Raw genomic sequence first — 57,671 nt, forward strand, 5'->3', positions numbered from 1 at the left:
AGATGGTGAGCTAGGCTACCAAACACCAGATTTGTATGTACCAGAATTCAAACACCAAGTAGAAACGCTACCAGAAGGCAAAATCAGTGCGCCATTCAAAACCGTACACGGTTGGCACATTGTTGAAGTACTAGACCGTCGCGAAGTCGACCGTACCGATTCAGCTTTGAAAAACAAAGCTTACCAAATTCTATTTAACCGTAAATTCAACGAAGAAGCTGGTGCTTGGCTACAAGAAGTAAGAGCAAGTGCCTTTGTTGAGATGGTTGAGGACGACCAAGATGACAACAACTAAACGTATTGTCATAACCGCAGGTGAACCAGCAGGGATAGGCCCAGATTTAACTTTGGCTCTATCTCAAGAAAGTTGGCCTCATCAACTCGTGGTTTGTGCTGATAAAACACTGCTATCCGAGCGAGCTAAAATTCTTGGTATCGAAGTCGATCTTCTGGACTACGATGCAAATGCAGCTAAGCAACCGCAACGCGCTGGCACACTGGTAGTGAAACACGTTCCACTTGCTGAAACGGCAGTTGCAGGTCAACTCAATGAGGCTAATGGTCATTACGTATTAAATACTTTAGAAACCGCAGCAATTGGCTGTATGAATGATGAATTTGATGCTATTGTCACCGGCCCCGTTCACAAGGGTGTAATTAACCGAGCTGGCGTTGCTTTTAGCGGCCATACCGAGTTCTTTGCAGAGAAGTCCAATACACCACTGGTGGTGATGATGTTGGCAACTGAAGGGCTGCGTGTTGCGCTAGTAACAACGCACATCCCACTAGCTTATGTATCTCAAGCTGTGACCGAAGACAGATTAGAGCAAATTATTGCTATTCTAAATAAAGACTTGGTTGAAAAATTTGCTATTGAGAAACCAACTATCTATGTGTGTGGCTTGAATCCACATGCTGGTGAAGATGGTTGTTTAGGGCGTGAAGAGATTGAAACTATCACCCCGACGCTAGAAAAAATTCGCCAAAAAGATGGCATCAATTTAGTTGGCCCATTGCCAGCAGACACCATCTTTAATGAAAAATATTTGCAAGATGCAGATGCTGTTTTAGGTATGTATCACGACCAAGTACTCCCGGTATTGAAATACAAAGGGTTTGGTCGCTCAGTGAACATCACGCTTGGCTTACCGTTTATTCGCACATCAGTCGACCACGGTACCGCCTTAGACTTGGCAGGGAAAGGCCAAGCCGATACAGGGAGCTTTAGAACAGCGCTCACGCACGCCATTGAATTAGTAGAGAAAAAGCAATGAGAAATGATGTCCACTTAGGGCACAAAGCGCGTAAACGTTTTGGTCAAAACTTCCTTAACGATCCATACATTATTGATGGCATCGTATCGAGTATTAACCCACTACCAGGTCAAAACTTGGTAGAGATCGGTCCTGGTCTAGGCGCAATTACTGAGCCTGTGGGTAAGCTTGTCGATAAATTTACTGTTATCGAATTGGATAGAGACCTTGCAGAACGTCTTCGTAACCATCCAGATCTTGCGGACAAGCTAACGATCCGTGAAGGCGATGCGATGAAGTTCGATTTCCAAGAACTGGTTAAGCCAAACAATAAGCTACGCATCTTTGGTAACTTGCCATATAACATCTCTACACCATTGATGTTCCACCTTTTTGAATTCCATAAAGACGTGCAAGACATGCACTTTATGCTTCAAAAAGAAGTGGTTAACCGTCTAGCTGCTGGCCCTGGCAGTAAAGCTTACGGTCGTCTTACTGTAATGGCTCAATACTACTGTAAAGTAACGCCTGTGTTAGAAGTTCCACCAACGGCCTTCGTTCCGCCACCGAAAGTAGACTCAGCAGTCGTGCGCCTACAGCCATACGAAGTGCTGCCTTATCCGGCAAAAGATCTGAAATGGCTAGATCGCGTCTGTCGTGAAGGCTTTAACCAACGTCGTAAAACAGTTCGTAACTGCTACAAGAGCTTAATCGATAAGGAAGTGCTTGAAGAGCTAGGTATCAACCCAAGCATGCGTCCTGAGAACTTAACACTCGAGCAGTTTGTCGACATGGCAAACTGGTTGTACGACAGTCATAACGCTGACAAATAAATAAAAAAGGCTCCTACACTTCGGTTAGGAGCCTTTTTTATGTAATACTTTAATTACATTAAGTATATCAACAACAAAAGGTGCGAATATGGATATATCTACGCCTTGTATCAAATGCCAGGTTCACTCTAAGTACATAGAAGAACAATCTGAGCCAACGAAGAATCGTTATGTCTTCGCCTACATTATTACCATCAAAAATCTAAGTAAAACAACGGTGCAACTTATGTCTCGCCGCTGGTTAATTACCGACTCTAACGGCAAGCAGCTCACCATTGAGGGTGATGGTGTAGTTGGCCAACAACCCGTGATTGAAGCCAACGACGAGTACACCTACACAAGTGGTACGGTCATCGAAACCCCTGTTGGCGTTATGCAAGGTCACTATGTGATGACCGATAACAAGGGCATTGATTTTATTACCGAAGTTGACCCATTCAGACTCGCAATCCCTAATATTCTTAATTAGCCGTACATCCGTATCTACAGGAAATTATTGTGTCGAATTACATTGTCGGAGACATCCAAGGGTGCTTCGACGAACTTCAAGGACTACTTGAAAAAATTAACTTTGATAAACACCAAGATACTTTATGGGTCGCCGGAGACTTAGTTGCTCGAGGCCCTAAATCATTGGAGACGTTACGCTTTATTCGTAACCTTGGTGACGCAGCTAAGGTTGTATTAGGCAACCACGACTTACATCTTCTGGCGGTGTCCTTAGGACTATTTCCAGCGAAACCAAAAGATAAGACTCAAGCGATTCTTGATGCTGAAGATCGTGAACTGCTAATCGAATGGTTAAGACAACAGCCTTTGCTTCAAGAACACCCAGAGTTCGTGATGTGCCATGCGGGTATCTCACCGCAGTGGAATCTAGAAAGAGCACGTGTTGAAAATCGAGAGATCGTATCCTTGTTAAAGTCCGATAAATGGCAATGGCTAATCGAAAACATGTACAGCAACGCGCCTGATTTATGGCATCAGGATTTACATGATATTGAGCGCTATCGCTATGCGATCAATAGCCTGACAAGAATGCGTTTCTGTTTTGAAGATGGCCGTCTCGACATGGCATGTAAGCTACCACCGAATGAGATTACCGATGAACCATTAGTGCCATGGTTTGACCTTCCGCAACGCATAAAGCTCGATAAAACCGTTGTTTTTGGACACTGGGCTGCGCTTGAAGGCTATAACGGAAAAGACGTAATTGGACTTGATACTGGATGCGTCTGGGGAGGTGAATTGACAATTCTTCGCTGGGAAGATAAACAGTTTTTCACTCAGAAAGCGCTATAAAGATACGAGAAACTTGCGCTACCTTGGTAGGGTAACGCAAGCATTTTTCAGAGACTAGCTATTGATAACCACAGTTAACGCTCGAGAATCACAAACTCCATGTTGTGTTTGTTTTTCTCGTCAGCTTGATAGCTCTCGTTAAAGCTCTGCTTCCAACCTTCACCCCAGTCAGGAAATTGTGTATCTCCATCGACGGCGAAATCGATGTAAGTCAGATACAACTTGTCCGCTTTAGGTAAGCAGCTCTCATAAATAGAGCCGCCACCAATGATCATCACCTCTTCAACATCACTGAGTAGCTCTAGAGCCTGTTCAATAGAAGTTACCGTCGTTACACCTTCAATCTTTAAACTCTCATCACGGCTGATTACGACATTCAACCGACCCGGCAAAGGGCGTCCAATAGAATCGTAGGTCTTACGTCCCATCACGACTGGTTTACCCATAGTCGAGCGTTTAAACCATGCAAAATCCGCAGGTAAATGCCAAGGCATCTGATTGTCTTTACCAATTATACGGTTGTTTGCCATTGCCGCTATCATGCTGATGATCATAAATCGAAAGTCCTGTCCCTAAAAAGAAAATTAACGCTAAACGATAGGTCTACGGCGATAGAATAACAGCCCTGGCACAGCTAAGCCAACCGCCAACCCTGCGATAATGAACATCGATTTTAAAAAGTTCTCCATCAACATTGCCAACAACTCAGGCGTGTAGCCTGCCCTGTTAATCTCCACCATCGCAATCATCGCCTTGAAGGCGAACACACCTGGCACCATAGGAATTAGAGCTGCAACCGTAAACACCTTCGGATGTGCTAACAGTTTATGTGACCAATGAACCCCTATCATACCAACCACGGTTGCGGCGAAGAACGTCGCCCATTCGATTGGAATACCAAAGTGCATCATCAGATACCGGCTACCATGACCGATAGAACCACCGAGTGCACAATAAATTAAAGCACGTTGCGGAACGTTAAACACCAATGCAAACCCAACCGCAGGAATAGCGGCGAAAAACATATCGTTGAGCAGACCTAAAAACAGTTCGAAAATACTCATTAGCTTGCCCACCCCCAAACATCTGATAGACTCATCGCCGCGACAATGCCCAAGCTCGTCGCCAGAGTTAATAAGCTGGCCATGGTAAAGCGCGCTAACCCCATATTAATATGGCCTTTAAGCATATCAGCGACGGAGTTAATCAGAGGAAAACCAGGTACTAACATTAATACAGATGAAGCCATCACGATCGTGGGTTGGCCGCCAATATTGTAAAGTACGGCTTGAGCTGAAATGGTCGTGGTAACGAATGCTGTGATAGCAAAGTTTAATAGCGGATTGAAATGGCGGTGCCCAATCTCTTGCCTGACGATCATACCGCAAGCTGAAGCAATAAAAGTCATCATGAAGACTTGCCAGTCTCCGCCCGCAAGGTGGCTAAAAGAGGCGCACGACAACCCTATCATCACAACCACTAACCAACGGTTGTAGCGCTCGGGGCTGATGTTTTGAATCTTTTTATACGCCAAATCATAATCGAGAATTCCCTTCTCCATCATGATGCAAATGCGTTGAATGTCGGTGATAACCTGCATGTTAATGCCACGATCAGCACAACTTCGAGTAGTGGTAATACAGTGATCATCCATTACGGTAGTTACAACAAGCGCATTGGCTGACAGTGCGACTTCAACCTCATTCACCCCACAAGCAATACCGATGCGACGCATGATATCGCCGACCAGTGTGCTCTCTGCCCCGTGCGCCAATAACATTTGTCCTGATTGAGCGACGAGTCTTGAGATCGCTCTTTGCTTTGATGCCATGATTTCCTTCCCATAGGCGTTAATTATCTAAAGATAAATTTTGCATAAAAAACAGTAAGACGTCATGATTTAGATACAAAAAAACCGCAATTTTCATTGCGGTTTAATAAAACTATCAGTGTACTTGTAAGAAGCGACCGATGCGTTATGAGAAACTAAGAGGATTAGTCACGAACATAGATAACATGGCCGTCATCCTCTTCGTCATCCCAATCGTCCCAATCGTCGTCATCTTCAGTAACGACATTCTTACCGCTCATCGCATCTTTATGGTAGTCATCCCACATAAAGTCTACTTTTTCTTCTTCTTCAACTTCTACAACTTCACGAGGTAGGTTTTCCATAAACTCACCTAGTTTGAAGCAAAGATCTTTGGTGCCGATTTTATTCACAGCAGAGATCTTGAAGTACTCGCCTTCCCAGCCCAAAGCATCGATGATTTCTTGAATCTTTTCGTCTGCTTCGTCTTCTGGCATTAGGTCAACTTTATTGAACACTAACCAGCGAGGTTTTTGTGAAACTTTTTCACTGTATTGCTCAAGCTCATCGATGATCGTTAGTGCATTCTGAATAGGATCAGATTGATCGATCGGCATAATGTCGATCATATGCAGAAGAACACGACAACGCTCAAGGTGCTTAAGGAATCGGATACCAAGGCCAGCGCCATCAGCTGCGCCTTCGATTAGTCCTGGGATATCGGCAACAACGAAGCTCTTTTCAGGGACAACACTTACCACACCCAAGCTTGGGATCAAAGTAGTGAACGGGTAATCAGCCACTTTTGGTTTCGCAGCAGATACTGAACGAATAAAAGTAGATTTACCTGCGTTTGGTAGGCCAAGCATACCAACGTCAGCTAATAAAAGAAGCTCTAAACGCAGTTCACGAACTTCGCCTTTAGTACCCATTGTCTTTTGACGAGGAGCGCGGTTAACAGACGATTTAAAACGCGTGTTACCAAGACCGTGCCAACCACCTTTACCAACCATTACTTTCTTGCCGTGTTCAGCAACTTCAGCAACGATTTCGTTGGTGTGGATATCAACTGCACGCGTACCAACTGGTACTTTCAGCGTAATGTCTTTACCACGTTTACCAGTACAGTTACCGCCGCGACCATTCTCGCCACGCTCTGCATTGTAAAAACGTTGGAAACGGTAATCGATCAGTGTGTTTAAGTTCTCATCCGCTTGGATGTAAACATCACCGCCGTCACCACCGTCACCGCCATCAGGACCACCTTTAGCGACGAATTTTTCGCGCCAAAAGCTAACTGTACCATTACCGCCATCACCGGCTTCTATTTTTACTACCGCTTCATCAACGAATTTCATTTTTTAACTCCGCACTTACGTTGCGTTACCACTCATCAAGGAGTGATATAAATTCTAGCAGATCCGTGTTTAGATCGATCACCTAAGATCTAGGCCGACCTGCAACCAAGGAACAAATAAGGAGAGGTTCTTTGCTTCTTATTTCTTAAAAACAAACGGCTTCTTAAAAACTAATCTGTTTATCAAAAAATAAAACGGCTTCTCAAAACCAAAACAAGAGCGTCTGCTTTTTTATTCTTGCTATAAATAAAAAACCCTGCCGAATCGGCAGGGCTTTTGAATTCAGCTTGAAAGCTAATAAAATAATCTAGTTAAAGATTAAATTACTCAGCTTCGATGCTTACAAACTTACGGTTTTTAGGACCTTTAACAGCAAATTTCACTTTACCTTCAGTAAGAGCGAAAAGAGTGTGGTCTTTACCGATGCCAACGTTTGTGCCAGCGTGGAACTTAGTACCACGTTGACGAACGATGATGTTACCTGCAAGAACAGATTCACCACCAAAACGCTTAACACCAAGACGTTTGCTTTCTGAATCGCGGCCGTTATTAGTAGAACCGCCAGCTTTTTTATGTGCCATTGTTAAACTCTCCTAATACTTAAGCGTTAATGCCAGTGATTTTCACTTCAGTGAACCACTGACGGTGACCAGCTTGCTTACGCGAGTGCTTACGACGACGGAACTTAACGATTTTTACTTTATCGCCACGACCGTGTTGTACTACTTCTGCAGTAACCTTGCCACCTTCAACAAGAGGTGCACCAACAGCGATTTCTTCGCCGTTAGCAACAAGAAGAACTTTATCAAATTCAACAGTTGCACCAGTTTCAACGTCTAATTTCTCTAAACGAAGTGTTTGACCTTCGCTTACTCGGTGTTGTTTGCCACCAGATTGGAAAACAGCGTACATATTTTACTCCGCTTTTTCCGCACAGCCTATGGTTGTTAATTGTACAACTCGGGTGTGCGCTAAACTAATCAATAGGGCGCAGATTCTACGGGAATCATGGCGCTATGACAAGCCATATTTTTAAAAAATTGGCGAAAACCTGTTCGCCAAAGAAAAGTGCGGCAATCATGCCCTTTAGCGATGTATTAATCAACGTTTTTTAGTGTATTATTCAACAATTAAATACAACGTATAAGCCTTACAGGGTCTAACTTCAGCCGGATGAACAATGGATTTTAAAGCTATCCAAACGCTTACTGCCAATGATATGGCAAAAGTGAATGAAACAATTCAAGCCCAACTTAATTCTGACGTAAGTTTAATCAACCAGCTTGGTTTTTATATCGTTAGCGGTGGTGGCAAACGCCTACGCCCTTTGCTTGCTCTTTTATCTGCTCGCGCACTTGGTTATCAAGGTGAAGCTCATATCACCTCTGCAGCCTTTATCGAGTTTATTCACACCGCAACCCTGCTTCACGACGATGTTGTCGACGAATCGGACATGAGACGTGGTAAGGCGACAGCCAATGCCGCTTTTGGTAATGCCGCTAGCGTTTTGGTGGGTGACTTTATCTACACACGCTCATTCCAAATGATGACAACGCTAGGATCTTTAAAGATCCTTGAGTTAATGAGTGAAGCAGTAAACGTGATTGCCGAGGGTGAAGTTCAACAATTAATGAACTGCAATAACCCAGACACCACAGAAGAAAGCTACATGCAGGTGATCTACTCTAAGACCGCTCGCTTGTTCGAAGCTGCGACCCAAATCGGCGCAATTCTTACTGAGTCATCACCAGAGATCGAAACAGCAATGCAGAACTACGGTAAATACCTAGGCACCGCTTTCCAGCTGATTGACGATGTGATGGATTACACTGCTGATGGTAAAGAGATGGGTAAGAACGTTGGTGACGATCTAGCCGAAGGCAAACCAACACTGCCTCTACTTTACGCAATGCATAATGGCTCTCCTGAACAAGCAAGTATGATTCGTGAAGCGATTGAGAAAGCGAACGGCATGGAACGTCTCGACGACATTATGGCTGTGATGAAAGAGACAGGCTCTTTAGAGTACACAACAAATAAAGCCTACGAAGAGGCCGATAAAGCTATCGCTGAGCTTTCTGTACTTCCTGACTCTGAATATAAGCAAGCGTTAACCACGCTCGCACACTTGGCTGTTAAACGCAGCAAGTAAGCAGGTTAATAGACAACTCGCTTCTAGCTTCTAGCTTCTATATAAATAACAAAAAAGAGCAATGGCTCTTTTTTTTGGTTTTGAACAAATATTTGTAAGAGAGCCAAGGTTCAATATCGGCTCGCTTCTAATGATAGTGGCAGTTGAGCTTCAATTTCTTCAAGCTCTTCCATTGGCACTGCGTATTGCTCATGCCCGTTGTAAGTCTCTACCAAGGCATACTGCTCTTGCTCATCAATTACCAATACTTTTCCTAAGTGCCCCAAATATTCGACATTCATACCCTTCTGAACAGTAGCCATAACATTTACCTTCACCTTGGTTGTGGAGGTGTATACGAGTAGCTTGAACTTCAGGATCAAAAAAGCCGATCATAATGACCGGCCCTTATTAATTAGCTTTAGGCTGAGTTAAATAGCGTCTCGCTTATTTAGCGAATTCAACACCAATCTCGATGTCGCCATTTAGCGTCTCAAGCATGCTATCTAAAGCGTTACGTTCGAAGTCACTCAGCTCACCGTAGCTAAGGATCGCTTCAGCGCCCTCTTTGCCTAGTTTAACTGGCTGTGCGAAGAATGGAGCGTGCTCGCCTTCACCTTCAACGTATGCACATTCAATCACGTTTTCTTCACCTTGAAGTGCTTTAACTAGTGCAAGACCGAAACGACAAGCCGCTTGACCCATAGACAGTGTCGCACTGCCGCCGCCAGCTTTAGCTTCTACTACTTCTGTACCTGCATTTTGGATGCGAGTCGTTAGTGCTGCGATTTCCTCGTCAGTGAACTCTACACCTTCAACTTGAGAAAGTAGAGGAAGAATCGTTACGCCTGAGTGGCCACCGATAACAGGAACACGGATGTCGCCTGGATCTTTGTCTTTTAGTTCAGCAACGAACGTTTCAGAACGAATCACATCAAGAGTCGTAATACCGAATAGACGACGCTTGTCGTAAACGCCCGCTTTCTTCAGTACTTCAGCCGCGATTGGCACTGTTGTGTTTACTGGGTTCGTGATGATACCAACACAAGCAGTCGGACAAGTAACTGCGATTTTCTCTGCAAGAGACTTAACAATGCCAGCGTTCACATTGAAAAGATCCGCACGATCCATACCAGGCTTACGAGCAACACCCGCTGAAATAAGTACAACATCCGCACCTTCTAGTGCTGGTGTTGGATCTTCACCCGCGTAACCTTTGATCGAAACAGGCGTTGGGATATGGCTAAGATCGGCAGCAACACCCGGTGTTACCGGAGCGATGTCGTAAAGTGCAAGATCTGAACCAGCAGGTAGGCGGTTCTTAAGTAGTAGGGCTAGGGCTTGACCGATGCCACCAGCGGCACCAATAACAGCTACTTTCATTGTTATTCTCCTTGAGAGCTTTCTCTTATAGATTCTTTGTAGGGTAATTCTTGAGCTAAATCTAAGTTAAAAAACTATATTAATCACAAAGTGATTACAATCAATTAACGCTAGCTTTGCGACTTCGCGCAAGTCAATAAAACCGTGCTACACAGCAAGTTCGCATTATGGCGATAATCGACTGAAATAACAAAATAAGTCGTCGCAAATAACACATTATTCTATTAAATATTTACAGTGATATGACTAACAAATTACAGGGATGTTTTGGCTAAAATTGAATATGTATGCGAGAATATGCAAACATCTTTGTTAATGAATAAGAATGACATATGCGCAATACAGAAAAGCAAGACAACTTAGTTCGTGCATTTAAAGCCTTACTAAAAGAAGAACGTTTTGGCTCACAAGGCGAAATTGTTGATGCTCTAAAACACGAAGGTTTTGAAAGCATCAACCAGTCTAAAGTCTCGCGTATGTTAACCAAGTTTGGTGCCGTTCGAACTCGTAACGCAAAAATGGAGATGGTTTACTGTCTTCCTGCTGAGCTTGGTGTTCCGACCGTTTCTAGCTCTCTAAGAGAATTAGTACTAGATATTGACCACAACAATGCATTGGTGGTGATACACACAGGTCCTGGTGCGGCGCAGCTGATTGCTCGTTTATTAGACTCACTAGGTAAGTCGGAAGGTATACTGGGCGTAGTCGCAGGTGATGATACTATCTTCATTACCCCAACGTTATCGGTTACCACTAAGCAACTGTTTGATTCAGTGTGTGAACTGTTTGAATACGCAGGATAATTGATCGCTGTTTCATAACTATCAGCCTTATTAATGGATCACGAGTATCTATTTGCTTCGTGATCCAAATCACATCCTAGAATATCCATACCTCCCTTCCAAAATCACACTAAACCATTGATTTTAAAAACTCAGTAGCAAATCAAACACGAGATCAAGACATCATTTGTTAGATTTTTTAGCTATATCTTTTAACATTCGAGTAATTTTCTGCCAATTTTTGATATTATTCAGCCACTTTTTCATCACATGGATTGAAAAAGGTGCCGTTTCCAAATAGGAAACTCCTGAAGCAACTACACTTGTTTCAGGGTTAATAATGAATAAAGGAAGGGAAATTCATGGCATTTACCAAACTTATTAAAGTTGGTGCTATTGCAGCTGCTGTAATGGGCGCTGGCGCTGTTAACGCTCAAGAGTTCATCACGATTGGTACTGGTTCAGTTACGGGTGTTTACTACCCAACTGGTGGTGCGATTTGTAAGCTAGTGAACAAGGGCCGCAAAGACCACAACATTCGTTGTTCTGTAGAGTCTACTGGTGGTTCAATCTACAACGTTAACACCATCCGTGCTGGTGAACTAGATTTCGGTGTTGTTCAATCGGACTGGCAATACCACGGCTACAACGGTACAAGTAAGTTCAAAGATCAGGGCGAATACAAGAAACTTCGCGCGATGTTCTCTCTACATACAGAACCGTTCAACATCATCGCTCGTACTGATGCTGGCATCAACAATGTGTCTGACCTAGCAGGTAAGCGTGTAAACATTGGTAACCCAGGTTCTGGTGACCGTGCAACGATGGGTGTTGTAATGGACGCTATGGGCTGGACTAACGACAGCTTCAAGCTTGCTTCTGAACTTAAAGGTTCTGAGCGTTCACAAGCACTTTGTGATAACAAGATTGATGCATTCATCTACATGGTTGGTCACCCGAACGGATCAATCAAAGAAGCAACAACGTCTTGTGATGCAAAACTGGTTTCAGCAACAGGTCCACAGATCGACAAGATCGTAGCTGAAAACCCATACTACGCTTACAGCACAGTTCCTGCTGGTATGTACCGTGGTACTGACGCTGACGTAAACAGCTTCGGTGTTGCAGCTACTATGGTAACAACTTCAGACGTTTCTGAAGAAGTTGCATACAACGTTGCTAAGGCAGTATTTGAAAACTTTGACACTTTCAAACGCCTACACCCAGCATTTGCTAACCTGAAAAAAGAAGACATGGTTAAAGCGGGTATCTCTATCCCTCTTCACCCAGGCGCAGCAAAATACTACAAAGAAGTGGGCCTTCTAAAGTAACTCTACTTTAAGCCTACTACACCAATAAGGAGGCTAGCCCTCCTTATTGGCTTTTCACGTTTTATAAAAATAATTTAAGTGAAAAGAACAGCCCTTTAAGTTTCTCCAATTTGGAGGACTTACCTTCGTATCAAGCCTAAGACAAAGACGAACAAAAAACGCATTTCCCTATCCATTCACTCCACTAGATAGGAAATAAATAACGTTTGGTTGTTCGTAAGAAAAGGCAGACCATCAATAATAAGGATAAAGTACATGACGCAGACAACATCACCGTCTCCAGATGTGCAAGAAATGGTGGCACAATCAGATACTGGTGCGCGTAGCCCTCGTGGTATCCAAGGCCGTATTTTATGGTTTGTGCCTCTATGTTGGTCACTGTTCCAACTTTGGTATGCATCTCCGCTGCCGTTCATTTTTAACTTCGCAATTTTAAACGACACTGAAGCTCGAGCAATTCACCTTACGTTTGCTATTTTCCTAGCCTTTACCGCTTATCCAGCCATGAAGAATTCGCCTAGGGATCGCATCCCCGCAGTCGATTGGATATTAGCGCTTGTAGGTAGCTTTTCAGCTTCTTATATCTATATTTTCTATACTGAACTCGCTGAGCGATCGGGCGCACCAACAACATTCGATATTGTTGCGGCTGTATTCGGTATGGTTTTACTGCTTGAAGCAACACGACGCGCTTTGGGTCCACCTCTTATGGTTGTGGCAGCAGTATTCCTACTTTATACCTTTGGCGGCCCTCACATGCCGGACGTTATTGCCCACAAAGGTGCGAGCCTGAACAAGGCAATGTCGCATCTGTGGCTAACAACTGAAGGTGTATTCGGTGTGGCACTTGGCGTATCAACGTCATTCGTATTCTTGTTTGTACTGTTTGGTGCAATGCTAGAACGTGCTGGCGCCGGTGCTTACTTTATTAAAGTTGCATTCTCACTGCTTGGTCACATGAAAGGCGGCCCAGCGAAAGCAGCCGTTGTCGCATCAGGTCTGTCTGGTTTGGTATCAGGTTCATCTATCGCGAACGTGGTAACCACGGGTACCTTTACTATCCCGCTAATGAAGCGTGTTGGTTTCCCGGGCACAAAAGCCGGTGCGGTAGAAGTCGCGGCTTCAACCAATGGTCAATTAACACCACCTATCATGGGTGCAGCAGCCTTCTTGATGGTTGAGTATGTGGGCATTTCGTATGTAGAAGTAATCAAAGCCGCGCTACTGCCCGCTCTGATCTCTTACATCGCTCTGATTTACATTGTTCATCTAGAAGCATGTAAAGCAGGTATGACTGGCCTACCTCGTCGCCACACACCAACTATCGTACAAAGCTTACTGTCTTTCACGGGTACCATTTTAGGTCTGTGTGTCATCAGCGCCGCGGTTTACTACGGTGTGGGTTGGACGAAAGATGTATTTGGCGATGCGGCAACACCAATCGTAACTGTGGCGCTATTGATCGCTTATGTTGCTCTGGTTCGCGTATCTGCAAAATACGCAGCTGAAGGCGGCATGGAAATCGATGCTGATCTAAAAGAAGTTCCGGATCCGGGGCCAACGATTAAATCTGGTTTGCACTTCCTACTGCCTATCGTAGTACTTGTTTGGTGTCTGACTGTAGAGCGTTTCTCTCCAGGTCTGTCGGCATTCTGGGCGACCGTGTTCATGATCTTCATTCTGATCACTCAGCGTCCGTTAATGACTCTGATGAACAAATCAGACGATCTTGCAGAGCAAACTAAAGCTGGCTTCGTTGATCTCGCAGAGAGCTTGGTTTCAGGCGCACGTAACATGATTGGTATCGGTGTCGCGACAGCGGCTGCAGGTACGGTTGTAGGCGTGGTGACTCTAACGGGTATCGGTCTAGTAATGACGGACTTCGTTGAGTTTATCTCAGGCGGTAGCATCATTCTTATGTTGCTATTCACTGCAGTAATCAGCTTGATCTTAGGTATGGGCTTGCCAACAACGGCGAACTACATCGTTGTATCAACGCTGATGGCTCCGGTAATCGTGACCCTAGGCGCTGCGCACGGCTTGATCATTCCATTGATTGCGGTTCACTTATTCGTGTTCTACTTCGGTATTCTTGCAGATGACACACCTCCGGTAGGTCTGGCAGCCTTTGCGGCCGCCGCGATTGCGAAATCCGACCCAATTCGTACAGGTATTCAAGGTTTTACCTACGATATCCGGACCGCTATCTTGCCATTCATGTTCATCTTCAATACCCAACTACTGTTGATGGGTATTGATTCTTGGTGGCACTTAGCACTAACGATTTTCTCTTCTGTGACTGCGGTACTTATCTTTGCCGCAGCAACTCAAGGTTGGTGGTTCACCAAGAACAAGTGGTGGGAAACTATACTGCTTATCGTTCTGACCTTCTCTTTCTTCCGCCCAGGTTTCTGGTGGGACATGATTTATCCAGAGAAAGTTCTTTCACCTGGAGTTGAGATCGCTCAAATCACAGAAAACCTATCTGTGGGACAATCACTTGAATTGAGAGTAGGTGGCGAAAACTTAGAAGGTAACTATTCTGAGAAAACAGTTCGCCTTCCGTTTGAAGATTCTGCGACAACAAGTGAAGACCGCATTGCTTCAATGGGCCTAATGCTGACACAAGCTGACGACAAGATGATTGTTGATATGGTTGAGTTTGGTAGCCCTGCAGAAGCCGCTGGCATTGACTTTGATTGGGAAATTAAATCAGTTATCCAAGACGCAGAACGACCAATGAAAGAGTGGGTATTCTTACCTGCCCTACTGATTTTGATTGGTTTAGCGATGAACCAAAGAAGGCGTGCTCGTAAGGATGAGATTAGCGCGTAATGGATAAGGCTGAGTAGTGCTTAGCGCTATTTGGCTTTATTACATGGAAAGGATAATTACAGTGCTAAGTGAAAGCTTAGCGCTGATTAAAAAGAGACGAATACATGTATAAACAAATCCTTGTTCCTGTTGATCTTAATGACAAAGGCTTTTCTGATAAGGCAGTCGAACTGGCGGTATGGCACGCAAAACACAGCAATGCTGAAATCCACATTCTGAACGTACTACCAGGCATTCACATGTCGATGGTGGCGTCTTACTTCCCGAAAGATGCAGCGAACCAAATGAAGCTTGATGTTAAAAATCAGCTCAAAGAGTTTGCCGACAAACACATCGACGATGAAGTGGTTTACAAAGTTCATGTTGCTGAGGGTAAAACCTACGCGACGATTCTTGATTACGCAGAAAAGCTTGGCGCTGACCTTATCGTGATGCCTAGCCATAAGCGTTCAAAAATCGACAAAGTGGTACTTGGCTCGGTTGCAAGCAAAGTAGTACAGAACTCACCAATCAATGTATTGGTGGTTAAACCGCAAGGTTAAGTCATTTAATCGACACACAATCTAAAAAGGTTGGCCTACAGGCCAACCTTTTTTGTTTTGCGTTCGCACCATTTAATTCTTTAATCAACTCACTAAGTTCTGCGGATTACCCTCAACAAACCCATCAATATTATCGATTAAGATATCAGACAGTTTTTGAATCGAGCTGTCGCTGCCCCACGCCACATGTGGAGTGAGTAATAAGTTCGGTAAGTGGCTATTAGCCAATAGTGGATTTGAGTTGTCGGCTGGCTCTTGTGTAAACACATCCATACCTGCGCCTGCAATCTCATGTTTTTTCAAAGCCTCAACTAGGGCTTGTTCATCTACTAGACCTCCGCGCCCGGCATTAATTAATACCGCGCTCGATTTCATCATTGTGAGCTCTCGCTCTGAAATCAGATTTTGGGTCGCATCAGTCAATGGGCAATGTAGACTGATCGCATCCGCTTGCTTCAATACCGTATCAAAAGGTAGATACCCTTCTCGACAAGACTCTGCTCCTTTTCGCTCGGCAAACATCACCTTCATACCAATCGCTTTGGCTAACATTGCGGTGGCTTGACCTAAGCTGCCACTCCCCATCAACCCCAGTGTGCTGCCAGCCACATCTTGAATCGGATGAGTAAAGAAGCAGAACTGCTTGTCCTTTTGCCACTCGCCCGCCTCAATGTCTTTATGATAACCAACAAGGTTTCGTTTAAGTGCAAACAGCATTGCGATGACATGTTCAGGAACCGATTGAATCGCATAGCCTTGCACGTTTGTCACTGCAATGTTTTTAGATTTGCAGTATTCCACATCGACATTATTGACACCGGTCGCTGAAACCGCGATCAACTTGAGTTTTTTCGCACCAGCGAGATTCGACTCATTGAGCACTACCTTGTTAGTGATCACCACATCAGCTTCTTCAACTCGCTCTGATACTTGCTCAGGAGCTGTGAAATCATACTCTACCCATTCATGCTCAAAGCTCAGAGGCTTTAAATGAATTTGAGATGGGATAGTCGCTCTATCGAGAAACACAACATTCAGCGTTGGCATTCTTCTTCCTTGGTTAGATCTATGAATCAGTCCATTCTAAGCTTTTAGCTTACTGTAGTCTGGAAGCTCAAGCGCAATTTCAAAGTGCTGTTCGATTTGTGGGGATGCTTGAGGATAAAAGTCACAGGGAACAAAGGCTTTAAACAATTGATTATTCGCTGGATGATAAAAGCTCAGCTCACACGCATGCAAAGCCAACCTATCACTGTATTCAAATGCTTCTGATGTTGCGTAAAACTCGTCGCCTACAATTGGATTCCCTAGCGCCATGCAGTGCACGCGTAACTGATGGGAACGACCCGTAATAGGAAGTAACTTCAACAGTGTGGTTTGAGGCTCTTGTTGTTCGACGATATAACGAGTCTGAGAGGGTTTTCCATCCTCGAAGCACACTTTTTGTCTCGGTCGATTTGGCCAATCACAAATGAGTGGCAGATCAATCAAACCTTCTGCTTTTTCCAATCGGCCCCATACTCGCGCGTAATAGAGTTTGTGTGTCAGTCGATATTGAAACTGCTTCTTCAAATGACGCTCAGCTTGTTTGTGTTTAGCGAGCAGCATCAAGCCTGATGTCGACATATCCAAGCGATGCACCACCTGAATATCTGAAAAATCCACGACTAGGCGACTCCACATACTGTCGTAATGCTCTGGTAACCTCCCAGGAACTGAAAGTAAGCCAGCAGGTTTATTCACCACAAGAATATCGTCATCTTGATACACAATATCAATCCAGGGGTCACGCGGTGGTGCGTAATGTTCTAACGCCATTCTAGCCTCTAGTTACTGTTAAATAATAATTTATGGTCAAGTTGTTTATTAAAAAATACAATTAAAGTCTTTTTTGTACATAAAAGTTGACGACCTTACAAAACATGGTATTGATAGGGGAACGGAAAATAAGAAGTCAGCATCAAAGGAAAAATGATGGAAAGTACGGTTAAAACTACAACAACAAAAGCACAAACCTCTGCTCCCCTATCAACGTTAATTCGGTCTCTTGGCCCAGGTATTATGATGGCAGCAGCTGCTGTGGGTGGTTCTCACTTAGTCGCCTCAACCAAGGCGGGTGCGATTTATGGTTGGCAGCTTGCCGCTCTCATTATCCTCGTTAACGTATTTAAATATCCATTCTTCAGAGCCGGCATCCAATACACGCTAGGAACGGGTCAAAGCTTGGTGGAAGGTTACTCTAACCTAGGCCGCCCATACCTTGTGATCTTTTCGATCTTGAGTGCCATATCTGCGGTCGTGAATACCGCTGCCCTGCTATTATTCAGTGCAAGCCTACTCAGTTACTTTGTTCCTTTCGATTTAGCCACTAGCACCTTGTGCATGATCGTTTTAGCGACCTGTTTGATCATTCTGTTTGCTGGCCATTATCGTGCTCTAGATACACTATCTAAAGCGATCATGGCGGTCTTAACCATCACAACCTTAGCTGCTGTTGCGATTGCTATTGGCTCCCCAGTCCAGCCTGATGCTGCTTTTGTTCCACCGTCGCCTTGGTCACTCGCTGCTATTGGCTTTATCGTGGTGACCATGGGTTGGATGCCTGCGCCTATCGAAATCTCAAGCATCACCTCTATGTGGCTAAAAAGCCAAAAAGAAAAACAAGAAGTGACCGCTCAATCAGCACTGTTCGATTTCAATGTCGGCTACATTGGTACAGCACTGCTTGCTTTAGTATTCGTTGCTTTAGGTGCGCTAGTCCTTCACGGTTCAGGTGTTGAACTGTCTCGCTCTGGTGTTGGCTTCACTCATCAATTGGTGGGTATCTACGCTTCGACGATTGGTGAATGGTCTCGTCCATTAATCGCTCTGATCGCATTCTTCTGTATCTTTGGCAGCACCATTACCGTTATCGATGGTTATTCACGCGTGCTTGCTGAATCACAACGTCTATTGCTTAAAAAAGAAAGCAGCCCAAAAATGCTACAGGGTTGGATCGTCATCGTCTCTCTCGCAGCACTCTCCATCGTGATGTTCTTCAGTGCTGCTTTAATGCCTATGCTTGATTTCGCGATGGTACTTGCTTTTGCAACTACGCCATTCTTCGCATTGCTTAACTTCATCTTAGTCAGTAAAACAAAGCTTCCAAAAGCGCTCGCGATTGGCACTAAGCTAAAATGGTTGTCTGTCGCAGGTCTTATTTACCTATTTGGTTTCCTAGCGGTATTTGTTTGGTGGAAGTGGTTAATGTAACCAGCTACTTGAATTGTTAATTAAGCTACAGATACAAATAAGGCCTTCATAATGAAGGCCTTATTTCGTTGAAGCATTTCGCTAATTCAAAACTAGTTGTGAGAAACCACAATCAAGCGTAATGAATCTAGCTGAACCTGAGCTTTGCTGATGTAACCGGTCAGTTCATTGATTTGAGCTTCGATTACCTCTAGCTCTTCATCACGAATATTAGGATTCACGGCTTTAAGCGCTTGTAGACGCTCTAATTCACCGTTCAGGTTAGTCTGCATATCTCGTTGAGCCTGTTCACGCACTTCTTCCACTTTAGGAAGTACGTGCGTCTCACCCGCTTCGATTAGCTTGTGAATTTCACCTTGTACCGAGTTAACTAGCTTGCTCGCTAGGTGACGGTTTACAGGGCTTAATTGACGGTTAAAGCTGTCGAACTCAACCTGAGCTGATAAGTCATTACCACGGCCATCCATCATCAAACGAATTGGCGTCTTAGGTAAGAACTGGCTGATACCGCTGCGCTTTGGCGCTTGCGCATCCACAAGGTAAACCAACTCGAGCAAGATAGTACCCACTGGCAGCGCTTTGTTTTTCAGTAGCGATACCGCTGATGCACCGACACCTTCACTCAGTAGCAGATCAATACCGCCCTGAATCATTGGGTGTTCCCAGCTAATGAAGTTCATGTCTTCACGAGAAAGCGCAGTATCACGATCAAACGTGATGGTTGCGCCTTCGTATGGTAAGCCTGGGTAGCTTGGCACCATCATGTGCTCAGATGGTGTCACAACCAGAGCATTCTCACCCTTGTCGTCTTGGTTCAAGCCAATCGTATCGAACAGGCTTAGTGCAAACGTTACTAGGTTAGTGTCGCCGTCAGTCGAGGCAATCTTCTCTGCAATCTCATGAGCTTTATCGCCACCATTTGAATGCATCTCTAGTAGGCGATCTCGACCCTTTTCTAGATCTGATTTCAGGCTTTGGTTTAGCTTGGCTGACTCTTCAATCACTTTATCCAATTGCTCTGTGTTACCAGAAGCTAGCATCTCGATAAGAACATCTGAGTACTTGTCGTAAACCGTGCGACCGGTTGGGCAAGTCTCTGCAAACGCATTCAAACCTTCATCGAACCAACGCGCAAGGATCGCCTGTGATGTGCCTTTTAGGTAAGGAACATGAATGTCGATATCACGCAGCTGACCGATACGGTCCAAACGGCCAATACGTTGCTCAAGCAAGTCTGGGTTGAATGGAAGATCGAACATCACAAGTTGGTTAGCGAACTGGAAGTTACGACCTTCAGAGCCGATTTCACTACAGATAAGAACCTGAGCGCCGCCCTCTTCTTGAGCAAAGTAAGCCGCAGCTTTATCACGCTCTAGAATCGACATGCCTTCGTGGAATACAGTTGCACGTACACCTTCACGCTCACGCAGTGCTTGCTCTAATTGAAGAGCCGTACTTGCACGAGAGGCGATCACTAGGATCTTCTCGCTGCGCTTGTCTTGGATCTTTTCAATCAACCAGTTAACGCGTGAGTCGAACTGCCACCAGCTTGAATCTTCACCTTCAAACTCTTGGAAGATCTCTTCTGGATACAGCATCTTCATAGCACGAGCTTCGGGAGCCATCTTGCCACCGATCATGCCAGATACACGCATTGAGGTTGTGTACTGCGTTGGAATTTCCATCGGCAGTAGGTTTACATTTCGCTTAGGGAAGCCTTTGATTGCAGCACGTGTGTTTCTGAAAAGAACACGGCCAGTACCATGGCGATCCATAAGGTTATCAATCAATTCTTGGCGAGCTAACGCTTGCTCTTCTTCGCTGCTATCACCTTCGATAACGCGGAATAGAGGCTCTACATCTTGCTCAGAAAGCAGTTCCGTAATCTGGTTCTTCGCGCTGTTTTCAAGCTTCACGCCGGAGAACAATGCCGTTACTGCATCAGCAACCGGTGCGTATTGGTCTTCTTCTTCAACGAATGCTTCGTAATCGTAGAAGCGATCAGGATCAAGCAGACGCAGACGTGCAAAGTGACTCTCACGACCCAGCTGTTCAGGCGTTGCTGTTAGTAGTAGCACACCAGACGTATTTTCCGCTAAGCCTTCAACCACTTGGTATTCGCGGCTTGGTTTGTCTTGGCTCCACTCAAGGTGATGCGCTTCATCGACAACCAACAAGTCCCACTCGCCTTCAAGTGCTTGCTCGTAGCGCTTACGGCTCTTACGTAGGAAGTCCAAAGAACACAGAACGTACTGCTGGGTATCAAACGGGTTGTCTGATTCAGCAAACGCTTCAATACAACGCTCTTCATCGAAGATAGAAAAATGCAGGTTGAAACGGCGCATCATCTCTACTAACCATTGGTGTTGTAGAGTTTCAGGAACCACAATCAGAATGCGTTCAGCACGGCCAGACAGCACCTGTTGGTGGATGATCATGCCCGCTTCGATGGTTTTACCTAGGCCCACTTCATCAGCCAGTAAAACGCGCGGAGCGTGACGACGACCCACTTCATGAGCGATGTATAGCTGATGAGGGATCAAGCCAGCACGCATACCACACAAGCCACGCATCGGGCTCTTGTGTTGTTGGTACTGGTTGCTTAGCGCACGGTAACGCAACACAAAGTTATCCATACGGTCGATTTGACCTGCGTATAGCTTATCTTGTGGCTTGTTAAAGCGGATCTGGTTGCTTAAGAAGATTTCACGCAGAGTGACTTCTGTTTCTTGGGTATCTTCGCGAGTACCTAAGTAGGTTAGCAGCCCTTTGTCTTCGATAACTTCTTCGACAGACAGAGACCAACCTTCTTGGCATTCGATGACATCGCCTACATTAAACGTTACTCGGGTTACGGGAGCATCAGTACGTGCATAAACACGGTTTTCTTCTGACGCTGCAAACATTAGTGTCACTGTGCGAGCATCCATTGCTACAACGGTACCTAAACCTAAATCGCTCTCCGTATCGCTTATCCAGCGTTGCCCCAAAGCAAATGTCATGAATCGACTACCTCAATCTTATAGTTGGAATTTGGTCTTCTTAACTGCAGTTTTAAACAAGAACATTATCGCTCCTGAACTAAAAATATAGCCAAAAATGTCTAGTTTGCAGCCACTTTTTAAGTGCGCTCTCAATAATAAATATCTCGAGAAAATGGTGCAGAAAAAGGTCGCTAATCTTACTCGATGCTGTGATTTAGGTCACGCCTAAAGGAGATGATTTCATGCTTTTTTTCTGTTTTCGCCAGTGCAATCAAACTGTCAAAAATTCATGGTTAATCTATAGGTAGCAGATTGCTGCTCTCAAACGAATACACCATATTCACTCGTAACGATATGGTGCTGTTCCTCTAGATGAAGTTTAGGTGAGTAGTTGACTATCACCAGAATCAGATACTAATCTTTATATGAGCTTTATCTACGTTCAATGAATGCAAGGCAAGCCGCACGTCGGCAAGGAGATGCTATGGGCGAGACCAACCGGAAGCTATTTGTTTTAGACACCAATATCCTACTTCACGAACCCTTCGCTATATTTTCTTTCCAAGAGCACGATGTCGTTATCCCCATGACAGTGCTAGAAGAACTCGACAGAATCAAAGACAGTAAAAGAGACGTTGCTCGAGATGCGAGAATTGCGATTCGAACGCTCGAAGACCTGTTCAGGGAAGCCACACCAGACCAAATATCGGAAGGCATCCCTTTTTCTAAAGACATAAATGCATCTGGCAGTATTTCAATACTCGCTGACTACGAACTTCAAGAAAGCATCAAAGCCTTTGCCGATGACAAGGCGGGCGATAACCGAATCCTCAACGCTGTCCTCTATCTTCAAAATAAACGCGCACCACGCGAAGTGGTTCTCATCACCAAAGACATCAATATGCGTTTACGAGCAAAAGGCGCCGGTGTACGTTTTGTTGAAGACTATCAAACTGACCAACTGATTGATGATATCCAATACCTCACCAAAGGCTTCCAACAACTGGAAGGCTCATTTTGGGATGGTATCGATAATGTCGAGAGCAGAAGTTTAGGCGGCAAGACGCTGCACACCTTAGCAAGAGCGCCGTTCGAGCCAACCTTCCTCAACCAATATGTGATTGACGAAGAAAGTGACTTTGCCGCTCGAGTCGAGGAGATTGAGCCGGAAAGCATTACCCTGAGAGACCTCAGCCGCGAAAGATTGATGAATCGCAGAGCATGGGACATCACACCAAAGAACGTCTATCAAGGCATGGCGATTGATGCGCTGCTCGACCCTGATATTGATCTTGTGATTCTCACTGGCGCCGCAGGTAGTGGTAAGACACTGCTTGCTATGGCTGCTGCACTTGAACAAACCATTGAACGTAAGCAATTCGATAAGATCATCGTAACCCGCAACACCCCTGATATTGGTGAGTCGATAGGTTTCCTTCCGGGTACAGAGGAAGAGAAAATGTTGCCTTGGTTAGCCGCAGTGACCGATACACTGGAAGCGCTGCACAAGAACGACCACTGCACAGAAGGCTCGATGAAGTACATCTGTGACAAAGCCAATATCCAGTTCAAATCAATCAACTTCATGCGTGGCCGCTCGATTCAAAATGCCTTTGTGCTTTTGGATGAGTGTCAGAACCTCACCGCTTCACAGATAAAAACCATCATCACCCGTTGTGGTGAAGGTACTAAGATCGTCTGCTCAGGTAACTTAGCGCAGATAGATTCTTCTTACCTAACCCCTGTGACTTCAGGCTTAACCTACATGGTTGAGCGTTTTAAAAACTTCGAAGGCAGTGCCAACATCCACCTCAATGGTGTGGTGCGTAGCCGACTAGCTGAGTTTGCGGAAGAGAACATGTAGTGACTCTATACGCTCACTGAATCAGCAATCTAAAAACAAAAAGCGCCTCACATTGGAGGCGCTTTTCAATTTAATATTTTGAAGTAAGTCGGCAGAGGTTAGTCTGAATTACTCAGTACCACCAACGGTTAGCGAGTCTAGTTTCAATGTTGGTTGACCAACACCCACTGGCACACTTTGACCAGCCTTACCACACACACCCACACCACGGTCGATGCTTAGGTCGTTACCCACCATAGACACCTGCTGCATCGCTTCGATACCAGAACCGATTAGCGTCGCGCCTTTCACTGGGTGAGTGATCTTACCGTTTTCAATCATGTACGCTTCAGACGCTGAGAATACGAACTTACCTGATGTGATATCGACCTGACCGCCACCGAAGTTCGGTGCGTAGATACCTTTCTCAACCGTTGCGATGATCTCTTCCGGCGTGTGTTCGCCCGGTAGCATGTATGTATTCGTCATACGTGGCATTGGAAGATGCGCGTATGACTCACGACGACCATTACCTGTCGGTGCTACACCCATTAGACGCGCGTTCAGCTTATCTTGCATGTAACCTTTTAAGATGCCGTTTTCGATTAGCGTATTGTACTGACCGTTAACACCTTCATCATCGACGTTCAATGAACCACGTAGATCCGTTAATGTGCCGTCATCCACAATCGTACAAAGGCTTGAAGTTACTTGCTCACCAACTTTGCCAGAGAATACTGATGACTCTTTACGGTTGAAGTCGCCTTCTAAACCGTGGCCTACCGCTTCATGCAGCAGAACGCCCGGCCAACCAGAACCAAGAACCACAGGCATTGCACCAGCAGGCGCTGCAACCGCTTCAAGGTTAACTAATGCTTGGCGAATCGCTTCATCAGCAAATTGGTAAGCAACTTGAGTGCCTTTGTCATCACTTAAGAAGAAGTCGTAACCAAAACGACCACCACCACCAGCGCTACCACGCTCACGACGATCACCCTTCTGTGCAAGTACACTAATAGACAAGCGGACCAGCGGACGAATATCACCAGCGTAAGTGCCATCAGTAGCAGCAACTAGCATCTGCTCATGCACACCACTTAGGCTCACCGATACTTCAGTCACCATCGGTTCTTTAGTGCGAATGTAAGCATCTAATGATTTTAGTAATTCTGTTTTCTGCTGTTTCTCCCAGCTCGCTAGCGGGTTAACTGCATCATAGTAAGCTTGGTTAGAGTTGCGTTTGAACGCTTGAACCTTGCCGTTTTGACCTTGTTTAGCAATACCACGAGCCGCAATTGCGCTCTGCTTCAGACCATCCAGTTGGATTTGATCAGAGTAAGCAAAACCGGTCTTTTCACCAGATACTGCACGAACACCAACACCGCAATCGATATTGAAAGAGCCGTCTTTAATAATGCTGTCTTCTAGCACTAAAGATTCGTGCCAGCTTGACTGAAAGTAGATATCAGCATAATCAATTTGGCGGGTAGCAATGCTCGCCAATGTATCTGCGATATTTTGCTCCGTAAGCCCTGTCGGGTTCAGTAGCGCTTCTTCAATTTGATTAATGCTCATAGATGGCTCTTGTTTGTAATTAAAATTGATTGGTAAATCGAGAGTGTTGCGTGATTGGCATATTTTGCCTAATTGACTCACAACTGGATGTGTCTATCTCAACCACCATACTTTTAGGATCTTGGTCTAACTGTGCGACCACTCGTCCCCATGGATCAACCACCATTGAGTGTCCCCATGTTTCTCTTTGGCAAGGGTGTTTTCCGCCTTGACCTACCGCGACAATCCACGACTGTGTTTCAATCGCGCGGCATCTTAACAATGCTTCCCAGTGCGCTTGACCTGTTACCGCTGTAAAAGCCGCAGGCACCACAATGATTTGTGCCCCTTGCTTACGTAACTCTGAATACAAGTGTGGAAAGCGCACATCATAACAAATACTCAAACCTAAGCGACCAAAAGGCGTTTCCGCTGTCACAACTTGGTTGCCCGGAGTGAAAATATCTGACTCTCGATAACACTTATGTGCGTCAGCGACATCCACATCAAACATGTGTAGCTTGTCGTAATGAGCAACGAGGCAACCAAAATCATCAATTACCAAGGTTGTGGTCGTCACGCCGTTAGTTGTGCTTATCGGCATACTGCCAATGACGATCCAAATTCTATGAAGCTTTGCTAGCTCAGAGATTTTCTTTTGCAGTGGGCCATCATTTAAAGGCTCAGCACACTGGTGATAGTCGACTTTACTGCCAAAGACTAACGTGTTTTCAGGGCAAACAACCCACTTAGCCCCCAACCCTTTGCACTTTGCAACTTCTTGAGCAAGGTACTCAAAGTTCAATTCAGGGCTAGGGCCAGATGTCATTTGAATCAACCCAACACAATCCATGTGTATCGCTCCTCCATTCATTATGATTCAGAAATCAGCATTTCACCGTATATTCGCTGATTAGGATACTAAGGTATTTTCAGCTAATTTAAGGTTTATTCGGCTAATTTTCTCAGCTTCTCTGGTAGCTGGAACTCGCCAGAGCTACGAGAAAGCTCGCTCACCGTTGGTGAATCCAATGGTCCTTTCACCGAATAATTTACTTGGGTAAAGACTTCCACAACAGGCGAAATAACTGTGGTCACCGCCAATACGTACAGTGCCGTTTGAGGGGTTACCGCAAAGGCCGTTAACACAGGAATACCCGAGGTAATATCTGGGGTAAAGTTCACCTCAGCATCAACCTGACGTGTGTTGAGGTTAGCGATACCTTTGATTTTCATCTCACCGGCGACCGCATCCATATTCAGATCATTGGTCAGGAAGATACCATTTTGAATCTCGCCCGTTCCGGTGATGCTGTTGAAGGCCATACCTTTATCAAACACATCTGAGAAATCGAGCTGCATCTTACGGATGATCGAATCTAGGCTAAACAGGCCAAGTAATCGAGCTGCGCCGCTCACATCCGAGATAATGCCTTTACCAAACTTGGTTTTAACGTTGCCATCAAGGGTATCCATTTTGATTCCCCAAGGCGAACCATCCCAATTTAGTTGACCTTCCAACGCGAATGGCGCTTTTTGAATCCCGGAAGTAATACCAAAGCGCTCCATGAGCTCGCTGTTGTTTTCACCTTCAACATCAACGGTTAACGATGAATGACTCTTGTCACCTTGCAGTTCCCACCAGCCACTCACATCCGCTTTGTTACCGCCGCTTCGCACCTGGATTTTGTTCCACTCGATACGATCTTCGTTCCTCGTCATTTCAACATCGACCTTACCCACCTTGTAGCCTTGCAGCCAAAAGTCGTTCAGCGTCAGGGTCAGGTTTGGCATCGCATCGTGGATCTCTCTATCCAATTTGGATATCAATGGCGCAGCTTGTTCTTTACGTTGCAGCAGTTGCTGATCTTGGTTGTTCTTATCACTCCACTCAGGAACAAACAGATGCAGACGATCCAGTGAAACTGTCAAATCATAAGGAGGCAGGTAGTTAATATCCCCTTCTAGCTCTTGGCTAGACACTTCCATTTGCCACGCCTGTTTGTTCTTACGAGCACTAAAATCGACGTCATTCCAAGAGATACCACCCAAGATCAGCTCTTTACTCTCAAAGGTAATACGGCTTGGCGCAGGTATGGTTGGCGTGTTCATTTGACTAAGTACAGCCGTTGAAGGCTTTACCGGTTCCATTACAACCGATAACCAATCATCGGCATTGAATTTGTCTGTACGAATCAGTGCGTGATGGCCCACCACCGGGCTAATTTTGTAGCCACCGCGACCAAGCACTAAGTTGGTCGCCGTTAACTCAGGCACGTCGCCTGTGATATCAATCTCAGCTTGGTACTTGGTGTTTGGCAATTGCAGGCGCGCGGTAATCGTCTCTTGGTTACCCGATGCCTGTAGCCTTGCAGAGCCACTTTCTAGTGATTTTTTCGCCAATGGATATGGGTAATCACTCGCCAAGTATTTTAGGTCTGACTGTAAGTCTAGTTGGTAGGTAAAGCCGATATCATTCAGCTGGATATCAATCTGGCTTTGCCATTGCGCATGACCTGATAAGCGGCTTAACCATTGCTCACCGATGTAAGGTTCTAGAGGCTTGACGTCCCAATCACCTAACACATCAATATCAACTGCATAGCCAGGACCATCATTAAGGCCCTTAAAATCAAGCGAGATACCTTGGTTAAGCAGATCCGCAGCGAGGCCATTTGCCGTCACTACGTCATTATCAAATTCAATTCGACCCGTGGTGTTCTCGAGCACCATTGGCGGCGCTTCAATCTCAACATGGTTGCCACTTAAGTCGGCGTAACCCCATGCTCTTGCTTCTTTTTCAGAATCAAACGGAATATTCAGCTGGAACTCAGAAGAGACATCACCACTCACTTGAAGTGCGGTTAAGGCTGCGCCTACCGAGCCCACCAGTGGCGAAGACGTCATGTAATCGCGTACTGCGTTGCCAGACGCCGTCGCTTTAGCTTCAATTTCAATATGGCCGCCTTCCCCTAAATAAGGAATGCGTCCTGTGATTCGATCTGCCGTCACATCCATCAGTTGAGCTGAGCGAGAATCCAGATGCATCGCATCATTTTCAAACAACAGATCAAGCTGAAGATCAGTAATCAGTGGCCACGCGGTATCAAAGCTGAATTTCGCATCTTCTAAGCCAACCCAAACCTGGAAAATACCATCGTGGTTAGTGTATGGGTATTGAGACAAATCACCATGCCACAACAGTTTTACGGTATCCGCTTTACCGGCTTGAATCGCAGTTGAAAGGTAGTCTGTTAGATCTTGCCCAAGAGCCAGTGTAGGTAAGTAGCGCCATGTTTCACCGACATTGTAAGCGTCCGCTTCGCCGTAGAAGGATAAAAACGGGCTCGCATCTTTTGGGAAGTCTAAGCGGAATGCGCCTAGTACTTGTAAATCGGGGGTGGCAGCTGTGATTTTGTCTGACCACAGCTTCCAGCCGTTTTCATCTTGCTGCCAAACAATATCAACCTGACCTTGTTTGATATTCAAAGGCGCTTGGAATACGTCACCATAAGGGAACACATCGTCAATAACATGCAGGCTAGCTTTCGCTTCCGAGGCCGAACCAAACACACTACCAGACACTTGGCTAAAGCCTGGGACTAGTTCCCACTGCTCGATAGCAAGATCAGAAAAACTGGCTGAATAACGTAAACTGTCAATTCCCGAACCCATGGAAACACGGATATCAGAAACAGAGCCGCCCGGCGCCAATACGTTAATCATTTTGGTTGATTGTTCAGAGTCAGGCAGCAGCTTAATCAACGGAGTAATAGTCGCAATATCCAGCTCAGAAATGTTGAGTTGCCATGGACCTTGATTCCACTTGAACGCTACGTCGAGTTCCGGCCAAGGTGTGTCATCCGTTCTAAGGTTTAGTGAGTGACCATTTACTTGCCAACCATCATCAGTCGGCGACAACTTAAAGACACCGGACTCAAGCATGAGGTCATGCTCGCCATCTTCGTTCCACGCCAGTTCTGAGGGTAAAACCTCAACATAAGCGCTCACTGGCTTGCTATTTCGCAGCGTAAGCCAGCTATTCAAGCTCACAGTACCCGTTTCAATGCCGGATTCCGCCTGCATATAATGCGTAAGCCATGGCTTAACAGAAATGCTGTCGGCACTGACATAAAACTCACCAGTCACATCAGTCAGTGACCCACCATCAATAAAGTTAGCACTCACTGACAGAGAGTTTAGATTGGCACCTTTGATACTCACCACACCTTCAGCAAGGTGATGTTTGTCTGAGTTTTGCCATTTTAAGGTTTCTATATCGAGCTGACGTTCTTCACCCGAAACAGAGTGATAAAGAATAGAAGAATCTTTTGCAGTTACATCGACGAGTGTTTTTAGCAGTAAATTATCGAGCTCTTGCATCGCTCGCTGGGAAGAGCCAGAATCTTTAGGCTCATCTTTGCCATTTTGCCCAGCAAACAGCTCAATTGAGCGGATATCAAGATACATTTGATTCATGACCAACTCGGCCACAACCGGGCGCATCTGTACGACCGATTGAATCAAGTCAAACTCGACTTCAACACGCTCGACAGAAAAGCTCACATCTTCCGCATTGGGAAGGCTGGCTTTAACGCCTTGCAGAGCAATAGAGGGGTGAGTGTTACGCCAAAAACCGCCCACGTCTTGAATCGAAAAATCAAAACCGGAGTGTTGGTTTACCCAAAGCTCAATTTCAGATTGATACTTGTTTAAATTGGGCAAGGCTACACGCAGTGTAGTAACGGCAATGGCTAGCGTTACTAAGAGAGTAACCACTAACCATAAACATGCACGTAGAATCAGAGTAACGCTTGAGCTCACAAAATTTCCATTACATCATAACAACATCAAACTGCTCTTGTATGTACAGAGGCTCAGCCTGGATTTTAACTTGCTTACCAATAAAGACTTCAAGCTCCGCAAGCGCATGAGATTCATCGCCCTCTAACGCCTCAGCTACGGCAGCTGCCGCATAGACCACAAATTTATCGGCGTCGTACGCACGATTCACTCGCGTGATCTCTCGAAGAATTTCATAACAAACGGTTTCAACTGTCTTCACACTGCCGCGGCCTTCACAAGCAGGACAGCTCGAACATAGGATATGCTCAATACTTTCACGAGTACGTTTACGAGTCATCTCAACCAACCCAAGCTGCGTGAAGCCATTAATATTGGTTTTCACACGGTCTTTGTCGAGCGCAGCCTCTAAAGAAGTTAGTACTCGCTTACGATGTTCCTCAGACAACATATCAATAAAGTCGATAATGATGATGCCACCTAAGTTACGTAGACGCAGCTGACGAGCAATCGCTTGAGTCGCTTCTACATTGGTGTTGAAAATCGTCTCTTCTAGATTACGGCGACCAACAAACGCGCCAGTGTTGATATCAACCGTGGTCATCGCTTCAGTTTGGTCAATAATCAAATATCCACCAGACTTTAATTCGACTTTACGATCCAATGAACGCTGAATTTCGTTCTCGGTATCGTACATATCAAAGATAGGTTTATCACCTTCATACAGCTCAAGCTTGTCTGTCAGCTCTGGCACGTATTCAGAGGTAAACTCTTTTAGGTTTTCATATTCTAGACGAGAATCGACCTGAATCTTGCTCAGCTCAGTACCGACGAAGTCACGTAAGATACGTTGGCTTAAGCAAAGCTCACCATACAAACGAGTACGCGCCTTGTGCTTACCACGACGCTCTAATACTTTTAGCCATAATCGCTTCAAGAATGCGGCATCTTGTGCCAACTCATTTGAATCTGCACCTTCTGCTGCTGTGCGGATGATGAAGCCACCGTGTTCGTCACAGTAACGAGACACGACTTTTTTAAGACGGTTACGTTCAGACTCGCTGTCGATACGTTGAGATACACCAACATGACTTGCGCCCGGCATAAATACCAGATAACGAGACGGTAGAGTGATATCAGTGGTTAAGCGAGCACCTTTAGTACCAAGAGGGTCTTTGACCACTTGCACCACAATGTCTTGCCCTTGACGGACAAGCTCTGAAATATCACGAACCTGAAATTGTTTCTTTTCGTTTTCAGCGACACATTCAGTGTGTGGGACAATATCAGAGGCGTGTAAAAAAGCTGCTTTCTCAAGGCCTATATCCACAAAAGCCGCCTGCATTCCCGGAAGAACACGGCTTACACGTCCTTTATAGATATTTCCTACGATACCGCGTCGAGCATCTCGTTCGACATGGATCTCTTGAAGAGCCCCCCCTTCAATCATGGCCACACGAGTTTCACTCGGGGTCACGTTCAGCAACAATTCAGCACTCATGGTGCACCTCAGATTAGTAATTATAAGAATTCTTGCAGTAGCTGGTCCGTTTCAAATAAAGGTAAGCCGACAACGGCGTAATAACTACCTTCGATTCGGGTGACAAAGCGTCCGCCCAAACCTTGGATCCCATAGCTACCGGCTTTATCGCATGGCTCCCCTGTTTGCCAGTATTGTTCTATTTCTTTTTCACTGAGGGGTTTAAACCATACGTCGGTAATAATGATTTCTGTTCTTTGTTTTTCTTCTGAAACCACAGAAACCGCCGTCATCACTTGGTGACGTTCATTCGCTAACTGAGTAAGCATGCGCTTAGAGTCAGCAAAATCGGTGGGTTTCTCAAGCACTTGCCCTTGGCTTACGACGACTGTGTCAGAACCAAGAACGACTATATCAGAGCCATGATCTACAGTATCAGAACTAGGAACGACATGCTGCCTTTCAGAAGGGTTATCTTTCAATAAAGACAACGCAGCTAAAGCTTTATCTAAAGATAGTCGCTTAACATATTCTTCGGCGGTTTCTTGAGCGTGTTTACACTCTTCAACATCGGTTACGAGGACAGAAAACTCATAACCGAGTTGAGATAGCAATTCTTTGCGGCGTGGAGAGCCGGATGCCAAAACTAAATGTTTCTTTTCCATCGTCACGCTACCTCACATGCCAATGGCGACGCACGCGTCTCATTAATAAAAACATCCAAGGCCAAAGTATACAGTTTATCAATGCGCTCCATAACGATAACGGATTGAAAACAACATCTTGGATCAAATATTCACCAAAGAAGATCAACACCTCAAACAAGACCGTTAACGCGGCAATGATCATCGCTTGCTGCCATAACGCCATGTTACGAATGACGAGGAAGTTCATCGCAATAATGTACATCACTATTGCCATCATCATGCCTCGAATACCCAGAGTAGAGCCGATCAAAAGGTCCCACAATAAGCCTAAAATCAAAGCACTACCCACGTTAACACGATGCGGTAGAGCCAAAACCCAGTAACACGTAACCAGCAGTAACCAAGATGGTCTAAATAAATCTAAGCTACCAGGCCAAGGGATCGTCTGCAGAATCAGTGCTATTAAAAATGAGCAGAAAATTACTACCTTGCTTCTCAAAACGCTATTGGCCATCTTCGCCCTCTAACAATGCTTGTTCTATGCTCGATTGATCCGCTTGCATCTGTTTGTTTTCATCAGGCCATACAAGCAGCAGGTATCTGAGCTTATCGAACTCAACCACAGGCTCTGCTTTAATCACAGCGAACTCACGTTTCGGGTCGTAATCAACGGCCGTAACATAGGCGACTGGATAACCTTCTGGATATACCCCACCAAGACCTGATGTCACCAACAGATCTTCTTCTTGTATATCGGTACTGGTTGGAATGTGCTCTAGCTGGATCTCATCAATCATGCCATTGCCCGAAGCAATCACACGGATGTCATTACGAATAACCTGAACAGGAATCGCATTGTTTGCATCAGTGAGTAGTAATACACGACTATTATGAGCAGCAACGAAAGTGACTTGGCCGACAATGCCTTTTTCGTTGATCACCGGCTGACCTTCATACACCCCATCAATCTGACCTTTGTCGATCACGACTTGATGGCGATATGGTGAAGTGTCTACCGCCATAACTTCTGTGACGACTTTCTTCTCATCACGGATAAACGGCGAGCCTAACAGCTTACGAAGGCGCTTGTTTTCTTCTTGATATTGCTCAAGCAGAATCAGCTCGCTCTTCAGACGCAAGACTTCTCGTTTAATATTATGGTTAGATTCAATTAACCCTTTGCGAGTGCTAAAACGGTCGTAAACACCATCGAACATAGTGCGAGGCAAGTTGGCTGCATATTGAATAGGCGCAACCATGCTGTTTAATAGATAGCGAACATTTGAGAAAGCATCTAAACGACTATCAGCCAGCATAAGGCTGGCTGATAAAATTACAGCAAAAAACAGGCGCAATTGTAGAGAGGGACCTCTACCAAAAATTGGCTTCATTCTATATTTGGTCCTAGAGCTACATTTGATCCTATAGACAAGGTCCTAGGCTCTTTACATAAAACTAGATAAGAAAAGAGCCTAACACTAGATATTATTCTTCGCTGAACAGATCGCCGCCGTGCATGTCGATCATCTCTAGAGCTTTACCGCCACCTAGAGCAACACACGTTAATGGCTCTTCTGCAACAACAACAGGGATACCTGTTTCTTCTGTTAACAGGCGATCAAGGTCTTTAAGCAGTGCACCACCACCTGTTAGTACCATACCGTTTTCTGAGATATCAGAAGCCAGCTCTGGTGGACACTGTTCAAGTGCAACCATCACTGCAGATACGATGCCAGATAGAGGTTCTTGAAGTGCTTCAAGGATTTCGTTTGAGTTTAGGCTAAAGCTACGAGGCACACCTTCAGCAAGGTTACGACCGCGAACTTCGATCTCATTGACTTCATCGCCAGGGTAAGCTGAACCGATTTCGTGTTTGATCTTCTCTGCTGTCGCTTCACCGATCAAGCTGCCGTAGTTACGACGAACGTAGTTGATGATCGCTTCATCAAAACGGTCACCACCAATGCGAACAGAAGACGAGTAAACCACACCGTTCAGTGAGATAACCGCAACTTCAGTAGTACCACCACCGATATCAACAACCATTGAACCTGTTGGCTCAGAGACACGTAGGCCAGCACCAATCGCAGCAGCCATAGGCTCATCGATTAGGTAAACCTCACGAGCACCAGCACCTAACGCTGATTCACGGATAGCACGACGCTCAACCTGTGTTGAACCACAAGGTACACAAACCAAAACACGAGGACTTGGTTTAAGCACACTGTTGTCATGCACTTGTTTGATGAAGTGCTGAAGCATTTTTTCCGTTACGTAGAAATCAGCAATTACGCCATCTTTCATTGGACGGATCGCTGAAATGTTACCAGGCGTACGACCAAGCATTTGCTTAGCAGCGTGGCCAACAGCAGCGACACTCTTTGCAGAACCCGCACGATCTTGGCGAATAGCTACAACTGAAGGCTCATCAAGAACAATGCCTTGGCCTTTTACATAAATAAGGGTATTGGCTGTACCTAAATCAATCGATAGGTCGTTTGAAAACATGCCACGAAGTTTTTTAAACATATTCTTCGCTCATCCTGCAAGAATTAGAAGACAAAAATTGCACTAAATGTACCAATGCCTTGCTGTTACGGCAAGGCATTGAAGTACAAACATGGACTGAAACCCGCAATTTCTTACAGATTCCTAACTTAAGGGGCAAAAATTATATTATTACTGACCTGTTAAGCCACTTTCACCTCGGTAGATCACACGATCGTTACCGCGGTAAATACCAAATGTGACGACGGTGGAGGGATCCTGCTCTCCATTTACCTCATCCGAAACCTTATCGCTATCCCAATCGTATCTGAGCCATGGAATATCATCCATATTTTGCCACAACTGCACTTGTTCACGGATGCTTACGTCATCGCCTTGAGAAGCCGTCAGGTTACGAGACTCTCCACCAGAGACTTGGCCGCCATTATCGAATGTTACTGTCGTGGTGACGCCGCCATCTTCAGACCAAACAACATCGCTAGCACTCGTAGAAGCTTCGACGTTTGTAGCATTATCATCTTCATTGAGAACAAAGCGGCTGCCATTCCAATACTCTGCTCTTAGAGGAATAGCAATTGTTGATCCTGAATTACCACCAACATCGTCTAGATCTATTCGACCAAAGCGAATATCGGGCTGCACATCTAACCTTTGATCATCTAGATTGAAAAATGCTATCGGGTCTTCATTACTTCCTGTAGATATAGGAGCCGCGATACTAATTGAGGTATCTTGACCCACTTCATTCAGATTGAAAGGACCATCTTCGTACTTCTGTGCTGCTATTTTCTTGCTCCAACACAAGCTACTACTACAAGTACTTCCTATCGAATGACTAAACTTCCCTACACTTTTACCATTAACTAAACGTGCTGTACCTGCTTTTCCAGGCCAACTTCCTGTTAACTGATTTGCCGCAACAAAACGTCCCGAAAATAGACCGTTAGAATCAATTTGGTCAAGTACTAAATCAGCCTGAAGATCAGAGTGAAAATACACATAGTTTTTCACGCTATCTCTATTTTCGTTCAATGCCTCTACGTAAAACTCATCCACACCAAAAGGCTGATTCATATATGTGAAATTTTGAGAACTTGGGTATAACCAATCAGTGACTAATGGTGGAAACACTGTCTCATCCAAATAAACCTTAAAATATTTAGGATAAAAACGTCCAATAGACTTAATGCCAGAAAAGCCGCCAAGGATACTCCCGTAGAAGCTGCCAGTTTCAGTTGCAACAAAGTTAAAACTACCCACCTCTGAGTATTTTAAACTTTCAAATTTATAGCCTTTGTTAGACTGATCATTCGATGAAATTTGTTTAATTAGCTGAGTTTCAGGGGTTAAATCACCTAACTTAGCGTCAGGATAAACCGTAATTAGAGGTGTATCTAAAGTCGTTGTAACTTCCACGCTTGCTGTCGACTTAAAGTAATTGTACGTCAACAAGTTATCATCGCCACAAACAGAATATGAGTTAGTATATTTTATTGGACGAGCGTACACATCAAACGCCTCACCGGCGGCAACAAATGCTGCCCCACTACTGCTGTTACCATCAGAGTTATTATCCGTACAGATCGCAAATTGCCACGGGCGAGAATAAATAGAAAAGCTCCCTTCTAAATCGTAACTCCCATCATCAGGACAACCAGCGAAACCAGTACAATCAAAACTGCTATCTTTTAAAGTGACGTTGAAAAGCCCTGACTCAGAGATAGTTAAGTCAGTTGCAGCGCTGCCTTTTTTGAATTCAGGTAAGTAAGTTAACGTTCCATCAGAGCCATTCCAAGAATTATCCAGCTCATGAGTAATGGTTACTTGCTTCTCGGCTTCTCCTACATAGTTTTCGGCAACTACAATAGAGTCACCTAGGTCACAGGCTAAAACTTTAGTTACCGTAGGAGTAGCTTGCCCCGCAATAACGTCAAGGCGATTTGTTGGACTATCACCATCCACTAAAGAAAATTTAAATGGTACGAACTTGAACTGGCTTTCAACCTCTTTACCAGAATCATCGACTAATGTCGCCGTTAGCTTATAACCTGTATCAAAATCAATATTGGCAGTATCTTTAGCGACAACTTTTAAAGTTAATTCACCATCGTCATTTGAAACATAATTAGGGTAAGTACCTGAACCTTGTCCTTGCAGTACAGAAACGTCGAATTCATCAGCGTCTGGCGTAATACTCACCGTAACACCTAGGCTTCCCGCCACACCATTATTAGAGGTATTAATGGTAAATTGAGGGGAGTCGTCGCCACACATCAAAGCTAAATCGGTTGCTGGGGAAATATCAATTTCATAGTCATCCGAAGGTTGAAAACAATGATTGTCAGTCGCAATAATCTTAGAAGTATTCCTCAGGCTAATAGCCTTAGCAGTAACTGCACCATAGACCGTTGACTGGTTGCTCATAATGACATCGACTTCGCTATATAAAAGACCTCTAAACTCACTCCGGTTGGCAAAGTTAACAGTAGAGTTTTGCAATGCGTGGATAAAAGCTACTAGTTGCCCATCACCTTCTTCACCGAAAAATGAATCATTATTACTTAAATTCACTTTTCCTATGTGAATAATAACTTTTTCTCCGTCAGGGATAATGACTCTCCCTGCGTTATTAATATCCAAACTACCGACCCAGTATGTGCCGCTATAAAATGTTACAGAGCCTTTTCCAACACTCAAACTTCCTATTGATTCATTATTAGAAAATTCTGCATCATCCTGCCATACATTTACAGTCTCCAGTCCATTATCAGGAGATTGGAAGCTTTCTAGTTCTTGCTTATTAACCAACAATCCTTCTTCACCATAACACTCCGTACTATCACAAGCGCTCTCCTTCTTATTTCCTGTTATCGTATTTTGAGGAAACCCTATATACCTCTTTCCATTTGATACTAACGCTCCTTCTATCCCCTCCGATGTATCCAACAAAATATAAGTATTCTCGTTATTTTTCCATGTTTGAGCTGGTGAAGGGAATAACTGACAAATTTCACTCGTTGGCGGCTTATCAAATAAAAAGTACGAATAGGGCTCTACAACATGCGCACGTTCATCATCTCGGGCCATGTCTTCCTCGTTAATTAAAGCAACACCCGTTGTCGATACTGAACAACGTCTCAGCCAGCCGCCATTGTTACCATTACGTGTACGCTTTGACGCGAGCAATGTCGGGATACCCGAAAAACCAGAAGCTGAAAAATTTTGTACAAGCTGACAACCTTCTGTGATTGGTTTGATAACCCTATCATCGATATTCAGCGTATTTGATGTTGATCCTTGACCAAGCCAAAATTTCTGTCCATTTATAAACCCTTCACCTAGCCCTGCGACAAAAGCAACTTGTTCATTACTAGTAAGCTGAGCATTAGATGAAACTTCTGAGCGATCGAGGACTAGATTAAATGTACTTGTTGTCGGGTTTAGAGCAATTGGGGTTAACCAAACAGGAGCGCTACCTTGCATATTGCTCAAGCTTTGAATCTGTACTAAAACGCCTGGGGAAGAGCTAAAGTTGGATGACAAGCCAAAATCACTGAATTGCACCGATTTACTATTATTAGCTCCACCACCAGCATTTGAATAAGTACGGTTATAATCAATGGTCCCTGCAACTAATTTCGCCCCACTATCAAACTCCAGAACGCCTGGCTCAATGACCAAATAGTCGATATTTTCCATCGGAGCATCAACGTACTCCACTAAAGGATCGTTGGTATTGGTGCTGCATCGCCACTGCCCATTGTTATTCTGTTTCAAGCGAACACATGCCGCATCATGGGGTGGAAGTAGTTGCTTTATTGTTGCCTGGCTCGATGAAACAGACCAAACTCGGAGATCAGAAGGGTATTCTGTCGTCTTACTATCAAAGTTTGAACGACTCGCATTAACCGTTGACATGACAAACACCAAAGGCGCTGAATCATAGGTGTTTTCAAACTCAATGACACACTCTACTGTTGGTCCGGATATATCACATTTATCGGCAGGAACCGTACCAAACTCAAACTGAGGGTTGGTATTAACATTAGCTTGAACTAATGGAGATAAAAAAAGCGCAACTAATAATACAGAGAAATGCTTTATCATCGTTTATTCCCTCACCCAAACTTCTTGAATACGCTGTACTTGATTGATACCTGAACCACAAACAACCGAAGACTCTAAAACATAAAAAACAAAACCACCTAATTCACCACGACTTGAGCACTCTAAACTATTAAGAGAGCAGTTCATTGGTACTCTGGATATCAAAGATTTAGCTTCAGAAACTACACCAAGTGGCTCTAGGTTAGTACACGCGGCGGAAACAGCAGAAGAGGCAAGTGGGTCAAGGCTCGGATAAAACTGAGTCATTACATACTCATTAACAGAATGGCTTAATAGCCATGCCTGAGTGCCCAATACTGAGCGGGTATTGGTATCGTGAGTTGACCAACTGGTACGCGTTAAACTTGTCGCGAGAAACCCAACAATAACGATGACAAAAATAACTATTATAAGTGCGCTACCACGCTGTTGATAACTACGGGACATTGAGCACCTGCACTTCTTGTTCAAAGGTCGTGGTTTCACCATTAACAGTAAATGTAAAGGTTAGATCTACAATTCCATTTTGCTGAACCGTAGCCGGAGAATATAAAAGGGAGCTTTTAGCAACATTTAATTTATCACTAATGGTAACTGGCGCTCCACCATTGGCTCTTGTTAAAAAATCATCGCCAGAAAGACAGTATTCAACAGGATTATCATCGTCAAAAATATAATGCCGATTACTCACAGACCCTCCGACCAAATCACTAGCCTGATCGACCAAAGTAAATGCAGCTCCTGAGACATTTGTTCCTGTAACTTGGCTGATATTAGTTAATGAGAATACATTATCGATATTATTAATTTCTTCGTAAGGGCGCGTTGGGTTAATAACCATTGATAAGTTTTTCAGTGATTGAATATCACTATCTGAATCGCCTACTAAAAAATTAATATCTGCCCCTGATACCACATAGAAACCAGAGTCTACGATTGGGTAAAAAGAGACACAACCGCTAGATACTGCTGAGGGGAATAGGTTTGGTACTGCATGCCTCATCTCACGTGATATTTTTTCAATAACAAAATTGGCTTCAGTTTGTAAGCGATAACGTTCTACCGTACTAAAATAACCTTTTACACCCACTTCCGTGAAATTAGCTAAACCGAGCAACAGAATGCTAGATACAACGATGGCTAGAATCAACTCGATCAATGTAAAGCCTTTCATTCGCATCAATAGTTCCCCTTAAAAGCATTAAAGGACACTGTTGGCTGCGAGCTTGAAGTAACTTCGACAATGACAGATTTAAGATTACTACTCGCGCCTGATACTGGGTCTATAGAAACCTCAACTTGAAAGTTTATGTAGGTAGATGCATCTTTAATCAAGTTGCTTAGATCCGTTTCACCATCAAACGTATCAATATCCGTATAGCTTTGAGCAAGTAACCTAGACATAACACTACTACCTAATGCTGAAGCTCGATTGTAGTAGTTTGCATCGCTAGATTGGGCAGATTGTGGAGCTAAAAAAGAGGATAATGTAAGCGCCGCAAAACCCAGTAAGACGATTACAATCACTGATTCTATTAAAGTGAATCCTTTTACATTGTTTTTCACCATCAACACCTTCCCACTTCAGCAGAAACAAAGCCTTGCTCATTAATACAAACCCAAACTCGGTTTTCTGAGTTTGCTTGTTCACTGATCTCTATACCTACTCCAGCCGAAGCTGCTAGGGTAGGATTTCCTAAAAGGTCAAATTCCAGGGTGTTATCTGTAAGATCAGGTTGGTAGCGAAATAAGTACCCATGTTCCAACACACGATCACTTCGCGAAACTGACTCTTCGTCGGATGAGCACGCATTAGATGAACCAAGACAATTTCCATCAGCCACGAGTTGAAAATTATCTTGGTCTAAAGGAGATGACGAATCAAGGTTGGATTGCATGCGGTTGACTTGAACCTGCCTAACAACTGAAATGACTTGATCTTGTAAGGCATAAAGTTCAAAGCTACTTCGACCGGACATACGTGATACAGCGGTAATAGATACGATAGCAAGAATAATGATAACGATGATCAGCTCTACCAGAGTAAAGCCGTTGGATATGGGGCTGTTATCCATAATGAGCCTCTAACTGTCTAGCGAATACTGATTATACAAAATAACGAAGCTTTCGATATTATGTATATGAATAGTTTTGATATTTATATGCACTGGATAGAAAAAAGGCCAGCAAGAGCTGGCCTCATCATACATTAACAATAAGCGAACTTATTGACAGTTTGTACCGCTTGCACTTGACACTACACGAGCTGTAGCTTGAGCTGATGATGTTGCAGCTGTGTATTGAACACAGAAGTCTGTGTAACCAGTAAAACCATATTCGATAGTTGCACCTTGAGCAGTACCACCGCCAGCAAGAATGTTGAAGCCATCCATATCAGTTGCATTACCGATACCAGCTGAAGTAGCTTCTGGGTAGCCAAGAACCGTGTTAATTGTCACGTTATTTTCAGTAATTGATGCAGCAGCACTAGCTTCTAGACCAGCAATCGCTGACTTACCAAATACAATACCTGAAGCACCGTTCATTGCTCCGGCTAAACCTTGTAGTGCTGATTCTTTCGCATCATCTTGCAAGTTTAGGAAACGTGGTGCCGCAGTTACAGCAAGAATACCTAGAATAACAATTACAACCACTAGTTCGATTAGGGTGAAACCGCCTTGTCTTTTCATAGTTAAGCTCTCTCTATGTTTAATTTTACGCAGACTTACTGCAAAGTTACGGTCACACGACCAGTTTTAATTTCGTAAACAAATTCATGCTCGGTACTACCTTCTAATTGAACGTAAGTACAGGTTGCATCACCAGAATTTGCTTGCGCTGAATACTTGTAGTTTGAGTCGTTCGCTACATCTGAAACCGCACCTACTTTAGGTGGATTTTGCAGCAAGTTTTCCATCAACTCAGAACATGTTTGGTCTGAAATATCTTGTGGAGCAGTGCTCGAATTATTGTTCAGAGTCCACGGATAGCCATCACGAAAGTCGGTCTCGACGTTGTTACTGTTTTTTGATCTTGTTAACCAAAAATCAACACCATCATAGTTTACAGTATTGTATGTTTCAACACCTATCTTCTCTGACGGCCTTGCTTCCGCTTCCCATTGTGCTCTTGCTGACAAAACAGCCGTTGCAAAGCCACCAGCGACACCTTCAATACTGGATTTCTTGGCTTCATCCGTCACATCAAGAAAACGAGGCAACGCAGCGACCGCCAATAAACCAACAACTACGATCACTATCACTAATTCGACAAGGGAGAAACCCTTTTGATTCTTAAGCATTTTCTACCTACTCATCTAATTATTAACGCGCATTATACATTCGCGCACGTATAAAACCATACTAAAACTGTCAATATTTTCACAAAGCCAAAATATTGGCTTTTACACTAAACCTTTCTCTTTCAAGTAATATATCTACCTGATATTTATCAGTATAATGATAACTACAGTGAAAGTGTCTGTTGTCACTTTTATCTTCAACTCTTGGAGAGCTTAGCCCTAAAATGCTCCCTTGAGGATATAATTGATCCAGCCAATAATTACAGTCTCGCTCCGTACCTTGGATAGGCATTACCCACCCAGTTCTGCTGTAGATCTTTGGGGGTTCCGAGCCTTCTTCTTGCCCAGCACCCGATAACAAATACTGCTGTTTGAACAAATTGGCTTGCTCCAAAATCCGCTTGCTCGCGACGATAAATGCCGTGTTAGTCGCTTCCTCTTCTACCGTTTTGAATGCCGAAAGCACACCGACAATAAGAAAAAGAATAACCACTGTCCAAATAACAAAACGTGAGCGTTGTAGGTTATTTAGCATTCCCTAGCCTTTGATCGCATCCAACATTCCCCACATCGGCAAGAAGATACCTAGCGCCAAAATCAGCACCATGCCTGCAACGATGGTTAACAAAATGGGTTCAATTCTGGCGGTTAAGGTTTTCAGATCGTAATCGACTTCGCGGTCATAAAAATCAGCCACTTCAAGTAATAGCTCATCAATACGACCCGTCTCTTCACCGACGGAGATCATTTGTATCACGAGCGGTGTGAAAATTTCGCTGTTAATCGCGGTCGACGAAACCGTACTACCGGCTTCAATGGCCGATTTCATGGCTTGAACTCGCAACTCTAGAAAACGGTTATCTAAAGCTTCCGCCGAAAGCGCTAGCGACTGGTTCAGTGGAACACCCGCTTTAAGCATCAAAGCAAAAGTACGCGAGAAGCGTGACAACAGTGCTCGATTCACTACCCCGCCAATGACCGGCATTTTTAAGCGTAATCGATCCCACTTTTCCAAGCCTTTGTCTGTCTTCACCCAAGCTTTAAAAGCGAAGATAAGACCAAAGATCACTCCAAGCATTAAGCCCCAGTAATTCACAAAGAACTCAGACATACCAATCAAGATACGAGTAGGCAGCGGCAAGTCGACACCAAAGCGCGCAAACATGCTTGAGAACTGTGGAATAACCTTGATGTTAAGAATGAACATTGCGATCAAGATAAAACTGATCACGAATGTTGGGTAACGCATCGCAGTCTTAATTCGTTTGCGAGTCTCAACTTCTTGTTCGTAATATCCAGCTAATTGCAGTAAAGCCTGATCTAGACGGCCTGTGTTTTCACCAACGCCAATCATCGAGACAAACAACGGACTGAATACCTTTGGGTGCATCTGCATTGACGCCGCTAAGCCGCGACCATTGGTTAGCTCAGCAACCACCTCTTCCAAGGCGGCTTTCAGCTGCTTATTTTCGCAGTTTTGAGTGAGGCCTTTCATCGATCTTAATAGTGGTACACCCGCTTTGGTTAGGCTGTATAACTGTCGACAAAACAGAACCAACACCTCTAACGGTACACTCGGAAAGAACAGACTCGATACATCCATATCCAGTACTGAACCACCACTTTTGCCCAGTTTGATAGAGGTTGGAATGATCCCTTTACTCATCAAGCTTTCAGCAGCAAGATCTTCGTTATTCGCGTCTAATTGCCCACTTACTTGACTACCATCAGAGCTGCGACCTACATAACGATACGTTGGCATATCATTCTACCCCTACAGATAAATTGGGTCAGTGGCACCGGACGCATCACCTTCGCCAAGATGCATTATCTCATCAAGACTCACGACACCTTGCAGAGCCAATTCCATCGCAGAAGCCAATAACGGTTTATAGTTTTCAGACTGTCTCGCCTTTTGAGCAAAACCTACCGCATCATTAGCTCTCAGTGCATCCATCATGTTTTGCTCTAGCTCCAACATTTCAAATACACCAATTCGCCCGCGGTAACCGGTTAAGTTACAGTTCTGGCAACCACGGCCTTTCATAAACGGCACACCTACTTGGTTAGGGAAACGGACGCTCAGCCATTGCTTGCGAGGTTCATCTAACTCATCCTCAACCTTACAATCTGTACACACTTTACGAACTAATCGCTGTGCGACTACTGCTCGAACAGCGCTCGCGACCAAGTAACCCGGAGCACCCATATCCATCATACGCAACGCGCTGTCTACCGCATCATTGGTATGTAACGTACTTAATACTAAGTGGCCGGTCAGTGCAGCTCTCAAGCCTATCTCAACGGTTTCGTGGTCACGCATCTCACCGATAAGAATAATATCGGGATCCTGACGTAGAAAGGTTCTCAAGATAGTAGAGAAATCGAGATTGATCTTAGGGTTTACCTGAACTTGATTCACACGAGGTAGGCGGTATTCCACAGGGTCTTCCGCAGTAATGATCTTTTTACCCGGTTCGTTTAATTCACTTAACGCGCCGTATAAGGTTGTTGTTTTACCTGAGCCGGTTGGTCCGGTAACCAAAATCATGCCATGTGGACGGCGCAATTGTTGACGCAGACGAACCAACAGCTCACTCGGTATGCCCGACTCTTCTAGTTTACGTAGGCCTGCTGACTGGTTAAGAAGACGCATAACCACTGATTCACCGTGCTGTACTGGCATGGTCGACATACGAATATCAACCGACTGACCTTTAGCTCGGATATTAAAGCGACCATCTTGAGGAAGACGTTTCTCTGAAATATCGAGGTTTGCCATCAGCTTCAAGCGCAGTACAAGTGCAGAAGCGATATTCACTTCATTCAGCAATGTTTCATGCAGTACGCCATCAATACGCTGACGAAGACGCAATACGTTTGAATCTGGCTCGATATGAATATCCGAAGCACCAACCTGAATAGCATCTTCAAATAGCGAGTTGATCAGCTTAACGACGGTAACTTCATCACTATCTTCTTCAGCGATATCGAAATCAAAGGCATCATTAACTTGGTGTTCAGCGTGAAGCTGTTCTGCAAACGAGGCGATCTCTTTGGTTCTTCGATAATAGCGATCGAAGCCATCAACCAATTGCCTTTCTTGAGCAACAACGAATTCCAGCGCATAATCGCCGAGCTGACCAAGCAAAGACTCTTGGGCAAACAGATCGGCTGGGTCACTCATAGCAACACGTAAAGTGTCACCTTGGCGCCCAATCACTAAGGCACGAAGGCGACGAGCATGTACTTCTGGCAAAAGCTGTACCGCTTCAACATCGACAACGGCTCGACTTAAATCAATAAGAGGAATCGCTAACTGCTGCGACAAAAAGCTCAGCATTTGCTGTTCTGACAAGAAGCCAAGCTCAATTAGAGCATCACCGAGCTTACGCCCAGTACTTTTCTGAGCGGCCAGTGCTTGTTCAACTTGAGCCTCGGTGATAATGCCTTCTTCGACAAGCAAATCACCAAGTCTTTTTCTTAATCTAATTTGCATCGCCGCTCTCCTCTAAAGCATTGAGTATTTTTAACCGGTCACGCACAAAGCTTTGTGATTGAGATGAGATACCGACTCTGGTTAACGCACCTTGGTATGACGCTTTAGCAGCCGTGAAGTCGAGTTGGCGTTCTTGCTGAATCGCTAAGCCCAACCACCAGCGAGCGTTATCTGAATCGACCTCAACCAACTTTTGATAACTCTCGAGTGCGATTTCTTCTTGCTGTGATTTTTGGCTCAACGCCGCACGCATTGCTAGATACTCTTGAGTTGGATGCGGAGGCATGTGTACTAAAGGGCTCAGCGCCGCTTCTGATTGATTCGCTTTAACCAGCAGTTTAGATAACCCTAATCGCAATTTTTCACTGTTGATGTTGAGCTTAATTCCAGACTGATAAAGCTCATAGGCTTTGCGAGTATCGCCTTTACCAAAATAGAGAATCGCAAGTTTCTGACGGACATCTTCATTTCGTGGCGTGTAGCGTAGAGCTTCAGTGTAGCCCTTCAACGCACCAGTAAGATCGTTCGCATCAAGCGCTTTCTGAGCTCGACCTTGTGCATTCACAGATAGCTGTTCCGGAGTTAACTCAACCTGTTCGATCAACATTCCGCTATTTTCTGAATCACCAGAGGCTACAGGCTCATTAGAGATAGACGCAGGGGCTTTTTTTGCCACACTAGCAACGTAAATCGGTTGGGGGATGTCAGTCCTAATCGTTTTAGGCGTGCTTAGAGGTTTAGCCGGTGTTTGTTGTTTTGTCGCTTTTGGGGCAGACATAACAACTGATTCGGAAACACTAGGCTTAGATTGAGCGCTTTTTGCCATCGCAGTGTTTTCTGTTGAAAGGATCGCAGAGTCTAGTGTCACCAATTTCTTAGTTGGCGATGAGATAGGTTGAGCAACTTCCTGAATGCCATTTGAATCATCAACGACAGAGACTTGAACCTGTAAATCTCGAGTTGAGATTGACTGCTCAACAATAGACTGATCAATCACAGGGCCTTGCGATATCGCCCAACCGCCCATCGCTAAGCTCAAAGTAAAACCTGCAACAACCCAAACTAGGGGGGAACGCGTTTTTACTTTAGGTACGACTGCCGCTTCAATCGAAGTCGCTGACTTTTTCTTTGCCAATTCAGACAAGGCGTTGTTAATGACGCTCATAATTAATTCCAACCCCACAGTATTGGCGTTTTAAATTTAGGCTTACACACATCGTACGTTTCATGCATAGCTGAAAAAAGATGTTGGTTGTCGATACTTTTCTTATCTTCACTGAACGAAAGCAATAGAGCCTTATGGCAAAGTTGGTTTATCAATCTAGGGATACCTAACGACGAACGACAGATCGCCTTTTTTTGATTCAAGCTGAATAACTCAGGACTGCCACCAGATTTAGCGATTCGATTATCAATATAAGCCACCGTTTCATCGAGATTCAGCGGTCTCAGTGTCGAACTAAATGTGATTCTTTGGCGAAACTGCCTTAGGTGATAAGCCTCTAATCGAGCATCCAATTCTGGCTGACCTAATAGAACAATCTGCAGCAGTTTTTTATCTTCCGTTTCAAGGTTACCAAACAACCTTAATGTTTCGAGCGCTTCATCCGATAGAGCCTGAGCTTCATCAAGAATAGCCACCACTCTTAAACCAGAATTGTGCAATTCAATGAGCTTATGCTGAATGTTATCAACCAAGGTTGCTTCATTATCGACAGCTAAACCAAGCTCTGTTGCAACCGCCTGGCGCAAGTCTGCCCCTGATAACACAGGGTTTGGTAAGTAGATCAGAGCTGTACAGTCATGTAGGTGATTGACCAACATCCGGCAAACCATGGTTTTTCCAGTGCCTACCTCTCCGGTCACCTTAATCACGCCCTCGCCCATTTCCAACGCCGAGATTACCGTCTGAATCGCTTCGAAATGAGGCGCTAAACCATAGAAGAAATCGGTATTCGGCGTTAAGGTAAATGGCAGTTGTTCAAAACCAAAGTGAGCTTGATACATACGACGACCTAGCTTAGTGAGACACTGCCACTCTATATTGAGAAAGTAAGCAATTACTCTTCATCAGGGAACCACTGCTGAAGAAGATCACGTGAACGCTCCAACTCATTTTGCCAAGTATTCACACCCACGATCGTTGGCTTAAGTAAGATCACGAGCTCAGTTTTTTGCGTTAACTGATTGGTATTACGGAACAAATGACCTAAGGCTGGAATATCACCGAGGAATGGAACTTTAGAGGTCACATCACTGGTGTTGGATTTCATCAAACCACCAATAACAACCACATCGCCATCTCGAGCTCGAATCACTGAGTCAGACTCACGAATAGAGCTTTTCGCCAAAGGAAGCTGCACCACACCCGTTGTAGAACCAAGGTTGAGCTCTTTCACTTCTTCCTCGACCTCAATAACGGCTGGGTGAACATGTAAGAATACGCTACCTTTATCATCTATCTGAGGGGTCACATCTAAGGAGATACCCGAAAAGAACGGAGTTAACTCAACCTCAGGTGCGACGTTCGCGTTGTCACCACTGCCTACCGCGCTAGATAAATCCGTCACGTAGTATTCGTCAGTACCCACTTTGATAACCGCTTTCTGGTTGTTTGCAGCTGTGACTCGTGGGCTTGATAGAACGTTCAGGTCACCTTGAGTATCCATAAAGCTCAATACCGCTTCAAAACTGCCATCTGAGATCGTTACGTTGGTTTGCCCGCCTAACAAAGAGCTGATCGCATCTAATGGAGGCAAAGTTCCACCAGGTCGATCAATTACCACACCGCCGCTGCCAATCGACTTAGATAAATTAGACCAGCTAATACCTTGTTGGTAACCATCACTCAAGGTTACTTCCATGATTTTGGCTTCTAGGATAACTTGACGCTGCAGGCGTTTTTGAGAAATACCTAAGAACTCTCGAACCTCACGAATTTCGTCAGGGTAAGCACGCACTGTAATCACACTAGCTTGCGGGGTCACGACAACGCTTTGCCCATCGCCCGAGCCAATTAAGTGAGCAACCGCCGCTTCAAGCTGTGGCCAAAAATCACTTTCAGAGGTCGTTTCAATCTCTGTACCACCATTCGATGTCGAGTTTGATGAATTAGAAGAGTTAGATGAATTTGACGAGTTTGAGTTCGAGTTTGAAGAGCTCGATGAATTCGAATCTGAGTTAGAGATCGTGCCGGTGGTGATCGTCGTTAGTGAGCGACCAGAACGCTTAACTTGTAAGTAATCGACAGGGATCGTTACGGTGCGAAGACCGGCAGGATAAACTTGAATCACTTTGCCACGCTTTTCAATATCGTAGCCATACATATCTTGAGCAACAGCCAGTACCTCATCTAACGTCACGTCCGTTAGATTAAGCGTAAGGTTTCCAGACACACTTGGGTGAATAGCCGCACTATATTCCGTACCTTTCACTAAGCTGGCAAAAAAAGTTCTCGCTTCAACGCCTTTTGCCTGAATACGAAAACGCTTAACCGTTTCCATCCCCGGAGACATCGAGTCAGAATTAAGCTGAGGCATAAGGTCATCTTGAACCGACGAAGGCAGCTCATGAAGCGCTCTGCTATTGGCTTCATTAATTGATTCGTTTAAAGACTCTTTAATCTCAACAGGATCTCTATGCCCCATCGAACAGCCGACTAAAGATGACACTAGGATTGCTACTACAAGTTTACGCATGTCTTCACTCTAACCTTAATTATTCTTAACATCTAAAGAGAACATCTCTAATTTCCACTGCTTAGAGCTTCTCTGCAGAGTGACGTATTCTGGATCTATGTTCTTAACTCGGTACCCTCTGATCGTTTCCCCTTGTCCGAGAATCTGACCATTCATAATCGCATAGCAAGGCGTATCTCCCTTACACACGATGCTTTCTAAAGAAGGCAAGCGATAACGAGTTGGTGCTTTCTTAGCAGGCGCCGTTTTCTGTTGAGGTGAAAGCCAGCCTAATGGCGCCGTGGGATCTTGCTCAGCCCACACAAAAGAGCTACTAAATAGCAAGGACAACAAAAGAGTTCTAACCACCGATAAACTCCTGTCTAGTACCTAATGTGTAAACCTCGAACACCAGTCGAGCTTTAGGATATTCTTCTACTGAGTATTCAAATGTGCGCCAGTAGTAACTCACAGGTAGAGACTCAAGTGCTTGAAGGTAAGCTGAGATATCAAAGTAACTGCCGGTTAGCTCCATTCTTACAGGGTGAAGAAAGTAGCCTGAATATTCGCTGGTCTCTTTATTGTTCGAAATCGCTTCTGGTTTTAATGACTCTAGCGATTCAAGCTTTAGTCCATTACCGGCGTTAAGAACGCTCTCCAGTAACTGCGACATTTGAGAAGGTGTGATTAATCCATCAACAATCTGAGAAAGCTGAAGAGAGAGATCTTGGCTCTCCACCAGCAGCTTTTTGTACTCTCGATTAATTTCTTTGTCTGGGTCTTTGTTTAACTGAGCTTGCAGAACAAGTAACTCACCTTGCTGCCTTTGATTCGATTGAGTCAGGCTGCTCGCCTTGGCATTTTTAGCTTGTAGATCGAGATACGCAGGCTCAACCAATAAGGTGAACAACAACATCGATAGGCCAACAAAACCACACACAAAAAGTAGCCATTTTTCTCTTTGACTTAATGCAAGAAACTTATCGCTCAGCTGGTTCCACTGCTGCATTATTTACTCTCCCGACGAGTACTTAGCTCAAACGTCACCACATCCTGATCATTACGGCCAATTTTTAGTTTTTCAAAAGTGCGTCCGACTAAATTAAGCTCACTTTTAAACTGACCAATCCAGTTCGGAACGACATTTGCGTTACGAGCCAAGCCACTAAGATCTAAAGTATCGTGGGTCATGTAGATGTGCGAAAGAGAAATGTCATTTCGGCCTAATTTAGCTAAGGAATTCATGACGCCAGAATACCCGACTTGTTGGGATTCGTCGTATTGTCCAACAGCCTTCAAAGCCTCTTTTTTAGCCTCAGTCTCACGTTTGAGACGCGCAACCGCCGCGACTTTCTCTGGAGACGGTTTATGCTGAGTTAACTTACTATTCAATTGGTTAACTTGCTTATTAAGTTGATTCGAGTCTTGTTGCAGGGCTGTTAGCTCTTTATCTAGATTAGAAACTTGATACTGCATTGCGAAGTAACCACCAAGCATCAAAACACAAACTGCTCCCCAGCTCGCAACAACATTGGTCAGCGTAAAATATTCTTTTTTAGGCTTAAGGTGTTCAGGGTAAAGATTGACCTTAAACGTCTCTTTTTCAGCTGCAAGTTTAAGCAACAAACTCTCTGAATTATCACGCTCACCTTCAACCAACAGTGAAACTGTCGAGCTCAATGTACTGTTTAAGGCACTTTGTAACTCTGCTTCATCTTCTTCGTCACAACAGATTTTAAGCTGGTGAAGCTGGGTGCCTTTAATTTGAGAAGAAAGGTAATCAATCGAGCGTTGAAGCTCTAAAGCGAGGCCATCTAACTGCAGAGCACTTGACGCAACACCCGTTAAAGGTGGCACAACACTGCGGATGGTTCTTTGAAAACAAACGGTATTTTCGACAAACGCACCCAATTTAAAGTGTGAATTGACGCTACGTTGTAAAAGAATGAAATTAGACAGTTCGCCTGCACTGTAACCCCAGATTTCATCTTCAGGAGCAACACCTATTAATTCAACCTGAGCCGAATTAGTGATATTCAAAAGCTTGTCCAACAGCTTTTTAGGCAGGACATATACTTGCAGCTTGTTCGACGTTGGTAACGCGACCGCACTCGCAGTAATTTCCGTGACTCTTTCTGAAACAAGATCTTTGAGTAAAAAAGGCAGTGCTACCGACCATTCACTCTCTGGAATGTCCGGTTTATCAATTTGGTAGGTTTGGTAGTAGTTAGCACAGACAATCAGTTGGACGCTATTACTGGTAAACGCCTCACTGCTAAGCGATTTTTTTAGCGCACTCTCCCAGTCCCCATTAACCACGGGAATGCTGGCTACTTGAGGATCTTGTTCTGTCGATGAAATATAAATGGCGTCATTGCCCAGCAAGACAACTTGCGAGCTACCTTTATTATTCGTTGGCTTTATTTTGTCTAAAATCGCTTTAAAATTCATTCTTAACTACTACTCTTACGCCATCGATTTCTTCGTCCAACTTTGACAACAGATTCCGCTTTCGCGGCTTTTTCTGCTTGATTAGGCAAAGGGATAATTTGTTGTTCTTCGTCGAAATATCTCCCTTGATAGCCGTTAATGCCTAACTCTATCAAGGTATTCTTTTCTTGTTTTGTCTCGACTCCAACGGCAATAACTTGAGTTGGAGAATCACCACACGCCCCAATTAAGCTGCGAACAAACAGTTGGTTCTCATGCCTTTGGTCGATTTTCTTTATTAGGCTTCGATGAAGCTTAATATAATTAACCTTCAAATCCTTTATATAGTGAGTGCTAACAATGGTTCGCCCAGCTTGGCCAACCACAACTTTACACCCTAAACCTCGCAACATCTTTGCCACCGGTCTCATATAATCAAGATGAGCAATCAAGTGCCCTTCTGGAAACTCAAACGCAAGCTGAGAGCGGTGTTGAGCAGAGAGCTGTAACAACTCACTCCTAAACCACTTAAAGTGCTGTTTATTAGCAAACGGGGTAACATTCAGATTCACTGAATAGTTGATAGGTTGAGTTGATTCTTTCAACGATTTCAACACAACCTTTAGAACCGATTGGTCCATTTGAGCTTGATAACCCACTTGCTCTACCGCAGGCATAAATCGAGACGATTTCAATAAACCTTTGTCAGGATCCTGAATTCTAGTAAATATTTCTCTATGCAATTCATTAACTTGACCAGATTCCGGCATAAGATAACACCGCTGAGCAAAGATTACTAAATTTTCAGGAAGCAGCGCTTTATCAAGTAATGTTCTCCAACGAACACTGCCTCTATCAAGCTCATTCTTATTCTCTTTCGGGTAACGGCTCCAGTTATTAATACGCTCTAACTGAGCACTCTTTAGTGCCGTTTCCGTTTCATCCATGATCTGGCTATGACGCTCACCTTCGGTATACATGGTCACACCAATATGACACCAGTTATCCGACTCTAAAGGCTCTGGCGGAGTTAGCTTATCTAACTGCCTTAAACACTGAGCAGCCAAGGTCGCAATATCTTTTGCGCCCTGATGAGGGATAAATACAGCAAAGTCCGCTTCGTAATAGCGAGAAAAAATGACATCGGGATAGCGTTGAACGATATTCGACAGTACTTCACCGACTTCAATAATAAAGCCGTCTGTGGTTTGCTTATCGTTAGCATCACTAACTTGCTCCCATTCGTCGATACGTATCAGTAACACACCGCCTCGAGCACCACTTTCATGCAGTGCCGATTCCAGCTTATTATCGAATAAAACTCGGTTTGCCGTTCCCGTGAGTTTATCTAGGAAAGTATGGGTACGAATAAAGGTATCAAAGCGACTTCGTTCTTGACGAGCATCTTGTAGCTCTTCAATCAATACATCTAAGGCTTCGCTTGCGGTATAAGGCCACTCTCGCTCATCTCCCTTTGCATGAGCTTCAACCTGACCGGCCAAGATCATTCTTCCTCGCTCTTCCAAGATTTCAGAACCCATGAGTTGTTCTTTCAACCAACGAACACCGCGAGCAAGACAGAACAGAACCAATGCGACAGCCAAAGTAATTGACCACATCGCTTCCATTGAGTAGTTGTAGCCAATATAAGGAGGAAGTGCTTTAAATTCGATTCGGTAGCCTTCATTACGCTCTAAAATGAAGCTTTTCTCATAAAGACGATTGGGATCAATTTGTGGGGAGGTATCTTTGAAACGATAAACGATGCCGGTCTTGTTCGAGAGTTTCATCTCAACAATATTGCTCGCCTGCAACATCTTAGGCATCCAACGCTGCATTGAATACGCGGCGTCAGGGTCTTCCATCTCTTTATCTACAACGTCGACAATGCCAACCAAATAATGGTCTAAATATTCCTGTCCAATACGCTTAAAGGAAAGTGTGCCACCAATAAAAAGAATGAACATCGCGCTGATCACTATCACGGTGACAAATGCGACCAATCGAGTGCTCAATTTTAGTGTCGGGGTATATCTCATGAATAACGAAATCCTTTTCAACTCACATTATACCGTATTGCTACTTATACTATAAATTGACGTTGTAAATAAAGCGTTAAGAATTGTAGGTAACAAAAAGCCGCGATGAACGCGGCTTTTTCCAATTTAATACTGTCTTTATAATATATTAAAAACAGGGATCAAAATGGGATGTCATCATCAAAATCCATTGGCGGCTCATTATATTGAGGTTGAGCCTGCTGAGGAGCTTGTTGAGGTGCTTTTGGCTGCTGTTGAGCGGGAGCACTGTATTGTTGTTGCTGTTGTTGTGGCTGCTGTGGCTGACCCCAACCACCTTGCTGTTGGTTGTTACCCATGCCACCTTGAGCAGGAGCACCACCTTGAGCACGGCCGCCAAGCATTTGCATTACACCATTGAAGCCTTGAACAACCACTTCAGTTGTGTAGCGATCTTGACCGCTTTGATCTTGCCATTTACGTGTTTGAAGTTGACCTTCAATGTAAACTTGAGAACCTTTACGTAGGTACTCACCAGCAACTTCCGCAAGCTTGCCAAACAGAGCAACACGGTGCCATTCTGTTTTTTCACGCTGCTCGCCAGTTGCTTTATCACGCCATGACTCTGACGTTGCAATGGTAATGTTCGCTACTGCGCCGCCATTTGGCATGTAACGAATTTCAGGGTCATTACCTAGGTTACCCACTAATATAACTTTGTTAACTCCACGGCTAGCCATGATTTGCTCCGTCTAAATTCATAGTCTCAGAAAATTTTAGCGCACAAGAATAGCATGCTTTTCTACAGTGATAAATCGCATTCCTATTCTCTCCTCACTACAAAGAATAAAAACGTAACAAATCATGATATTCAGAGCGATGTTGCTTTTTTCTCCACTTACAAACCACTCATTTACTTTGATAATTGATATTCAACGCAAGTCACTATCAAGGCGCTAGAGAAGCTAAAGCCTGCATGACAACGTGGAATCTAATCCCACTCAAACAGGACGTTTCAATGAGAAAATCAAGATACGCTCGCACTTTACACTTTCTGTGCATCGACCCAAACGATACCTATCTACATGTAAAAGAGATAGAAAAGCATTTATCTATTGTTCTCTACAAAATGACACCCGACGAATTAATGCTAGTTGATAGAAAGCAGAGTAACCGGATCTTGCTCGTCGATTACAGAGAGGTACCACAACTACTGATTATTTGTCCTAACCTGACTGTTATGTGGAAAAATCACGAAATCATTTTATTCAATGTCCCCCAGCAACTTCCAACCTCAGAGCTTCTTACCTATGGGGTACTAAAAGGACTCTTTTACAACACTGAACAAAAGGACAAGATTGCTCGTGGTCTTCAAGAAGTCATTGATGGCGATAACTGGCTGCCAAGGAAGGTAACCAATCAACTGTTGTTTTATTATCGCAATATGGTCAATACCAACACCACACCAACCAATGTTGATTTAACCATTCGTGAGATCCAGGTGATTCGCTGTCTTCAATCCGGGTCTTCAAACACACAAATCGCCGATGACTTGTTTATTAGTGAGTTCACGGTTAAATCTCACCTCTATCAAATATTCCGTAAGCTTGCGGTAAAAAATAGAGTTCAAGCGATAGCATGGGCAAACCAGAACCTGCTTGCATAATCGACCCACCTCTTAGTCTGACGATAATTTTGAGGGAAGCTCTAGTAAACCATGGCTATTGTTGCTGAATTTTCTACATAACTTATGCTAGAGTTGCCCTCAGAAATATCAACCACTCAGGTTGAATCAATAATTATTATAGATAAAGGGTCTTATCATGATCAAAAAGTGCCTTTTCCCGGCAGCTGGCTACGGTACACGTTTTTTACCTGCAACCAAGTCAATGCCTAAAGAAATGATGCCTGTAGTAAACAAACCTCTGATTGAATACGGTGTAGAGGAAGCTATCGAAGCTGGTATGGATGGAATGTGCATCGTTACTGGACGTGGTAAGCACTCGATCATGGATCACTTTGATAAAAACTACGAGCTTGAGCACCAGATTAGCGGCACCAATAAAGAAGACCTATTGGTTAATATCCGTGAAACGATTGAAGCGGCAAACTTCACCTACATTCGTCAACGTGAGATGAAAGGCCTTGGCCATGCTATTTTAACGGGTCGCGAACTTGTAGGCGATGAACCGTTCGCAGTAGTACTTGCTGATGACCTTTGTGTGAACGAGCAACAAGGCGTGCTAGCTCAGATGGTTGCGCTATACAAACAGTTCCGCTGTTCTATTGTTGCTGTACAAGAAGTTCCAGAAGAAGAGACTCACAAGTACGGTGTTATCTCTGGCGAAATGATCAAAGATGACCTTTTCCGAGTTGATGACATGGTAGAGAAGCCAGAGCAAGGTACAGCACCAAGCAACCTAGCGATCATTGGTCGTTATATTCTGACTCCAGATATCTTTGAATTAATCGAGCAGACAGAACCAGGTAAAGGCGGCGAAATCCAGATCACTGATGCATTGCTAAAACAGGCAAAAGCAGGCTGTGTATTGGCTTACAAATTTAAAGGCCAACGTTTTGACTGTGGTAGTGTTGAAGGCTATATCGAAGCAACAAACTACTGCTTCGAAAACCTATACAAGAAAGACCAGCAGCAAATCGAGCTAGGTAAACACTCGACCAAGAAAGAAGCATAACGACTGGTTAATCACTAACGTTACTGATTTTAGAAAGGGCGACTCTTTGAGTCGCCCTTTTTGTTTACTGTTTTTTTATCCAGTAAAACTTTGCACAAATCTCACTCTATGTAATACTTTAGCCACTTAAAATTACATGGTCTATTGAGATGGATAAAATAGAAATTAGAGGCGCTCGTACGCATAACCTCAAAGACGTCAACCTAACCATTCCACGTGACAAACTGACTGTCATCACCGGATTATCGGGTTCAGGAAAGTCGTCACTTGCGTTTGACACACTCTACGCAGAAGGTCAGCGTCGTTATGTTGAATCTCTGTCTGCTTACGCTCGTCAATTTCTATCTCTTATGGAAAAGCCTGATGTCGACCATATTGAAGGTCTGTCTCCAGCTATCTCAATAGAACAAAAATCGACTTCACATAACCCTCGCTCAACCGTCGGTACCATTACCGAAGTCTATGATTACCTCAGATTATTGTATGCGCGAGTAGGCGAACCTCGCTGTCCAGACCACAACATCCCTCTAGCAGCACAAACCATCAGTCAAATGGTCGATAAGGTCTTAGAACTGCCTCAAGGCTCAAAGATGATGTTGATGGCACCGATTGTCAAAGAGCGCAAAGGTGAGCATGTTAAAACACTGGAAAACTTAGCTGCGCAAGGCTTTATCCGAGCCCGAATTGATGGTGAAACCTGTGATCTATCCGATCCACCAGCACTTGAACTTCATAAGAAGCACACCATTGAAGTTGTGGTAGACAGATTCAAGGTTCGTCCTGATCTTCAACAGCGTTTAGCCGAGTCATTCGAGACCACATTAGAGCTCTCTGGCGGTATCGCTGTCGTCGGCTGGATGGACGAAACGGATCAAGAAGAGATCGTATTCTCTGCTAACTTCGCTTGTCCTAAATGTGGTTACAGCATGCAAGAGCTTGAGCCTCGCCTGTTCTCATTTAATAACCCGGCAGGAGCATGTGGTACGTGTGATGGTCTTGGTGTTCAACAGTATTTTGATCCAAGCCGAGTGATTTTAGATGAGAACCTAAGCATTGCTGAAGGTGCGATAAAAGGTTGGGATCAAAAGAACTACTACTATTTCCAAATGCTAACGTCGCTGTCAGAACATTATGGTTTTGATCTGTATGCGCCATTTAATTCTCTACCGAAAAAGACTCAAGAGATCATTCTAAAAGGATCAGATCGTACTGAAGTGGAATTCAAGTACATCAATGACCGAGGTGATATTCGGGTTAAGCGTCATCCATTTGAGGGCATTTTAAATACCTTGGAGCGCCGTTACCGTGATAC

52 protein-coding genes (2 of these 52 cut by a window edge) are annotated in these 57,671 nt (G+C 44.4%); 15 read left to right on the forward strand and 37 right to left on the reverse strand.

What is annotated here, in order from left to right:
* From surA to AB6E51_RS11385, 5 genes are all read left to right on the forward strand, one after another.
* Positions 1 to 295 carry the end of a peptidylprolyl isomerase SurA gene (surA, locus tag AB6E51_RS11365; RefSeq protein WP_065584690.1) on the forward strand. Its footprint begins 1,004 nt before the window's first position, so only the last 295 of its 1,299 coding nucleotides appear in the window; its start codon lies beyond the left edge, outside the window; it ends in the stop codon at positions 293 to 295.
* Positions 282 to 1,274 carry a 4-hydroxythreonine-4-phosphate dehydrogenase PdxA gene (gene pdxA / locus AB6E51_RS11370; RefSeq protein WP_017062941.1) on the forward strand — a complete coding sequence of 331 codons (993 nt, stop codon included), beginning with the start codon at positions 282 to 284 and terminating at the stop codon, positions 1,272 to 1,274. Before surA ends, pdxA begins: the two co-directional genes overlap by 14 nt.
* Entirely contained in the window at positions 1,271 to 2,086 is an 816-nt protein-coding gene (gene rsmA / locus AB6E51_RS11375) for a 16S rRNA (adenine(1518)-N(6)/adenine(1519)-N(6))-dimethyltransferase RsmA (protein ID WP_017062942.1), read from the forward strand. The genes pdxA and rsmA overlap by 4 nt, the downstream gene beginning before the upstream one ends.
* A gap of 88 nt (positions 2,087 to 2,174) precedes the next feature.
* Complete coding sequence (gene apaG / locus AB6E51_RS11380) at positions 2,175 to 2,555, forward strand: Co2+/Mg2+ efflux protein ApaG (RefSeq protein ID WP_004735899.1); 381 nt, start codon at positions 2,175 to 2,177, stop codon at positions 2,553 to 2,555.
* Between the two features lie 29 nt (positions 2,556 to 2,584).
* Positions 2,585 to 3,388 carry a symmetrical bis(5'-nucleosyl)-tetraphosphatase gene (locus AB6E51_RS11385; RefSeq protein ID WP_017062943.1) on the forward strand — a complete coding sequence of 268 codons (804 nt, stop codon included), beginning with the start codon at positions 2,585 to 2,587 and terminating at the stop codon, positions 3,386 to 3,388.
* A 74-nt stretch (positions 3,389 to 3,462) separates the two neighbouring features.
* Here AB6E51_RS11385 and folA read toward each other — a convergent pair whose 3' ends face one another.
* The 6 genes from folA to rplU form a co-directional block, all read right to left on the reverse strand.
* Entirely contained in the window at positions 3,463 to 3,942 is a 480-nt protein-coding gene (gene folA, locus AB6E51_RS11390) for a type 3 dihydrofolate reductase (protein ID WP_017062944.1), read from the reverse strand.
* 36 nt (positions 3,943 to 3,978) lie between these two features.
* Entirely contained in the window at positions 3,979 to 4,452 is a 474-nt protein-coding gene (locus AB6E51_RS11395) for a threonine/serine exporter family protein (protein WP_017062945.1), read from the reverse strand.
* Positions 4,452 to 5,219, reverse strand: a complete 768-nt coding sequence (locus AB6E51_RS11400; protein WP_017061378.1) for a threonine/serine exporter ThrE family protein — start codon at positions 5,217 to 5,219, stop codon at positions 4,452 to 4,454. The genes AB6E51_RS11395 and AB6E51_RS11400 overlap by 1 nt, the downstream gene beginning before the upstream one ends.
* Positions 5,220 to 5,383: 164 nt before the next feature.
* Positions 5,384 to 6,556, reverse strand: coding sequence for an Obg family GTPase CgtA (gene cgtA / locus AB6E51_RS11405; protein ID WP_017061377.1), 1,173 nt, complete (start codon positions 6,554 to 6,556; stop codon positions 5,384 to 5,386).
* Positions 6,557 to 6,879: 323 nt separating this feature from the next.
* Positions 6,880 to 7,137: a 50S ribosomal protein L27 gene (gene rpmA / locus AB6E51_RS11410; RefSeq protein WP_004735905.1), complete on the reverse strand. Its 258-nt coding sequence runs from the start codon at positions 7,135 to 7,137 to the stop codon at positions 6,880 to 6,882.
* 19 nt (positions 7,138 to 7,156) lie between these two features.
* A complete protein-coding gene (rplU, locus tag AB6E51_RS11415; protein WP_004740823.1) occupies positions 7,157 to 7,468 on the reverse strand; it encodes a 50S ribosomal protein L21 in 312 nt (103 codons plus the stop codon).
* Positions 7,469 to 7,736: 268 nt separating this feature from the next.
* Between rplU and ispB the strand changes: the two genes are divergently transcribed.
* Positions 7,737 to 8,708, forward strand: a complete 972-nt coding sequence (ispB, locus tag AB6E51_RS11420; RefSeq protein WP_017061376.1) for an octaprenyl diphosphate synthase — start codon at positions 7,737 to 7,739, stop codon at positions 8,706 to 8,708.
* A 110-nt stretch (positions 8,709 to 8,818) separates the two neighbouring features.
* Here the strand turns inward: ispB and AB6E51_RS11425 are convergent, their stop codons facing one another.
* Together AB6E51_RS11425 and mdh are read right to left on the reverse strand one after the other, a co-directional pair.
* Positions 8,819 to 9,010 carry a hypothetical protein gene (locus tag AB6E51_RS11425; protein WP_017061375.1) on the reverse strand — a complete coding sequence of 64 codons (192 nt, stop codon included), beginning with the start codon at positions 9,008 to 9,010 and terminating at the stop codon, positions 8,819 to 8,821.
* 124 nt (positions 9,011 to 9,134) lie between these two features.
* On the reverse strand, positions 9,135 to 10,070 hold the full coding sequence (mdh, locus tag AB6E51_RS11430; RefSeq protein ID WP_009847834.1) for a malate dehydrogenase: 936 nt from the start codon (positions 10,068 to 10,070) through the stop codon (positions 9,135 to 9,137).
* 332 nt (positions 10,071 to 10,402) lie between these two features.
* Here mdh and argR point away from each other — a divergent pair, with 332 nt between their 5' ends.
* The 4 genes from argR to AB6E51_RS11450 all read left to right on the forward strand — a co-directional run bounded on the left by argR (position 10,403) and on the right by AB6E51_RS11450 (position 15,560).
* Positions 10,403 to 10,873, forward strand: a complete 471-nt coding sequence (gene argR / locus AB6E51_RS11435; protein WP_004740827.1) for a transcriptional regulator ArgR — start codon at positions 10,403 to 10,405, stop codon at positions 10,871 to 10,873.
* 341 nt (positions 10,874 to 11,214) lie between these two features.
* A complete protein-coding gene (locus tag AB6E51_RS11440) occupies positions 11,215 to 12,183 on the forward strand; it encodes a TAXI family TRAP transporter solute-binding subunit (protein WP_017061374.1) in 969 nt (322 codons plus the stop codon).
* Positions 12,184 to 12,438: 255 nt separating this feature from the next.
* Entirely contained in the window at positions 12,439 to 15,018 is a 2,580-nt protein-coding gene (locus AB6E51_RS11445; RefSeq protein WP_061019096.1) for a TRAP transporter permease, read from the forward strand.
* 104 nt (positions 15,019 to 15,122) lie between these two features.
* Complete coding sequence (locus AB6E51_RS11450) at positions 15,123 to 15,560, forward strand: universal stress protein (protein WP_004740830.1); 438 nt, start codon at positions 15,123 to 15,125, stop codon at positions 15,558 to 15,560.
* An 84-nt stretch (positions 15,561 to 15,644) separates the two neighbouring features.
* Here the strand turns inward: AB6E51_RS11450 and AB6E51_RS11455 are convergent, their stop codons facing one another.
* Positions 15,645 to 16,607 carry a D-2-hydroxyacid dehydrogenase gene (locus AB6E51_RS11455; protein ID WP_229647483.1) on the reverse strand — a complete coding sequence of 321 codons (963 nt, stop codon included), beginning with the start codon at positions 16,605 to 16,607 and terminating at the stop codon, positions 15,645 to 15,647.
* Between the two features lie 36 nt (positions 16,608 to 16,643).
* On the reverse strand, positions 16,644 to 17,378 hold the full coding sequence (gene rluA / locus AB6E51_RS11460; protein ID WP_372058122.1) for a bifunctional tRNA pseudouridine(32) synthase/23S rRNA pseudouridine(746) synthase RluA: 735 nt from the start codon (positions 17,376 to 17,378) through the stop codon (positions 16,644 to 16,646).
* A 156-nt stretch (positions 17,379 to 17,534) separates the two neighbouring features.
* Between rluA and AB6E51_RS11465 the strand changes: the two genes are divergently transcribed.
* Positions 17,535 to 18,812 (forward strand): NRAMP family divalent metal transporter, encoded by a 1,278-nt coding sequence (locus AB6E51_RS11465; protein WP_372058131.1) that lies wholly within the window; start codon positions 17,535 to 17,537, stop codon positions 18,810 to 18,812.
* Between the two features lie 92 nt (positions 18,813 to 18,904).
* Here the strand turns inward: AB6E51_RS11465 and rapA are convergent, their stop codons facing one another.
* Positions 18,905 to 21,814, reverse strand: a complete 2,910-nt coding sequence (rapA, locus tag AB6E51_RS11470) for an RNA polymerase-associated protein RapA (RefSeq protein WP_372058121.1) — start codon at positions 21,812 to 21,814, stop codon at positions 18,905 to 18,907.
* Positions 21,815 to 22,280: 466 nt separating this feature from the next.
* Between rapA and AB6E51_RS11475 the strand changes: the two genes are divergently transcribed.
* Positions 22,281 to 23,660, forward strand: coding sequence for a PhoH family protein (locus AB6E51_RS11475; protein WP_017062953.1), 1,380 nt, complete (start codon positions 22,281 to 22,283; stop codon positions 23,658 to 23,660).
* A 108-nt stretch (positions 23,661 to 23,768) separates the two neighbouring features.
* Here the strand turns inward: AB6E51_RS11475 and tldD are convergent, their stop codons facing one another.
* The 26 genes from tldD to AB6E51_RS11605 form a co-directional block, all read right to left on the reverse strand.
* Entirely contained in the window at positions 23,769 to 25,214 is a 1,446-nt protein-coding gene (gene tldD / locus AB6E51_RS11480; protein ID WP_017061366.1) for a metalloprotease TldD, read from the reverse strand.
* A gap of 19 nt (positions 25,215 to 25,233) precedes the next feature.
* A complete protein-coding gene (locus AB6E51_RS11485; RefSeq protein ID WP_372058120.1) occupies positions 25,234 to 26,046 on the reverse strand; it encodes a carbon-nitrogen hydrolase family protein in 813 nt (270 codons plus the stop codon).
* 95 nt (positions 26,047 to 26,141) lie between these two features.
* Positions 26,142 to 30,017: a YhdP family protein gene (locus AB6E51_RS11490; protein WP_102428418.1), complete on the reverse strand. Its 3,876-nt coding sequence runs from the start codon at positions 30,015 to 30,017 to the stop codon at positions 26,142 to 26,144.
* 10 nt (positions 30,018 to 30,027) lie between these two features.
* Positions 30,028 to 31,497, reverse strand: a complete 1,470-nt coding sequence (rng, locus tag AB6E51_RS11495) for a ribonuclease G (protein ID WP_017061363.1) — start codon at positions 31,495 to 31,497, stop codon at positions 30,028 to 30,030.
* A 20-nt stretch (positions 31,498 to 31,517) separates the two neighbouring features.
* Positions 31,518 to 32,141 carry a nucleoside triphosphate pyrophosphatase gene (locus tag AB6E51_RS11500; RefSeq protein ID WP_017066953.1) on the reverse strand — a complete coding sequence of 208 codons (624 nt, stop codon included), beginning with the start codon at positions 32,139 to 32,141 and terminating at the stop codon, positions 31,518 to 31,520.
* 7 nt (positions 32,142 to 32,148) lie between these two features.
* A complete protein-coding gene (gene mreD / locus AB6E51_RS11505; RefSeq protein ID WP_017061361.1) occupies positions 32,149 to 32,637 on the reverse strand; it encodes a rod shape-determining protein MreD in 489 nt (162 codons plus the stop codon).
* Entirely contained in the window at positions 32,627 to 33,514 is an 888-nt protein-coding gene (gene mreC, locus AB6E51_RS11510) for a rod shape-determining protein MreC (protein ID WP_004735927.1), read from the reverse strand. The genes mreD and mreC overlap by 11 nt, the downstream gene beginning before the upstream one ends.
* Positions 33,515 to 33,608: 94 nt before the next feature.
* A complete protein-coding gene (locus AB6E51_RS11515; RefSeq protein ID WP_017068734.1) occupies positions 33,609 to 34,652 on the reverse strand; it encodes a rod shape-determining protein in 1,044 nt (347 codons plus the stop codon).
* 150 nt (positions 34,653 to 34,802) lie between these two features.
* Positions 34,803 to 38,738, reverse strand: coding sequence for a DUF6701 domain-containing protein (locus tag AB6E51_RS11520; protein WP_372058119.1), 3,936 nt, complete (start codon positions 38,736 to 38,738; stop codon positions 34,803 to 34,805).
* Positions 38,739 to 38,741: 3 nt separating this feature from the next.
* Positions 38,742 to 39,185 (reverse strand): hypothetical protein, encoded by a 444-nt coding sequence (locus AB6E51_RS11525; RefSeq protein WP_029235849.1) that lies wholly within the window; start codon positions 39,183 to 39,185, stop codon positions 38,742 to 38,744.
* The gene (locus tag AB6E51_RS11530) at positions 39,175 to 39,918 is read right to left on the reverse strand and encodes a PilW family protein (protein WP_017066956.1); all 744 of its coding nucleotides are present in this window, start codon (positions 39,916 to 39,918) and stop codon (positions 39,175 to 39,177) included. The genes AB6E51_RS11525 and AB6E51_RS11530 overlap by 11 nt, the downstream gene beginning before the upstream one ends.
* Entirely contained in the window at positions 39,918 to 40,307 is a 390-nt protein-coding gene (locus AB6E51_RS11535; protein ID WP_016790948.1) for a prepilin-type N-terminal cleavage/methylation domain-containing protein, read from the reverse strand. The genes AB6E51_RS11530 and AB6E51_RS11535 overlap by 1 nt, the downstream gene beginning before the upstream one ends.
* Positions 40,307 to 40,813, reverse strand: coding sequence for a prepilin-type N-terminal cleavage/methylation domain-containing protein (locus tag AB6E51_RS11540; protein WP_372058118.1), 507 nt, complete (start codon positions 40,811 to 40,813; stop codon positions 40,307 to 40,309). The genes AB6E51_RS11535 and AB6E51_RS11540 overlap by 1 nt, the downstream gene beginning before the upstream one ends.
* Positions 40,814 to 40,963: 150 nt before the next feature.
* Positions 40,964 to 41,428: a prepilin-type N-terminal cleavage/methylation domain-containing protein gene (locus tag AB6E51_RS11545; protein ID WP_161749894.1), complete on the reverse strand. Its 465-nt coding sequence runs from the start codon at positions 41,426 to 41,428 to the stop codon at positions 40,964 to 40,966.
* 35 nt (positions 41,429 to 41,463) lie between these two features.
* Positions 41,464 to 42,039, reverse strand: a complete 576-nt coding sequence (locus AB6E51_RS11550) for a prepilin-type N-terminal cleavage/methylation domain-containing protein (RefSeq protein ID WP_102332739.1) — start codon at positions 42,037 to 42,039, stop codon at positions 41,464 to 41,466.
* 79 nt (positions 42,040 to 42,118) lie between these two features.
* Positions 42,119 to 42,574, reverse strand: coding sequence for a hypothetical protein (locus AB6E51_RS11555; RefSeq protein WP_017068728.1), 456 nt, complete (start codon positions 42,572 to 42,574; stop codon positions 42,119 to 42,121).
* 3 nt (positions 42,575 to 42,577) lie between these two features.
* On the reverse strand, positions 42,578 to 43,801 hold the full coding sequence (locus tag AB6E51_RS11560) for a type II secretion system F family protein (RefSeq protein WP_017061351.1): 1,224 nt from the start codon (positions 43,799 to 43,801) through the stop codon (positions 42,578 to 42,580).
* 12 nt (positions 43,802 to 43,813) lie between these two features.
* Entirely contained in the window at positions 43,814 to 45,538 is a 1,725-nt protein-coding gene (locus tag AB6E51_RS11565) for a GspE/PulE family protein (RefSeq protein WP_372058117.1), read from the reverse strand.
* Entirely contained in the window at positions 45,528 to 46,703 is a 1,176-nt protein-coding gene (locus tag AB6E51_RS11570) for a lipopolysaccharide assembly protein LapB (protein ID WP_065584674.1), read from the reverse strand. Before AB6E51_RS11570 ends, AB6E51_RS11565 begins: the two co-directional genes overlap by 11 nt.
* Before the next feature lie 2 nt (positions 46,704 to 46,705).
* Positions 46,706 to 47,545: an ExeA family protein gene (locus AB6E51_RS11575; protein ID WP_017061348.1), complete on the reverse strand. Its 840-nt coding sequence runs from the start codon at positions 47,543 to 47,545 to the stop codon at positions 46,706 to 46,708.
* A 53-nt stretch (positions 47,546 to 47,598) separates the two neighbouring features.
* Positions 47,599 to 49,236, reverse strand: a complete 1,638-nt coding sequence (mshL, locus tag AB6E51_RS11580; protein ID WP_017065932.1) for a pilus (MSHA type) biogenesis protein MshL — start codon at positions 49,234 to 49,236, stop codon at positions 47,599 to 47,601.
* A gap of 15 nt (positions 49,237 to 49,251) precedes the next feature.
* A complete protein-coding gene (locus tag AB6E51_RS11585) occupies positions 49,252 to 49,584 on the reverse strand; it encodes a hypothetical protein (protein WP_017061346.1) in 333 nt (110 codons plus the stop codon).
* A complete protein-coding gene (gene pilO / locus AB6E51_RS11590; RefSeq protein WP_017061345.1) occupies positions 49,577 to 50,224 on the reverse strand; it encodes a type 4a pilus biogenesis protein PilO in 648 nt (215 codons plus the stop codon). The genes AB6E51_RS11585 and pilO overlap by 8 nt, the downstream gene beginning before the upstream one ends.
* Positions 50,224 to 51,666, reverse strand: a complete 1,443-nt coding sequence (locus tag AB6E51_RS11595; protein ID WP_372058116.1) for an MSHA biogenesis protein MshI — start codon at positions 51,664 to 51,666, stop codon at positions 50,224 to 50,226. Before AB6E51_RS11595 ends, pilO begins: the two co-directional genes overlap by 1 nt.
* 2 nt (positions 51,667 to 51,668) lie before the next feature.
* Positions 51,669 to 53,684 carry an RNase E specificity factor CsrD gene (gene csrD, locus AB6E51_RS11600; RefSeq protein ID WP_017062969.1) on the reverse strand — a complete coding sequence of 672 codons (2,016 nt, stop codon included), beginning with the start codon at positions 53,682 to 53,684 and terminating at the stop codon, positions 51,669 to 51,671.
* A gap of 161 nt (positions 53,685 to 53,845) precedes the next feature.
* Positions 53,846 to 54,403, reverse strand: coding sequence for a single-stranded DNA-binding protein (locus AB6E51_RS11605; RefSeq protein ID WP_017061342.1), 558 nt, complete (start codon positions 54,401 to 54,403; stop codon positions 53,846 to 53,848).
* Between the two features lie 278 nt (positions 54,404 to 54,681).
* Here AB6E51_RS11605 and AB6E51_RS11610 point away from each other — a divergent pair, with 278 nt between their 5' ends.
* The 3 genes from AB6E51_RS11610 to uvrA all read left to right on the forward strand — a co-directional run.
* Entirely contained in the window at positions 54,682 to 55,329 is a 648-nt protein-coding gene (locus AB6E51_RS11610; RefSeq protein ID WP_029235590.1) for a LuxR C-terminal-related transcriptional regulator, read from the forward strand.
* 157 nt (positions 55,330 to 55,486) lie between these two features.
* Positions 55,487 to 56,359 carry a UTP--glucose-1-phosphate uridylyltransferase GalU gene (galU, locus tag AB6E51_RS11615; RefSeq protein ID WP_017061340.1) on the forward strand — a complete coding sequence of 291 codons (873 nt, stop codon included), beginning with the start codon at positions 55,487 to 55,489 and terminating at the stop codon, positions 56,357 to 56,359.
* Between the two features lie 149 nt (positions 56,360 to 56,508).
* A protein-coding gene (uvrA, locus tag AB6E51_RS11620) for an excinuclease ABC subunit UvrA (protein WP_372058115.1) crosses the window boundary here: on the forward strand, positions 56,509 to 57,671 show its 5' end (the start). It continues 1,669 nt past the right edge of the window; 1,163 of the gene's 2,832 nt are visible here — the first part of the coding sequence; it begins with the start codon at positions 56,509 to 56,511; the stop codon falls past the right edge of the window.

This window comes from Vibrio sp. 10N.247.311.47 (assembly GCF_041467535.1).
Taxonomy (GTDB): Bacteria; Pseudomonadota; Gammaproteobacteria; order Enterobacterales; family Vibrionaceae; genus Vibrio; species Vibrio crassostreae_C.

What these genes read in the sequence shown, in the direction of transcription:
- mdh (WP_009847834.1), bottom strand. Translation starts at nt 10,070, where the DNA reads ATGAAAGTAGCTGTTATTGGTGCCGCTGGTGGCATCGGTCAAGCCCTA.
- rsmA (WP_017062942.1), top strand. Translation starts at nt 1,271, where the DNA reads ATGAGAAATGATGTCCACTTAGGGCACAAAGCGCGTAAACGTTTTGGT.
- AB6E51_RS11560 (WP_017061351.1), bottom strand. Translation starts at nt 43,801, where the DNA reads ATGCCAACGTATCGTTATGTAGGTCGCAGCTCTGATGGTAGTCAAGTA.
- AB6E51_RS11450 (WP_004740830.1), top strand. Translation starts at nt 15,123, where the DNA reads ATGTATAAACAAATCCTTGTTCCTGTTGATCTTAATGACAAAGGCTTT.
- AB6E51_RS11425 (WP_017061375.1), bottom strand. Translation starts at nt 9,010, where the DNA reads ATGGCTACTGTTCAGAAGGGTATGAATGTCGAATATTTGGGGCACTTA.
- rng (WP_017061363.1), bottom strand. Translation starts at nt 31,497, where the DNA reads ATGAGTGCTGAATTGTTGCTGAACGTGACCCCGAGTGAAACTCGTGTG.
- AB6E51_RS11440 (WP_017061374.1), top strand. Translation starts at nt 11,215, where the DNA reads ATGGCATTTACCAAACTTATTAAAGTTGGTGCTATTGCAGCTGCTGTA.
- AB6E51_RS11535 (WP_016790948.1), bottom strand. Translation starts at nt 40,307, where the DNA reads ATGGTGAAAAACAATGTAAAAGGATTCACTTTAATAGAATCAGTGATT.
- mreC (WP_004735927.1), bottom strand. Translation starts at nt 33,514, where the DNA reads ATGAAGCCAATTTTTGGTAGAGGTCCCTCTCTACAATTGCGCCTGTTT.
- AB6E51_RS11610 (WP_029235590.1), top strand. Translation starts at nt 54,682, where the DNA reads ATGAGAAAATCAAGATACGCTCGCACTTTACACTTTCTGTGCATCGAC.
- AB6E51_RS11465 (WP_372058131.1), top strand. Translation starts at nt 17,535, where the DNA reads ATGGAAAGTACGGTTAAAACTACAACAACAAAAGCACAAACCTCTGCT.
- AB6E51_RS11570 (WP_065584674.1), bottom strand. Translation starts at nt 46,703, where the DNA reads ATGAGCGTCATTAACAACGCCTTGTCTGAATTGGCAAAGAAAAAGTCA.
- rpmA (WP_004735905.1), bottom strand. Translation starts at nt 7,137, where the DNA reads ATGGCACATAAAAAAGCTGGCGGTTCTACTAATAACGGCCGCGATTCA.
- ispB (WP_017061376.1), top strand. Translation starts at nt 7,737, where the DNA reads ATGGATTTTAAAGCTATCCAAACGCTTACTGCCAATGATATGGCAAAA.
- tldD (WP_017061366.1), bottom strand. Translation starts at nt 25,214, where the DNA reads ATGAGCATTAATCAAATTGAAGAAGCGCTACTGAACCCGACAGGGCTT.
- folA (WP_017062944.1), bottom strand. Translation starts at nt 3,942, where the DNA reads ATGATCATCAGCATGATAGCGGCAATGGCAAACAACCGTATAATTGGT.
- AB6E51_RS11475 (WP_017062953.1), top strand. Translation starts at nt 22,281, where the DNA reads ATGGGCGAGACCAACCGGAAGCTATTTGTTTTAGACACCAATATCCTA.
- mreD (WP_017061361.1), bottom strand. Translation starts at nt 32,637, where the DNA reads ATGGCCAATAGCGTTTTGAGAAGCAAGGTAGTAATTTTCTGCTCATTT.
- pdxA (WP_017062941.1), top strand. Translation starts at nt 282, where the DNA reads ATGACAACAACTAAACGTATTGTCATAACCGCAGGTGAACCAGCAGGG.
- AB6E51_RS11595 (WP_372058116.1), bottom strand. Translation starts at nt 51,666, where the DNA reads ATGAATTTTAAAGCGATTTTAGACAAAATAAAGCCAACGAATAATAAA.
- AB6E51_RS11555 (WP_017068728.1), bottom strand. Translation starts at nt 42,574, where the DNA reads ATGCTAAATAACCTACAACGCTCACGTTTTGTTATTTGGACAGTGGTT.
- AB6E51_RS11395 (WP_017062945.1), bottom strand. Translation starts at nt 4,452, where the DNA reads ATGAGTATTTTCGAACTGTTTTTAGGTCTGCTCAACGATATGTTTTTC.
- AB6E51_RS11550 (WP_102332739.1), bottom strand. Translation starts at nt 42,039, where the DNA reads ATGCTTAAGAATCAAAAGGGTTTCTCCCTTGTCGAATTAGTGATAGTG.
- cgtA (WP_017061377.1), bottom strand. Translation starts at nt 6,556, where the DNA reads ATGAAATTCGTTGATGAAGCGGTAGTAAAAATAGAAGCCGGTGATGGC.
- AB6E51_RS11540 (WP_372058118.1), bottom strand. Translation starts at nt 40,813, where the DNA reads ATGGATAACAGCCCCATATCCAACGGCTTTACTCTGGTAGAGCTGATC.
- AB6E51_RS11445 (WP_061019096.1), top strand. Translation starts at nt 12,439, where the DNA reads ATGACGCAGACAACATCACCGTCTCCAGATGTGCAAGAAATGGTGGCA.
- AB6E51_RS11530 (WP_017066956.1), bottom strand. Translation starts at nt 39,918, where the DNA reads ATGCGAATGAAAGGCTTTACATTGATCGAGTTGATTCTAGCCATCGTT.
- AB6E51_RS11565 (WP_372058117.1), bottom strand. Translation starts at nt 45,538, where the DNA reads ATGCAAATTAGATTAAGAAAAAGACTTGGTGATTTGCTTGTCGAAGAA.
- apaG (WP_004735899.1), top strand. Translation starts at nt 2,175, where the DNA reads ATGGATATATCTACGCCTTGTATCAAATGCCAGGTTCACTCTAAGTAC.
- galU (WP_017061340.1), top strand. Translation starts at nt 55,487, where the DNA reads ATGATCAAAAAGTGCCTTTTCCCGGCAGCTGGCTACGGTACACGTTTT.
- AB6E51_RS11485 (WP_372058120.1), bottom strand. Translation starts at nt 26,046, where the DNA reads ATGGATTGTGTTGGGTTGATTCAAATGACATCTGGCCCTAGCCCTGAA.
- AB6E51_RS11520 (WP_372058119.1), bottom strand. Translation starts at nt 38,738, where the DNA reads ATGATAAAGCATTTCTCTGTATTATTAGTTGCGCTTTTTTTATCTCCA.
- AB6E51_RS11455 (WP_229647483.1), bottom strand. Translation starts at nt 16,607, where the DNA reads ATGCCAACGCTGAATGTTGTGTTTCTCGATAGAGCGACTATCCCATCT.
- pilO (WP_017061345.1), bottom strand. Translation starts at nt 50,224, where the DNA reads ATGCAGCAGTGGAACCAGCTGAGCGATAAGTTTCTTGCATTAAGTCAA.
- rluA (WP_372058122.1), bottom strand. Translation starts at nt 17,378, where the DNA reads ATGGCGTTAGAACATTACGCACCACCGCGTGACCCCTGGATTGATATT.
- AB6E51_RS11500 (WP_017066953.1), bottom strand. Translation starts at nt 32,141, where the DNA reads ATGGAAAAGAAACATTTAGTTTTGGCATCCGGCTCTCCACGCCGCAAA.
- AB6E51_RS11400 (WP_017061378.1), bottom strand. Translation starts at nt 5,219, where the DNA reads ATGGCATCAAAGCAAAGAGCGATCTCAAGACTCGTCGCTCAATCAGGA.
- AB6E51_RS11605 (WP_017061342.1), bottom strand. Translation starts at nt 54,403, where the DNA reads ATGGCTAGCCGTGGAGTTAACAAAGTTATATTAGTGGGTAACCTAGGT.
- mshL (WP_017065932.1), bottom strand. Translation starts at nt 49,236, where the DNA reads ATGCGTAAACTTGTAGTAGCAATCCTAGTGTCATCTTTAGTCGGCTGT.
- argR (WP_004740827.1), top strand. Translation starts at nt 10,403, where the DNA reads ATGCGCAATACAGAAAAGCAAGACAACTTAGTTCGTGCATTTAAAGCC.
- AB6E51_RS11545 (WP_161749894.1), bottom strand. Translation starts at nt 41,428, where the DNA reads ATGAAAAGACAAGGCGGTTTCACCCTAATCGAACTAGTGGTTGTAATT.
- AB6E51_RS11515 (WP_017068734.1), bottom strand. Translation starts at nt 34,652, where the DNA reads ATGTTTAAAAAACTTCGTGGCATGTTTTCAAACGACCTATCGATTGAT.
- rapA (WP_372058121.1), bottom strand. Translation starts at nt 21,814, where the DNA reads ATGACATTTGCTTTGGGGCAACGCTGGATAAGCGATACGGAGAGCGAT.
- AB6E51_RS11575 (WP_017061348.1), bottom strand. Translation starts at nt 47,545, where the DNA reads ATGTATCAAGCTCACTTTGGTTTTGAACAACTGCCATTTACCTTAACG.
- csrD (WP_017062969.1), bottom strand. Translation starts at nt 53,684, where the DNA reads ATGAGATATACCCCGACACTAAAATTGAGCACTCGATTGGTCGCATTT.
- rplU (WP_004740823.1), bottom strand. Translation starts at nt 7,468, where the DNA reads ATGTACGCTGTTTTCCAATCTGGTGGCAAACAACACCGAGTAAGCGAA.
- AB6E51_RS11525 (WP_029235849.1), bottom strand. Translation starts at nt 39,185, where the DNA reads ATGTCCCGTAGTTATCAACAGCGTGGTAGCGCACTTATAATAGTTATT.